Origin of the sequence: Thalassobaculum sp., assembly GCF_040219615.1 — a bacterium.
Classification (GTDB): Bacteria; Pseudomonadota; Alphaproteobacteria; order Thalassobaculales; family Thalassobaculaceae; genus Thalassobaculum_A.
The window spans coordinates 1-57,671 of record NZ_JAVJSE010000031.1 but is presented as its reverse complement, the minus strand read 5'-3'; the positions used below and the strand labels follow the sequence as shown (position 1 = coordinate 57,671).

Annotated in this window: 48 protein-coding genes (1 of these 48 running past the window's edge); 23 read left to right on the top strand and 25 right to left on the bottom strand. The window is 71.2% G+C overall.

Annotation, left to right across the window (positions count from 1 at the left end):
• From bglX to RIC31_RS16725, 3 genes are all read left to right on the top strand, one after another.
• Positions 1-1,017 carry the 3' portion of a beta-glucosidase BglX gene (gene bglX / locus RIC31_RS16735; protein WP_350110128.1) on the top strand. The gene continues 1,278 nt to the left of window position 1, outside the view, so the window shows 1,017 of its 2,295 coding nt (coding positions 1,279-2,295); its start codon lies beyond the left edge, outside the window; the stop codon is at positions 1,015-1,017.
• The gene (locus RIC31_RS16730; RefSeq protein ID WP_350110125.1) at positions 1,014-2,291 is read left to right on the top strand and encodes a glucoamylase family protein; all 1,278 of its coding nucleotides are present in this window, start codon (positions 1,014-1,016) and stop codon (positions 2,289-2,291) included. Before bglX ends, RIC31_RS16730 begins: the two co-directional genes overlap by 4 nt.
• A gap of 260 nt (positions 2,292-2,551) precedes the next feature.
• Entirely contained in the window at positions 2,552-4,456 is a 1,905-nt protein-coding gene (locus RIC31_RS16725; protein WP_350110122.1) for an ABC transporter ATP-binding protein/permease, read from the top strand.
• 46 nt (positions 4,457-4,502) lie between these two features.
• Here the strand turns inward: RIC31_RS16725 and RIC31_RS16720 are convergent, their stop codons facing one another.
• Positions 4,503-6,101, bottom strand: coding sequence for an alpha-amylase family glycosyl hydrolase (locus tag RIC31_RS16720; protein WP_350110119.1), 1,599 nt, complete (start codon positions 6,099-6,101; stop codon positions 4,503-4,505).
• Between the two features lie 190 nt (positions 6,102-6,291).
• Here RIC31_RS16720 and RIC31_RS16715 point away from each other — a divergent pair, with 190 nt between their 5' ends.
• Complete coding sequence (locus RIC31_RS16715; RefSeq protein WP_350110116.1) at positions 6,292-7,899, top strand: GMC family oxidoreductase; 1,608 nt, start codon at positions 6,292-6,294, stop codon at positions 7,897-7,899.
• A gap of 93 nt (positions 7,900-7,992) precedes the next feature.
• On the opposite strand, the gene RIC31_RS16710 is transcribed toward RIC31_RS16715, so the two are convergent.
• The 3 genes from RIC31_RS16710 to RIC31_RS16700 all read right to left on the bottom strand — a co-directional run bounded on the left by RIC31_RS16710 (position 7,993) and on the right by RIC31_RS16700 (position 11,793).
• On the bottom strand, positions 7,993-9,153 hold the full coding sequence (locus tag RIC31_RS16710; RefSeq protein WP_350110113.1) for a serine hydrolase domain-containing protein: 1,161 nt from the start codon (positions 9,151-9,153) through the stop codon (positions 7,993-7,995).
• Between the two features lie 101 nt (positions 9,154-9,254).
• Positions 9,255-10,076, bottom strand: a complete 822-nt coding sequence (locus tag RIC31_RS16705) for an IclR family transcriptional regulator (protein ID WP_350110110.1) — start codon at positions 10,074-10,076, stop codon at positions 9,255-9,257.
• Between the two features lie 10 nt (positions 10,077-10,086).
• The gene (locus RIC31_RS16700; RefSeq protein WP_350110107.1) at positions 10,087-11,793 is read right to left on the bottom strand and encodes an FAD-dependent oxidoreductase; all 1,707 of its coding nucleotides are present in this window, start codon (positions 11,791-11,793) and stop codon (positions 10,087-10,089) included.
• A gap of 212 nt (positions 11,794-12,005) precedes the next feature.
• Between RIC31_RS16700 and hmgA the strand changes: the two genes are divergently transcribed.
• The 3 genes from hmgA to RIC31_RS16685 are packed head-to-tail and all read left to right on the top strand — an operon-like array spanning position 12,006 to position 15,578.
• Entirely contained in the window at positions 12,006-13,367 is a 1,362-nt protein-coding gene (gene hmgA / locus RIC31_RS16695) for a homogentisate 1,2-dioxygenase (protein WP_350110104.1), read from the top strand.
• The gene (fahA, locus tag RIC31_RS16690) at positions 13,364-14,599 is read left to right on the top strand and encodes a fumarylacetoacetase (protein WP_350110101.1); all 1,236 of its coding nucleotides are present in this window, start codon (positions 13,364-13,366) and stop codon (positions 14,597-14,599) included. The genes hmgA and fahA overlap by 4 nt, the downstream gene beginning before the upstream one ends.
• Before the next feature lie 28 nt (positions 14,600-14,627).
• Positions 14,628-15,578, top strand: coding sequence for an MBL fold metallo-hydrolase (locus RIC31_RS16685; RefSeq protein ID WP_350110098.1), 951 nt, complete (start codon positions 14,628-14,630; stop codon positions 15,576-15,578).
• Between the two features lie 49 nt (positions 15,579-15,627).
• On the opposite strand, the gene RIC31_RS16680 is transcribed toward RIC31_RS16685, so the two are convergent.
• The 4 genes from RIC31_RS16680 to RIC31_RS16665 all read right to left on the bottom strand — a co-directional run bounded on the left by RIC31_RS16680 (position 15,628) and on the right by RIC31_RS16665 (position 20,189).
• Positions 15,628-16,215 carry a YdeI/OmpD-associated family protein gene (locus RIC31_RS16680; RefSeq protein ID WP_350110095.1) on the bottom strand — a complete coding sequence of 196 codons (588 nt, stop codon included), beginning with the start codon at positions 16,213-16,215 and terminating at the stop codon, positions 15,628-15,630.
• Positions 16,212-18,581 carry a molybdopterin guanine dinucleotide-containing S/N-oxide reductase gene (locus RIC31_RS16675; protein WP_350110092.1) on the bottom strand — a complete coding sequence of 790 codons (2,370 nt, stop codon included), beginning with the start codon at positions 18,579-18,581 and terminating at the stop codon, positions 16,212-16,214. Before RIC31_RS16675 ends, RIC31_RS16680 begins: the two co-directional genes overlap by 4 nt.
• A 129-nt stretch (positions 18,582-18,710) precedes the next feature.
• Complete coding sequence (locus tag RIC31_RS16670) at positions 18,711-19,016, bottom strand: alkylphosphonate utilization protein (RefSeq protein WP_350110089.1); 306 nt, start codon at positions 19,014-19,016, stop codon at positions 18,711-18,713.
• A 102-nt stretch (positions 19,017-19,118) separates the two neighbouring features.
• The gene (locus RIC31_RS16665; RefSeq protein WP_350110086.1) at positions 19,119-20,189 is read right to left on the bottom strand and encodes a YeeE/YedE family protein; all 1,071 of its coding nucleotides are present in this window, start codon (positions 20,187-20,189) and stop codon (positions 19,119-19,121) included.
• Between the two features lie 180 nt (positions 20,190-20,369).
• Between RIC31_RS16665 and RIC31_RS16660 the strand changes: the two genes are divergently transcribed.
• Positions 20,370-21,797, top strand: coding sequence for a M20 family metallopeptidase (locus tag RIC31_RS16660; protein ID WP_350110083.1), 1,428 nt, complete (start codon positions 20,370-20,372; stop codon positions 21,795-21,797).
• A gap of 18 nt (positions 21,798-21,815) precedes the next feature.
• On the opposite strand, the gene RIC31_RS16655 is transcribed toward RIC31_RS16660, so the two are convergent.
• Positions 21,816-25,046, bottom strand: a complete 3,231-nt coding sequence (locus tag RIC31_RS16655) for a DUF4347 domain-containing protein (RefSeq protein WP_350110080.1) — start codon at positions 25,044-25,046, stop codon at positions 21,816-21,818.
• A gap of 275 nt (positions 25,047-25,321) precedes the next feature.
• Between RIC31_RS16655 and RIC31_RS16650 the strand changes: the two genes are divergently transcribed.
• From RIC31_RS16650 to RIC31_RS16640, 3 genes are all read left to right on the top strand, one after another.
• On the top strand, positions 25,322-26,371 hold the full coding sequence (locus RIC31_RS16650) for a helix-turn-helix domain-containing protein (protein WP_350110077.1): 1,050 nt from the start codon (positions 25,322-25,324) through the stop codon (positions 26,369-26,371).
• 80 nt (positions 26,372-26,451) lie between these two features.
• Positions 26,452-26,844 (top strand): VOC family protein, encoded by a 393-nt coding sequence (locus tag RIC31_RS16645; RefSeq protein WP_350110074.1) that lies wholly within the window; start codon positions 26,452-26,454, stop codon positions 26,842-26,844.
• 129 nt (positions 26,845-26,973) lie between these two features.
• Positions 26,974-27,333: a YciI family protein gene (locus RIC31_RS16640; RefSeq protein WP_350110071.1), complete on the top strand. Its 360-nt coding sequence runs from the start codon at positions 26,974-26,976 to the stop codon at positions 27,331-27,333.
• 25 nt (positions 27,334-27,358) lie between these two features.
• On the opposite strand, the gene RIC31_RS16635 is transcribed toward RIC31_RS16640, so the two are convergent.
• Both RIC31_RS16635 and RIC31_RS16630 read right to left on the bottom strand, forming a co-directional pair.
• A complete protein-coding gene (locus RIC31_RS16635; RefSeq protein ID WP_350110068.1) occupies positions 27,359-27,844 on the bottom strand; it encodes a nucleoside deaminase in 486 nt (161 codons plus the stop codon).
• A 12-nt stretch (positions 27,845-27,856) separates the two neighbouring features.
• Entirely contained in the window at positions 27,857-28,759 is a 903-nt protein-coding gene (locus RIC31_RS16630) for an NAD(P)-dependent oxidoreductase (protein WP_350110065.1), read from the bottom strand.
• Positions 28,760-28,918: 159 nt separating this feature from the next.
• Here RIC31_RS16630 and RIC31_RS16625 point away from each other — a divergent pair, with 159 nt between their 5' ends.
• Positions 28,919-29,656, top strand: coding sequence for a FadR/GntR family transcriptional regulator (locus RIC31_RS16625; protein WP_350110062.1), 738 nt, complete (start codon positions 28,919-28,921; stop codon positions 29,654-29,656).
• A gap of 22 nt (positions 29,657-29,678) precedes the next feature.
• On the opposite strand, the gene RIC31_RS16620 is transcribed toward RIC31_RS16625, so the two are convergent.
• A complete protein-coding gene (locus RIC31_RS16620; protein ID WP_350110059.1) occupies positions 29,679-29,990 on the bottom strand; it encodes a DUF1272 domain-containing protein in 312 nt (103 codons plus the stop codon).
• Positions 29,991-30,281: 291 nt separating this feature from the next.
• Between RIC31_RS16620 and RIC31_RS16615 the strand changes: the two genes are divergently transcribed.
• Positions 30,282-31,484, top strand: coding sequence for a multidrug effflux MFS transporter (locus RIC31_RS16615; protein ID WP_350110056.1), 1,203 nt, complete (start codon positions 30,282-30,284; stop codon positions 31,482-31,484).
• 16 nt (positions 31,485-31,500) lie between these two features.
• Here RIC31_RS16615 and RIC31_RS16610 read toward each other — a convergent pair whose 3' ends face one another.
• The 12 genes from RIC31_RS16610 to RIC31_RS16555 form a co-directional block, all read right to left on the bottom strand.
• On the bottom strand, positions 31,501-31,818 hold the full coding sequence (locus RIC31_RS16610) for a cupin domain-containing protein (protein WP_350110053.1): 318 nt from the start codon (positions 31,816-31,818) through the stop codon (positions 31,501-31,503).
• Between the two features lie 108 nt (positions 31,819-31,926).
• The gene (locus RIC31_RS16605) at positions 31,927-32,544 is read right to left on the bottom strand and encodes a class I SAM-dependent methyltransferase (RefSeq protein ID WP_350110050.1); all 618 of its coding nucleotides are present in this window, start codon (positions 32,542-32,544) and stop codon (positions 31,927-31,929) included.
• A 76-nt stretch (positions 32,545-32,620) separates the two neighbouring features.
• The gene (locus RIC31_RS16600) at positions 32,621-33,679 is read right to left on the bottom strand and encodes a branched-chain amino acid ABC transporter permease (RefSeq protein ID WP_350110047.1); all 1,059 of its coding nucleotides are present in this window, start codon (positions 33,677-33,679) and stop codon (positions 32,621-32,623) included.
• A gap of 160 nt (positions 33,680-33,839) precedes the next feature.
• Positions 33,840-34,865: a branched-chain amino acid ABC transporter permease gene (locus RIC31_RS16595; RefSeq protein ID WP_350110045.1), complete on the bottom strand. Its 1,026-nt coding sequence runs from the start codon at positions 34,863-34,865 to the stop codon at positions 33,840-33,842.
• A complete protein-coding gene (locus RIC31_RS16590) occupies positions 34,862-35,602 on the bottom strand; it encodes an ABC transporter ATP-binding protein (RefSeq protein ID WP_350110042.1) in 741 nt (246 codons plus the stop codon). The genes RIC31_RS16595 and RIC31_RS16590 overlap by 4 nt, the downstream gene beginning before the upstream one ends.
• Positions 35,595-36,377, bottom strand: coding sequence for an ABC transporter ATP-binding protein (locus RIC31_RS16585; RefSeq protein ID WP_350110039.1), 783 nt, complete (start codon positions 36,375-36,377; stop codon positions 35,595-35,597). The genes RIC31_RS16590 and RIC31_RS16585 overlap by 8 nt, the downstream gene beginning before the upstream one ends.
• A gap of 164 nt (positions 36,378-36,541) precedes the next feature.
• Entirely contained in the window at positions 36,542-37,741 is a 1,200-nt protein-coding gene (locus RIC31_RS16580) for a substrate-binding domain-containing protein (RefSeq protein ID WP_350110036.1), read from the bottom strand.
• Positions 37,738-38,136 (bottom strand): hotdog family protein, encoded by a 399-nt coding sequence (locus RIC31_RS16575; protein ID WP_350110033.1) that lies wholly within the window; start codon positions 38,134-38,136, stop codon positions 37,738-37,740. Before RIC31_RS16575 ends, RIC31_RS16580 begins: the two co-directional genes overlap by 4 nt.
• Positions 38,133-38,522 (bottom strand): MaoC/PaaZ C-terminal domain-containing protein, encoded by a 390-nt coding sequence (locus tag RIC31_RS16570; protein ID WP_350110029.1) that lies wholly within the window; start codon positions 38,520-38,522, stop codon positions 38,133-38,135. Before RIC31_RS16570 ends, RIC31_RS16575 begins: the two co-directional genes overlap by 4 nt.
• On the bottom strand, positions 38,519-40,066 hold the full coding sequence (locus tag RIC31_RS16565; RefSeq protein ID WP_350110026.1) for an acyl-CoA synthetase: 1,548 nt from the start codon (positions 40,064-40,066) through the stop codon (positions 38,519-38,521). Before RIC31_RS16565 ends, RIC31_RS16570 begins: the two co-directional genes overlap by 4 nt.
• 10 nt (positions 40,067-40,076) lie before the next feature.
• Positions 40,077-40,865 carry an enoyl-CoA hydratase/isomerase family protein gene (locus RIC31_RS16560; RefSeq protein WP_350110023.1) on the bottom strand — a complete coding sequence of 263 codons (789 nt, stop codon included), beginning with the start codon at positions 40,863-40,865 and terminating at the stop codon, positions 40,077-40,079.
• Positions 40,862-41,473, bottom strand: a complete 612-nt coding sequence (locus RIC31_RS16555; protein WP_350110020.1) for a TetR/AcrR family transcriptional regulator — start codon at positions 41,471-41,473, stop codon at positions 40,862-40,864. The genes RIC31_RS16560 and RIC31_RS16555 overlap by 4 nt, the downstream gene beginning before the upstream one ends.
• A gap of 90 nt (positions 41,474-41,563) precedes the next feature.
• Between RIC31_RS16555 and RIC31_RS16550 the strand changes: the two genes are divergently transcribed.
• The 10 genes from RIC31_RS16550 (at position 41,564) to cysG (ending at position 56,145) form a co-directional block, all read left to right on the top strand.
• The gene (locus tag RIC31_RS16550; protein ID WP_350110017.1) at positions 41,564-42,385 is read left to right on the top strand and encodes an alpha/beta fold hydrolase; all 822 of its coding nucleotides are present in this window, start codon (positions 41,564-41,566) and stop codon (positions 42,383-42,385) included.
• Between the two features lie 124 nt (positions 42,386-42,509).
• Positions 42,510-43,082, top strand: coding sequence for an ANTAR domain-containing response regulator (locus RIC31_RS16545; protein ID WP_350110015.1), 573 nt, complete (start codon positions 42,510-42,512; stop codon positions 43,080-43,082).
• Positions 43,079-44,248, top strand: a complete 1,170-nt coding sequence (locus tag RIC31_RS16540; protein WP_350110012.1) for a CmpA/NrtA family ABC transporter substrate-binding protein — start codon at positions 43,079-43,081, stop codon at positions 44,246-44,248. Before RIC31_RS16545 ends, RIC31_RS16540 begins: the two co-directional genes overlap by 4 nt.
• A gap of 486 nt (positions 44,249-44,734) precedes the next feature.
• Positions 44,735-46,117 (top strand): CmpA/NrtA family ABC transporter substrate-binding protein, encoded by a 1,383-nt coding sequence (locus RIC31_RS16535; protein ID WP_350110009.1) that lies wholly within the window; start codon positions 44,735-44,737, stop codon positions 46,115-46,117.
• Between the two features lie 52 nt (positions 46,118-46,169).
• The gene (locus RIC31_RS16530) at positions 46,170-47,261 is read left to right on the top strand and encodes an ABC transporter permease (RefSeq protein WP_350110006.1); all 1,092 of its coding nucleotides are present in this window, start codon (positions 46,170-46,172) and stop codon (positions 47,259-47,261) included.
• 10 nt (positions 47,262-47,271) lie between these two features.
• Positions 47,272-48,978: an ABC transporter ATP-binding protein gene (locus RIC31_RS16525; RefSeq protein WP_350110003.1), complete on the top strand. Its 1,707-nt coding sequence runs from the start codon at positions 47,272-47,274 to the stop codon at positions 48,976-48,978.
• 177 nt (positions 48,979-49,155) lie between these two features.
• Entirely contained in the window at positions 49,156-51,603 is a 2,448-nt protein-coding gene (gene nirB / locus RIC31_RS16520) for a nitrite reductase large subunit NirB (RefSeq protein ID WP_350110000.1), read from the top strand.
• Positions 51,600-51,941, top strand: a complete 342-nt coding sequence (nirD, locus tag RIC31_RS16515; RefSeq protein ID WP_350109997.1) for a nitrite reductase small subunit NirD — start codon at positions 51,600-51,602, stop codon at positions 51,939-51,941. The genes nirB and nirD overlap by 4 nt, the downstream gene beginning before the upstream one ends.
• Before the next feature lie 39 nt (positions 51,942-51,980).
• Positions 51,981-54,710, top strand: a complete 2,730-nt coding sequence (locus tag RIC31_RS16510) for a nitrate reductase (RefSeq protein WP_350110360.1) — start codon at positions 51,981-51,983, stop codon at positions 54,708-54,710.
• On the top strand, positions 54,670-56,145 hold the full coding sequence (cysG, locus tag RIC31_RS16505; RefSeq protein ID WP_350109994.1) for a siroheme synthase CysG: 1,476 nt from the start codon (positions 54,670-54,672) through the stop codon (positions 56,143-56,145). Before RIC31_RS16510 ends, cysG begins: the two co-directional genes overlap by 41 nt.
• Positions 56,146-56,163: 18 nt before the next feature.
• On the opposite strand, the gene RIC31_RS16500 is transcribed toward cysG, so the two are convergent.
• A partial coding sequence (locus RIC31_RS16500; protein WP_350109991.1) for a calcium-binding protein occupies positions 56,164-57,671 on the bottom strand: 1,508 nt, incomplete at its 5' end.

The following is a 57,671-nucleotide window of genomic DNA, read 5'->3' as shown; positions in this document are numbered from 1 at the left end:
ATCCTGCACGCCACGGGCGCCAACATCGTCGACGACCCGAACCAGGCCGCGCGCCTCGACGTGTTCGGCGAGACCGCCCCGATCGACCCCCGCTCGCCCGACGAGATGATCGCCGAGGCGGTGGCGCTGGCCGGGCAGGCCGACGTGGTGGTGGCCTGCGTCGGCGAGGCCAAGGAGCATGCCGGCGAGTCCTCCACGCGGACCGATCTCGGCCTGCCGGGCAGCCAGAGACGGCTGCTGCAGGCCCTGCACGCCACCGGCAAGCCGCTGGTGGTGGTGACCATGAGCGGCCGTCCGCTGGCCCTGGAGTGGGAGGACCGGCACGCCGACGCGATCCTGCACGCCTGGTTCGGCGGCAGCGAGGCCGGCAATGCGGTCGCCGACCTGCTGTTCGGGATCGTCAACCCGTCCGGCAAGCTGGCCATGAGCTTCCCGCGCACGGTCGGGCAGTGCCCGGTGCACTATGCCGAGGCGCCGACCGGGCGGCCGGTCGACCAGATCGGCGTCGACGTCGCGGGCGACGACGAGCGCGACCACGACGGCCGGAACGTGTTCCGCAAGTTCACCACCGCCTGCCGGCTGGAAGGCCCGCACACGCCGCTCTACCCGTTCGGCCACGGCCTCGGCTACAGCCGGTTCGACTATGGCCCGCTCGCGCTCGACAAGACGGCGCTGCGGGGCGACGGCGACACCCTGGAGGCCTCGGTGACCGTGCGCAACGCCGGGCCGGTCGCCGGCGAGGAGATCGTCCAGCTCTACATCGGCGATCCGGTGGCCAGCCGGTCGCGGCCGGTGCGCGAACTCAAGGGCTTCCGGAAGATCCACCTGGAGCCGGGCGAGGAACGCCGCGTGAGCTTCCGGATCACGGTCGGCGATCTGCGGTTCTGGCGCGCCGACCGGCTGGCCGAGGCCGAGCATCTCTGGGAACCCGGACGGTTCGTCATCGAGGTCGGCGCGAGTTCCCGGGCACTGTCGGCCGCCGCCGTGGAGTGGGCGGCGGCGGAGAGCAGGCCGTGACCCCCGACGAGCAGCGGCCCGCCATCCAGTCGGGCCTGTCCGACGAGGCCCTTCTCGAGCTGGTGCAGCGGCAGACGCTGGCCTATTTCTGGGACTTCGGACATCCGGTGAGCGGGCTGGCGCGCGAACGCAGCAACCCCGATCCCGGCTACGACTACCTGGAGACCGTGTGCAGCGGCGGCTCCGGCTTCGGCATCATGGCGATGCTGGTCGGGGCCGAACGCGGTTTCATCCCGCGCCCGGCGGTTCTCGACCGGGTCCGGCAGATCGTCGAGTTCCTGGGCCGGGCGGAGGCCCATCACGGGGTGTTCCCGCATTTCCTGCACGGCACCACCGGCGCCGCCATTTCGTTCTCCCCGCAGGACGACGGCGGCGACCTGGTCGAGACCTCCTACCTGATGATGGGGCTGCTCAGCGCCCGGCAGTACTTCGCCAGCGCGGCCACCGCCGAGGCCGGGCTGCGCGCTGCGATCGACCGGTTGTGGCACGCCGTCGAATGGGACTGGCACACCCAGGGCGGCCAGGACGTGCTGTACTGGCACTGGAGCCCGCGTCACGGCTGGGCGATGAACCATCCCATCATCGGGTGGAACGAGTGCCTGATCACCTATGTCATGGCCGCGGCCTCGCCGACCCACCCGATCGCGCCGGCGGTCTACCACCGCGGCTGGACCGGCGGTCCGGAGTTCTACAACGGCCACGACTATCACGGCATCACCCTGCCGCTCGGCCCGGTTCACGGCGGCCCGCTGTTCTTCTCGCACTACAGCTTCCTCGGCCTGGATCCGCGCGGCCTGCGCGACCGCTACGCCGACTACTGGGAGCAGAACCGCGCCCACACCCTGGTCAACCGGGCCCACTGCATCGCCAATCCCAACGGCCATGCCGGCTACGGACCGCGCTGCTGGGGGCTCACCGCCTGCGACGGCGACGCCGGCTACGGTGCCTTCAACCCGGAACAGGACCGCGGCGTGATCGCGCCGACCGCGGCACTCTCGGCGATGCCGTACACGCCGCGGGAGTCCATGGAGGCGTTGCGGCACTACTACGACGACCTCGGCAACGAGCTTTGGGGCCGATTCGGGTTCGCCGACGCGTTCAACCGCTCGCGCGGCTGGGTTGCGAACAGCAACCTGGCGATCGACCAGGGTCCGATCGTCGGGATGATCGAGAACCACCGCACCGGCCTGCTGTGGGACCTGTTCATGAGTTGCGCCGAGGTGCGATCGGGACTGCAACGCCTTGGTTTCACTAGCCCTCGCCTGTTCGCCTGACAATTCCAATAATCTTGTCTTTCCGCCGGTAAATCCTATCGCGTTGTGCTGCCCGACTCCTGTGCGAGCCGGTGGTAATATTGTACCATTTACATGTTGTTAATTTTATTCCCTCATTCTTTGGACGGGGTTGGGTTTGTTGTAACATTCGGGGAGGGCTGGTCCATTGCTGCACCAGCGCCGTTCACGAAGCCGCTGTTCGGGAAGCGGCTGACATGCTGGCAACGAGGCGCCGGCATGCAGCCGCCCGGGACGACAGTGTGCCGTTGCGCACCGAGGCCAAGGATGCGACCGCGAAGCCTGCCTCCTCGGGTGGCGCCAGCCCGCCTCCGGCCAACGGGTTCCAGCCGCCCGCCGCGATCTATCCCGGCAGGAGCGCGCTTTCCGAGTGCATTGCCCTGCTGCGCGCCATCTGGCGGTCGCCGTACCGAAAGCAGATCGCCCTGCTGGCCGTCGGGATCGCGCTGATCCTGGGCGCCAACATGGCCGGTCAGATCCGGCTCAACCAGTGGCACGGCGCCTTCTTCGACGCCCTCGACCAGCAGCGACTGGCCGCCTTCGGTTACCAGCTCCTGATCTTCCTCGTCATCGTCAGCGTGCTGCTGGCGCTCGTCGTCGGCCAGACCTGGATGCAGGAGATGCTGAAGGTGCGCCTCAGGGAGTGGCTGACGCACCACCTTCTCGACGAGTGGCTGGTCGACGGCCGCGCCTACCGGCTCGGCCTGGCCGGCCAGATCGGCGTCAATCCGGACCAGCGCATCGAGGAGGACACCCGCAAGCTCACGGAGTTCTCGGCGCAGCTCGGCGTCGGGCTGCTTCACGCCGTCCTGCAGCTGGTCGCCTTCATCGGCATCCTGTGGATGCTGTCCACCAGCGTCGTCTTCGTGGTCGACGGCATGCGCTTCACCATCCCGGGCTACATGGTCTGGTGCGCCATCCTGTACGCCGCGGTCGGCTCGTATCTGACCTGGCGGGTCGGCGGACCGATGATCGCGCTCAACACCGAGCGCTACGCCCGTGAGGCCCAGTTTCGCTTCGCCCTGGTCCGGGTCAGCGAGAGCGCCGAGAGCATCGCGCTGTTCGGTGGCGAGCGGGACGAGCGCCGCCTGCTCGAGGGCAACATCGAACAGGTCGTGGGCACCATGCGGCAGCTGTCCGGCGCCCTGTCGCGGCTCACCTGGATCACCTCGGGATACGGCTGGATCGCCATCGTGGTCCCGATCGTCGTGGCCTCGCCGGGCTATTTCAGCGGCGGCCTGACGCTGGGGGGCATGATGATGGTGGTCGGCGCCTTCAACCAGGTTCAGGCGTCGCTGCGCTGGTTCGTCGACAGATTTCCGGACATCGCGGACTGGCGCGCGACCCTGCACCGCGTCAGTGCCTTCAGGGCGACGGTCGCCCAGCTGGACGAGTACGACAGGACGGTCGACCGGATCAATCTGGTCAGGGATCCCGACGGGCAGCTCGCCTTCGACGGGGTCAGCGTGCTGCATTCCGACGGCCGCGTGGTCATCGCCGATGCGACCGTGGAGATCGGCCGCGGCGACCGGGTGCTGCTGGTCGGCGAGTCGGGCGCCGGCAAGAGCACGCTGTTCCGCGCCGTCGCCGGGCTCTGGCCATGGGGCAACGGCACGATCCGCCTGCCCGATCCCGACAGCATGATGTTCATGCCGCAGCGGCCCTATCTGCCGCTCGGCACGATGCGGGCGGCGATCACCTATCCGGACCCGCCGTCCAGCTTCGACGGCGCCGATGTCGAGGCCGTGCTCAAGCGGGTCGGCCTGGCCGAGCTTCTGCCGCTGCTCGACGTCGAGGAACGGCTGGACAAGACGCTCTCGCTCGGCCAGCAGCAGTTGATCGGCTTCGCCCGCCTGCTGCTGCACAGCCCGCAGTGGGTGTTCCTGGACGAGGCGACCTCGGCGCTCGACGAACTGAGCCAGCGACGCGCGATGTCGATCTTCGACGAGGAACTGCGCGAATCCACGGTGATGAGCATCGGTCACCGCCCGGGCCTGGACGCCTTCCACACCTCCACGATCCGCCTCGTGCGCAACCCCGACGGGGCGACGCTGCAGCCGATGCCGCCGCAGGGAATCGTCTACTGGCGACAGACGCGCGCGGAAGCCGGATTGCCGCCGCTGATGGTCCCCGAGGGCGCGGACTGACCGCAAGCGCGACGGTGCCGCCGGCAGGGCCCCGCGTCGCCCGCGTTCACCCGGTCAGCGACACGATAACCCCCTCGTCCGGGCGCAGGGTCAGTGCGCCGGCAACCGTCTCCCCCTGGCGGTCGCCATGGGTGGAGGCCAGCACCCGGCCCGGCCGGTCGCCGGGCGGCAGTTCGATCCGACGGTCCGGCTGGTCGCCGAAGTTGAGCGCGACCAGCATCGAGGCGCCGTCGTACCGGCGTTCGTAGGCGAACACTCCGCCCTCCGCCGCCACCGTCCGGTAGGTGCCGAGGCTGAGCGCCGGGCTGGTGCGGCGCAGCTCGATCAGCTGTCGGTAGAGCGCGAGGATCGACCCCGCGTCGTTGGACAGCACCTCGACGTTGCAGGCCGCGCGGTCGTCCGCAAGCGGTAGCCACGGCGTGCCGGTGGTGAAGCCGGCCAGCGCCGAGGCGTCCCACTGCATCGGCGTGCGCTGGGGATCGCGGCCGAAGCCCATGCCCGGCTCGTTCTTCTCCCAGGGGTCGTGCACCATCCCCGGCGGGATCGGCACGTCGCGCATGCCGATCTCGTCGCCGTAGTACAGCGTCGGCGTGCCGCGCAGGGTCAGCAGCAGCATCGCCGCGACCCGCGCCTGCGCCGGGCCGACCCGGCTGGCGATCCGCGGCTTGTCGTGGTTTCCCAGGACCCAGTTGGGCCAGGCGCCTGCCGGCAGGGCCGCCTCGTACCGCTCGACCAGGCCGGCGATACGGCCGGCGTCCCAGGCCGTCAGGATGAGCTGAAAATTGAACGGCAGATGCGCGCCCGCGAGGTCCCGGCCGTAGTAGGCGACAAGGCGCTCGATCGGCAGGTAGATCTCGCCGATCAGCACGCGGTCGTCGTACTCGTCGATCAGCGCGCGCATCTCCGCCACGATCTCGTGCACGTCGGGCTGATCGGTCGTGTTCACCTCCAGCAGACGCTGGAATTCCGGCTGGGACCCGTCATAGGCGGGGTTGGGGGGATTGTCCCGCCACGCCGGATCCTTCAACAGATGCCACATGACGTCGACCCGGAAGCCGTCGACGCCGCGGTCCAACCAGAACCGCATCGCATCGTAGACCGCCCTGCGAACGGCGGGGTTCCGCCAGTTCAGGTCCGGCTGCTCGCGGGCGAAGGCATGGTAGTAGTACTGGCCGGTCGCCGCGTCCCACTCCCACGCGCTGCCGCCGAAGGTGCTGAGCCAGTTGTTCGGCGGCCCGCCGTCGGGCGCGGCGTCGCGCCAGATGTACCAGTCGCGCTTGGGGTCGCTCCAGCCGCTACGGCTCGCGACGAACCAGGGATGCCGGTCGGAGGTGTGGTTGGGAACCAGGTCGAGAATGAGCTTGAGCCCGCGGCCGTGCAGGGCGGCCACCAGCTCGGAGAAATCGTCGAGCGTCCCGAAGACCGGCTCGATGCCGCGGTAGTCCGCCACGTCGTAGCCGAAGTCGGCCATGGGAGACGGATAGATCGGCGACAGCCAGACGGCGTCGACGCCGAGCCAGCCGAAGTAATCCACGCGGCGCAGGATGCCCTTGAGGTCGCCGACCCCGTCGACGTCCGAGTCCTGGAACGACCGCGGATAGACCTGGTAGACGATGCCGCGCTGCCACCAGGGGGCGTGTCCCATGTCTCCACCGTCCGGTTGCCTGACCTGCGTGGATGCCACCGGCGGCCCGGTGGCTCACGGACACCGAGTCTACTGCGTCGAACGACCCGCCGGAACCGAGCTCGTGCCGGCCCGATCCGCCGCCTCTTCCCCTGCCGCCGCCGCCCCTGCAACAATTCCCGCAGGCCAGGTCGGGAAGGCGCCGAGGAAGATGAACAGCTACGACTACATCGTCGTCGGCGCCGGGTCGGCCGGGGCCGTCGTCGCCAACCGGCTGTCGGCCGATCCGCGCATTTCCGTGCTGCTGCTGGAGGCCGGACCGGCGGGCCATCCCTGGACCCATGTCCCGGTCGGCTACGCCCGGATGATCGCCGACCCGACGGTCAACTGGGTGTACTCCTCGGAACCCGAGCCGAGCACCGCCGGGCGGCGCATCCCGGTGCCGCGCGGCCGCATGCTGGGCGGCTCCAGCGCGCTCAACGGCCTCGCCTTCGTGCGCGGGCAGGCGCAGGACTTCGACGGCTGGGCGCAGATGGGCAACGCCGGCTGGAGCCATGCCGACGTGCTGCCGTACTTCAGGCGCATGGAACGCTACGAGGGCGGCGGCGACGATGCGCTGCGCGGCCGCGACGGCCCGCTGCGGGTGACCGACCCCCGGCCCGATGCGCCGCTGTACCGGGCGTTGATCGCCGCCGCCGGCCAGCGCGGCATCGCGCACAACCCGGACTACAACGGGGCGAGCCAGGACGGCATCGCCATGAGCCAGGCGACGATCGCCTCGCGCCGGCGCGTGAGCACGGCCCGCGCCTATCTCGACCCGGTGCGCAAGCGCCGCAACCTGCGCATCGAGACCGGCGCCCTGGTCGAGGGCCTGACCCTGGACGGCATCGCCTGCAGCGGCGTGCGCTACGCGGTCGGCGGCCGGTCGGTCACGGCACGGGCCGGCCGCGAGGTGGTGCTGAGCGCCGGGTCGATCAACTCGCCGCAGCTGCTCGAGCTGTCGGGCATCGGCCAGGCCGACCGGCTGCGCGGCCTCGGCATCGACGTGCGCCTGGACCTGCCGGGCGTCGGCGAGAACCTGCGCGACCACTACGCCCCGCGCACCCGCTGGGCGGTGGCCGCCCCCGGGGTCACCTACAACGATGCCGGCCGCGGGCTCGGCCTGGTCCGCCAGGCGATCCGCTACGCACTCGACGGCGGCGGGATGCTGGGCATGGTCGGGGCGCCGATGCGGGCCTTCCTGCGCTCGCGCGAGGGGCTCGAGGCGCCCGACCTGCTGCTCGGCTGGATCCCGATGCTGACCGAGCCGGGGCCGAACGGCCCGGTGCTGTCGCGGCAATGCGGCTTCGCCTGCTACGCCCATCCGATGCGCCCCGAGAGCCGGGGCTCGGTGCACGCGACCTCGGCCGACCCGCGGGCGGCACCGGCGATCCGCTTCAACTTCCTGTCGGCCCCGGTCGACGCCGAGCTGACGGTGAAGGCGATCCGGATCGCCCGCTCGATCATGACCGCGCCGGCGATGGCGCCGCTGGGCGTGACCGAGATCGCCCCCGGGGCGGACCGGGAGCGCGACGACGAGATCGTCGACTGGGTGAAGCGCGCGGCCGAGACCACCTACCACCCGGTCGGGACCTGCCGGATGGGCCGGGACGACGGCGCCGTGGTCGACGCCCGGCTGCGGGTGCGCGGCGTCGCGGGGCTGCGGGTGGCCGACGCCTCGATCATGCCGACCCTGACCTCCGGCAACACCAACGCGCCGACCATCATGATCGGCGAGAAGGCGGCCGCCATGATCCTGGAGGACGCCGGGGCCGGATGACGCCAGGGACGGTGCGGGAATGTGACGTCTCGCTCCTGGCGCGTGCCTCCGGGTAGAGGCGCCGGCCGGACTTCGCGGCCTGTGCCACCGCGCTCAGCGCACGACCTGCTGGGCCGCCAGGACCTGGCGGAACAGCCGTTCCACTTCCCCCTTCGAGCGCTGGTTGTACATGCCCGCGAGCACCGTCACCGCGACGCGCCGGGCCGGAACGACGTAGAGCCGCTGCTGGCCGTTGCCGCTGGCGCCGAACACCTCGAGATCCGACCCGTCCTTCAGCCGTCCCGAATACCACATGAACCCGTAGCCATAGGTGCCGTCGGGAACCCACGGGATAGTCTCGACCGCACGCTGCCGGATCAGCGCGATCCACTCGGCCGGCACCACCTGCCGGCCCTGCCAGACGCCGTCATTGAGAGCCAGCGAGCCGATCTTCGCGAGGTCGCGCGGCCGCAGCCGCAGGCCCGAAGCGGCGCTGGGCGGACCGCCCACACCCCATTTCCGTGCGCCGCGCCACTCATAGGTCACGATGCCGAGGGGAGCGAACAGGACCTCGTCGGCATACGCCCGCAGCTTCTTCCCGGTGCGCCGCTCGATCAGGCCGGCCACGACCTGAGTAAGCCCACCGTTGTAGCTCCAGCGCGTGCCGGGCGGCTCCTGAACCGGCCGGCCCAGCACCAGGGCGACCGGGTCATGCACGCCGGACATCCGGACCTCGTCGTTGTCCGGATTGGTGTACGGCACGCTCATCTCGTTCCATTGAAGCCCGGCCGTCATGGTCAGCACATGGCGCAGCTTCACCTGGTCGGCACCTTCGCCGAAGCGGCCCTCGATATCCGGGAAGTAAGAGGTGACCGGCGCGTCGAGCGCCTGGTCGTAGCCACCGCCGAGCGCGACCCCGAGCAGCAGCGTGGTGACGCTCTTCGTGACCGAGCGCAGGTCGTGAAGGTGGTCAGGTCCGAACCGGACGGTGCCGAGCTGCTGTCCCCACGATTCGTCCGATCCTTGGAAATAGCGCTCGAACACCAGCCGGCCGTCGTGCTCGACCAGTACGGCGTGAATGTTGCCGTATCCGCCACGCGGGATGTCTTCGGCGAGCGCCTGCAGCGCCGCCGGATCGAAACCTGCCGTCTCCGGCGTCGCAACCGCCCAGCCGTCGTTGCGCTGTTCCGGGGGCGAGGCGGCGCAGGCCGGATGCCAGGTTCCGGCAAGCATGACCGCGACTGCGGCGACGATCGGGCGAAGCAACCGGACCATGCCTCCCTCCTGTGGTGGTCGAACCGGCACGGTTCGCCGGTGAGTTGCACCGCAGAAGAGCAGAGGCGCAATTCACTGACAATGGCGCCGACCGGACCGCCCTATATCGGGCCGCCCTGGGGAACACCGCCCTGCCGCGACGCCCGCGGCGAATGGCCGAGCCGCGCCGACACGGTCCGGGCGCAGGCGAGCAGGTCTTGGGCGATCGGGCCGTCCCAGCCCGCGTCGAAGGTCCCGGCCGGCCCGATGGCGGTGATCGCCAGCGCGATCGAACCCGCCTGGTCGAACACCGGCGCACTGAACGCGTTGACCCCCGGGATCGGCGACCCGACCGCCCGGGCGAGCCCCCGCTCCCGGACCTCCGTCACCGCCGCCTCGACCTGCAGCCGCGTCATGCGGCCCGCCGCGTCGTCGCCGACGCTGGCCCGGCCGACACCGGAATCGAGAAAGGTCTCGATCAGCTTCGGGGGGAGGAACGCGGCGAACACCCGGCCGGTCGCCGTGCCGAGCAGCGACATCACGCTGCCGACCCGCATGTTGACGTGAATCGCGCTGGCGCCCTCCTCGATCCGGACCACCGTCGGGCCGTGGTTGCCCCACACCGCCAGGGCCGCGGTCTGGCCGATGCGGTCGACCAGCTCGGCCACGAGGCCGGCCGCGACCCGCACGGGATCGAGCCGGCGCATGCTGGCCAGACCGATCTGCAGCGCCAGCGAACCGAGTTCGTAGCGGCCGCTGGCCTTGTCCTGCTCGACCAGCCCGATCCGCATGAAGCTGACGAGATACGGATGGGCCTTGGCCGCCGACATGCCGGCGTTCCTGGCGAGGTCGCGCAGCATCATCGGCCCGTCGCCGTCGGCCAGCGCGCGCAGCAGCTGGCCGCCGACCTCGACCGACTGGATGCCCCTCTGGTCGCTCGTCATCGGCGGCGGCTCACGCGTTGGCGCCGGACATGTGGCGGGCGGCGATGTAGCCGAAGGTGATGGCCGGGCCGAGGGTGATGCCGCCGCCCGGGTAGTTGCCGCCCATGATGCTGGCGGCGTCGTTGCCGGCGGCGTACAGGCCGGAAATCGGCCGGCCATCCTCGCCCAGGACCTGGGCGTGCTGGTTGCAGCGCAGGCCGGCGAAGGTACCGAGGTCGCCCATCACCACCTTGACCGCGTAGAACGGCCCCTGCTCCAGCGGCGCCACGCAGGGGTTCGGCTTGTGCTCGGGATCGCCGAGCGAGCGGTTGTAGGAGGTGGTCCCGCGGCCGTACTCCGGGTCCTCGCCGTTGCGGGCGCCGACGTTGTAGGCGCGGATGGTCTCGGCGAAGCGCTCCGGGTCGGCGCCGATCTCGCGCGCCAGCGCCTCCGGGGTCTCGCCGCGGAACAGATAGCCCGTCCGGATGTGCCGGCCATAGGGGACCGGGGCCGGCTTCACATGGCCCAGCCCGTATTTCCGCAGCACGTGGTGGTCGCACACGAAGAAGGCGCAGATCTCGCCGCCCTCCTCGGCGATGCGCCGGGTCAGCGACTGGCCGAAGTCGTGATAGCTGTCGGCCTCGTTGCAGAAGCGCCGGCCCGAGCGCGTGACCGCGATCACCCCCGGCTTCGAACGGTCGACGAAATGCGGGAACGTCCCGAGCGTGCCGTCCCGGCGCAGCGGGCGCGAGATCGGCACCCAGGCGGCGGCGTTCGGCAGGTCCGTGTCGATGCCGGCACCGACCGCCTCGCCGAGGCGCAGACCGTCGCCGGTATTGCCCGGCGGCGCCGGCGAGGCATGCTCGTGGCCGCTGCCGGCGTGACCGAACAGCGCCTTGCGACGGACCGGATCCTGGGGAAACCCGCCAGCGGCGAGCACCACGCCCTTGGCCGCGCGGATCTCGACCGTGCCCTTGACGGTCTCCACGAGCGCGCCGACCACCGCCCCCCGGTCGTCCCGGATCAGCTGCCTGACGGCGGCCCGCGTCCAGATCGGCACGCCCTTGTCGAAGCAGGACTTCGCCAGCCGCCCGACCAGCGCGTTGCCGTTCATCAGTCGCATCGGCCGGCCATGGAACGCCATGTCGCGCAGGAACTTGACGAACAGCCTGGCCACGAAGAACGCCGAGACCGGCGAGCGCATCACGTTGAAGAAGTGCAGCAGCTCCTTGCCCGAGCCGATCATCATGCCGAGGAAGGTGATCTCCGACAGCGGCGGGCGCAGCCGCCTGATCTCGCCGCCGAGCTCGCGGCCGTCGAACGGGCGCGCGACGATCGACCGGCCGCCGTCCATGCCGCCGGGCGCGCCGGGGTGGTAGTCGGCGAAGGTCGGACCCAGGTCGAACTGCAGGCTGGTCTGCTGCTCGAAGAACTCGACCGCCTTCGGGCCGGCCTCCAGGAAGGCATCGACCCGCGCCTCGTCGAAATGGGCGCCGGTCTCGTGCTTCAGGTAGGCCTTCGCCTTGTCGAGGCTGTCCACCACGCCGGCGCGCGCCGCCGGGGCGTTGTTCGGGACCCACATCCAGCCGCCCGACCGCGCCGTGGTGCCGCCGAACACCGGCTCCTTCTCGACCACCAGCACCTTCAGGCCACGATGGGCGGCCGACACCGCCGACGCCAGCCCGCCGGCGCCGGAGCCGACGACGAGCACATCGCAGTCATGGGTCTCTCGGGCCATCCTCGATCCTTCCTGTCTCATGCACCCGCCGTCCCAGGTCCGGCGGTTTCTGAATTTCGCATATTGCAAATCAATTCGCCATTAGCTAATCAACTCTTCTGTGGCAAGCGATATCGGATAGGGTTAGGGCAGCACCGATACCGGCGCTGGGCGACCGGCGCCTGAATACGAGCTTCGAATGAATACGAGCTTCGAAGGAAGGGACGCGTCTCATGAATCACCAGGAGATCGTGCGAGGCCGGTCGGTCGGCCCTGCGAGCGCGGGCCACACCGACGCCTACATGCCCGGGTTCGGCAACGACTTCGAGACAGAGGCGCTGCCGGGCGCCCTGCCGCAGGGCATGAACAGCCCACAGAAGTGCAACTACGGCCTGTATGGCGAGCAGCTCTCGGGCACCGCCTTCACCGCCCCCAGCCACCAGAACGAGCGGACCTGGTGCTACCGCATCCGCCCGTCGGTCAAGCACACCCGCCGCTTCGCGAAGATCGACCTGCCGTACTGGAAGTCGGCGCCGAACATCGATCCCGACGTGATCTCGCTCGGCCAGTATCGCTGGAACCCGGTTCCGCACGGCGACGGGACGCTGACCTGGCTGACCGGCATGCGCACCATGACGACGGCCGGGGACGTGAACACCCAGGTCGGCATGGCGAGCCACGTCTACCTGGCGACCGCCTCGATGGTGGACGAGTATTTCTACTCGGCCGACAGCGAGCTGCTGGTGGTCCCGCAGGAGGGCCGGCTGCGGTTCTGCACCGAACTCGGAATCATCGACGTCGAGCCGCAGGAGATCGCGATCATCCCGCGCGGCCTGGTCTACCGGGTCGAGGTCCTGGAGGGTCCGGCCCGGGGCTTCGTGTGCGAGAACTACGGGCAGAAGTTCGAACTGCCGGGCCGCGGGCCGATCGGCGCGAACTGCATGGCCAACCGCCGCGACTTCAAGACCCCGGTCGCGGCCTACGAGGACCGCGAGACGCCGTCGACTGTCACCGTCAAGTGGTGCGGCCAGTTCCATCGTACCGAGATCGGCCACAGCCCGCTCGACGTGGTCGCCTGGCACGGCAACTACGCGCCCTGCAAATACGACCTGAAGAACTACTGCCCGATCGGCGCGATCCTGTTCGACCACCCGGACCCGTCGATCTTCACGGTGCTGACCGCGCCGTCCGGCGTGCCGGGCACCGCCAACATCGACTTCGTGCTGTTCCGCGAGCGCTGGATGGTGATGGAGAACACCTTCCGGCCGCCCTGGTACCACAAGAACGTCATGTCCGAGCTGATGGGCAACATCTACGGCCAGTACGACGCCAAGCCCCAGGGCTTCGCGCCGGGCGGGATGAGCCTGCACAACATGATGCTGCCGCACGGGCCCGACCGCGAGGCGTTCGAGAAGGCGTCCAATGCCGAGCTGCAGCCGCACAAGCTGGACAACACCATGAGCTTCATGTTCGAGACCCGCTTCCCGCAGCATCTCACGGCCTTCGCCGCCAACGAGGCGCCGCTGCAGGACGACTACATCGACTGCTGGGTCGATCTCGAGAAGAAGTTCGACGGCACGCCGGGGGTGAAATGAGCGCGACACGAAGCTGGCTGGACTCGGCCAACGGCGACACCGACTTCCCGATCCGGAACCTGCCCTACGGCGTGTTCGACGACGGCGGTGGAGCCCGCTGCGGCGTCGCCATCGGCGACCGCATCCTGGACGTCGGCAAGGTGCACCATGGCCTCGACCCGACGCTGTTCGCCGAGCCGGCCTGGAACGCCGTCATGGCGGCGGGACCCGCGGTCTGGGCGGCGCTGCGTGCCCGGTTGACCGAGCTGCTGTCCGACGCGGCCCACCGCCCGGCGGTCGAGCCGCATCTGGTCCCGATGGCCGGCGCCCGGCTGCTGATGCCGTTCCGGGTGTCGGAATACACCGACTTCTACGCCGGCAGGCATCACGCGACCAATGTCGGCACCATGTTCCGCGGCGCCGAGAACGCGCTGCCGCCGAACTGGCTGTCGATCCCGATCGGCTACAACGGCCGGGCCTCCTCGGTGGTGGTCTCCGGCACCCCGGTGCGGCGGCCCTGGGGACAGGTCAAGGGGCCGAACGACGAGCTGCCGCGGTTCGCGCCGTCGGCGCGGTTCGACATCGAGCTCGAGATCGGGGCGATCGTCGGCCAGCCGTCGGAAGGCATGGTCCCGGTCGCCGCCGCCGACGAGATGATCTTCGGCTACGTGCTGCTCAACGACTGGTCGGCCCGCGACATCCAGGCCTGGGAATACCAGCCGCTCGGCCCGTTCCAGGCCAAGGCGACGGCCACGACGATCAGCCCCTGGATCGTGACCAGGGCCGCGCTGGAGCCGTTCCGCACCGCCACCCCGGAACCGGAGCGGCCGCTGCTGCCGTATCTGACGCCGTCGCGCCCCGGGCTCTACGACATCGACCTGGAGATCGGGCTGACGCCGGAAGGCGGGACCGAGACCGTCATCGCCCGCACGAACTACCGCGAGATGTACTACTCGTCGGCCCAGCAGCTGGCCCACCACACCACGTCGGGCTGTCCGATGCGGGTCGGCGACCTGCTGGGATCCGGCACGATCTCCGGGCCGGACCGGGAGAACCGCGGCTCGCTGCTCGAGCTGAGCTGGGGCGGCAAGGAGCCGTTCGCGCTGGCCGGCGGCGCGACCCGCAGCTTCGTCGAGGACGGCGACACGCTGGTCCTGCGCGGCGCCGCTAAAGGCGACGGGTACCGCATCGGCTTCGGCGAGTGCAGCGGGCAGTTGCTGCCCGCGGTCGCGCAGCCGGACTGGGCCCGCTAGCAAACACTAGGAATCCAAGAGGAACGGCATGGCCAAGAAATTCGCGTCGCAGAACGACCTGACCGAGAAGAAGATCAGTTTCGTCGAGGTCGGCAAGGGCCTCTGGGCGTTCACGGCGGAGGGCGACCCGAACTCCGGCGTCATCATCGGCGACGACAGCGTGATGATCGTCGAGGCCCAGGCCACGCCCCGGCTGGCGAACAAGGTGATCGAGAAGGTCCGCGAGGTGACGGACAAGCCGATCTCCCATGTGGTGCTGACCCACTACCACGCGGTCCGGGTGCTGGGCGCCAGCGCCTTCGGCGCCCCGCAGATCATCATGTCGGACAAGGCCCGCGCCATGGTGGTCGAGCGCGGCCAGGAGGACTGGGACAGCGAGTTCCAGCGCTTCCCCCGCCTGTTCGAGGGCCACGAGAGCATCCCCGGCCTGACCTGGCCGACCACCACCTTCTCGGAGTCGATGACCGTCTACCTCGGAAACCGCAAGGTGGAGATCCGGCAGGTCGGCCGCGCCCACACCGCCGGCGACGCCGTCATCTGGGTGCCGGACGAGCAGGTCATGTTCACCGGCGACATCGTCGAGTACCACTCCGCCTGCTACTGCGGCGACGGCCATTTCGAGGACTGGGGCGGCACGCTCGACGCGGTGAAGGCCTACAATCCGAAGTCCATCGCCCCGGGCCGTGGTGACGCCCTGGTCGGGGTCGACATGGTGGACGCCGCCCTGGAAGCGACCCGCGACTTCGTTGAGAGCACCTACCGGCCGGCGCAGCAGGTGGCGGCCCGCGGCGGCAGCCTGAAGGACGCGTGGGACGCGGTGCGCGACGCCTGCGACGCAAAGTTCAAGGACTACGCGATCTACGAGCACTGCCTGCCGTTCAACGTCTCGCGCGCCTTCGACGAGGCCCGCGGCATCGACACCCCCCGGATCTGGACCGCCCAGCGCGACCTGGACATGTGGGAGCAGCTGCAGGGCTGATAGGGCCGTCTCGGACCGGGTCGGGCGGCGGCGTCCGGCCCGCCCGGCCTCAGCGATCGTGCATTCCCTTGCCGTCGAGGATCCGCGGTGCGGCCTTCTCGATCCGCGAAACCCGGGTCGCCGACTGCTTGGGCTGCGAGAAATGCAGGGCCCATCCCCGCCGGCGCCCGGGCGTCAGCGCCTCGAACGCGGCCTTCAGGGCCGGATCCTCGTCCAGTTTCGCGACCAGTTCGTCCGGAAGGGCGAAGTCGTCCTTCGGCAGGTCCACCTTCAGGCCGGCCTTCTCCGCCTCGACCGCCTCGCGGACATAGGCCTCGATGACGGCCTTCAGACCGGCGATCTGCGGCACCCCGGTGAACCGCATCATGCGCACCGATCGCGAGTTCTCGCCGGGCGCCACCAGGATGCCTTCGGGATCCTTCAGCAGCGCGCCCTTGAAGAACGACAGCGCGCAGGCGTCCTTGAGGCCCCAGACGGTCGCCACGTTGCCGCCCGCCGCCGTGTAGCACGGCGAGCGCCACTTGAACTCCTCGGCCACCGGGCAATCGCGCAGGATCGCCCGCAGCGCCGCGAGCTCCGCCTTCCAATTCCCGGCATTCGCGAAGAACGCCTCTATCCTGGGATCCGCTTCGCTCATCGCCGGCCGAGCCCCTGCGCCTCCTCCGCCACTGGCGGCGCATAGGCGCGGACCGCCGGGGCCGGGCCGGTGTGCTTCTCGCACTGGACCACCGTGACCTGGCCGCAGCAGCCCTGGGCCAGCCGCGAGGTGCCGACGTCGCGGGTCAGGACGTTGGGGTTGCCGTGGACGCAGAACGCCCCGTCGCCCGCCCCGACTCCCGACCCGTCCGGCGCCGGGTCGAACCACGCCCCGGTCGGCAGCTGGACCACCCCCGGCATCAGGGCATCGGTCAGCTCGGCCGCCGCCAGGCAGGCGCCGCGGTCGTTGAACACCCGGACCACGTCGCCGCCGGCGATGCCCCGCGCCGCCGCGTCGCCCGGGTGCAGCCGCACGACCTCGCGGCCGCCGACCTTGCGCGACTGGCTGTGGGCGCCGAAGTCGAGCTGGCTGTGCAGCCGGGTGGCCGGCTGGTTGGCGACCAGCCACAGGGGCGCGGCCGCGCTCGGCTGCTCGGTCGACGCCATGAACACCGGGTGGCCCGGGCAGTCGTCGTAGCCGAAGCCAGCGATGGTCTCGGAGAAGATCTCGATCCGGCCGCTCGGCGTCGTCAGCGGGCTGGCCTCAGGGTCGGTGCGGAAGCTGCGCAGGATGCCGCCGTCGTCCGGCTCCTGCGGCAGGGCGAGTTCGCCGCGCTCCCAGAATTCCTCGAAGGACGGCGCCTCCGCCCCGGCCTCGGCCAGCGCCCGGCGGGTCGGCTCGTACAGATGGGCCAGCCACTCCATGACGGTGCGGCCCTCGGTGAAGGCGGCGCCGGCCTGCAGCCGCTCGGCCAGGTCGGCGAAGATCGCATGGTCGTCGCGCGCCTCGCCCACCGGTGGCGCCACCCGGCGCATGGCAACCAGCCGCGGGTCGGTGCCGGCGGCGCCGATATCGTCGCGCTCCAGGGTCATGGTCGCCGGCAGCACGATGTCGGCGGTGCGCGCCATCGGCGTCCAGGCCAGTTCGTGCACCACCACCGTGTCGGGCCGCGCGAAGGCTTGGCTCAGGCGGGCGAGGTCCTGGTGATGGTGGAACGGGTTGCCGCCGGCCCAGTACACCAGCCGGATGTCGGGATACTCCAGGCGCCGGCCGTTGTAGTCGAAGGCCGCGCCCGGGTTCAGCAGCATGTCTGAGATCCGGGCGACCGGGATGAACGCCTCGACCTGATTCTTCCCCTGGGACAGGGTCGGGGTCGGCACCGCGTTGTTACGCCGGCCGGTGTGGCCGAGCGTGCCGAGCGCGTAGTTGTAGCCGCCGCCCGGCAGGCCGATCTGCCCGACCATGGCGGCCAGCGCCGCGGCGGCCCACACCGGCTGCTCGCCGTACTGGGCGCGCTGCAGGGCGTGCGCGACCACGATCAGGCTGCGCCCGGCGACCAGGGCGCGGGCGATCCCGCGGATGGTCCCGGCATCGACGCCGGAGATCCCGGCGGCCCAGTCGGCGTCCTTTGCCTGGCCGTCGGCCTCGCCCCGCAGGTAGCGGGCGAACGGCTCGAAGCCGGTGGTGTAGCGGTCCAGGAACGCGCGGTCGTGGCGGTCCTCGGCCAGCAGGGTGTGGGCCAGCGCCAGCATCACCGCGACGTCGGTGCCGGGGCGGATCGGCAGCCATTCGGCGGCCGCCTCCGGCGGCAGGTCGTCGCGCTGCGGGCCGACCGTGATGAAGCGGGTGCCGCGCGCCGCCGCCGCCTGCATCGCGCCCGGCTCGATGTGCTCGCTGATGCCGCCGCCGGCGATCATCGAGTTCTTGATCGCCATGCCGCCGAACGCCAGCACCACGTCGGTGTGGGTGCGGATCTGGTCCCAGGTGACGTTGCGCCGCGACACGCCCTCGAACGAGCCCATGATGTGCGGCAGGATGACCCCGGACGCCCCTGCGCTGTAGCTGTTGACCGACCGGACGTAGCCGCCGCAGGCGACATTCAGGAAGCGGTGCACCTGGCTCTGGGCGTGGTGGAAGCGCCCGGCGCTGGCCCAGCCGTAGGAGCCGCCGAAGATGGCTTGCGCGCCGAAGCCGGCGCGCACCCGCGCCAGCTCGCCGGCCAGCAGGTCGAGGACCTCGTCCCACTCGCGCTCGACGAAGGCGTCGCCGATCTTCCGGGGCTGCGGCCCGGGGCCGTTATCCAGCCAGGCACGGCGCACCATCGGCTTGCGGATCCGCGCCTCGTGCCGCAGCGCGCCGCGGAAGTTGTCGAGGATCGGCGACGGTGCCGGATCGCCGGCATAGGGCTCGATCGCGACGTCGTTGCCGTCCCAGCGCGCCGAGAACGCGCCCCAGTGGGCGCTGTGCGGCACGGCCCCTCGAGGCATGGCTTCCGGGCGGCCGTCGGCCGGCTTCGACTCGAACATGGTGTCACCGTCTCGATGCGGGGCTGGGGGCGGCGGCTATTCCGCCGCATTCTGCGCGCCGTCCCGGACGAGGCCAAGACATCGGACGGAAAATTCACGCTGCCGCCAGCCGGCCGCTGCGGAGACGCGTCAACGCTTGCGGACGAACTCCGTGCGCAGCACCAGGCCCTTGATGGTCTCGTGGCGGCAGTCGATCTCGTCGGGATTGTCGGTCAGCCGGATCGACCTGATCACCGTGCCTTGCTTGAGGGTCTGGTTGGCGCCCTTCACCTTCAGGTCCTTGACGAGGACGACCGAGTCGCCGTCGGCCAGGGCGTTCCCGGCGGCATCGCGGACCACCGGGCGATCGGCGTCGCCGGCGGCCGCCAGTTCCGCGGCCGGCCGCCACTCCCCGGTCGCCTCGTCATAGACGTAGTCGTCGGTCCCGTCGGCCAAGGCACGTCCCTTTCATGAATGCGGAATCCCGCGACCGCATGGCGGGATGCAGGCGGCCACCGCTTATACGCCGCCGGCCGGGCGCCGCAACCTATTGAGAGATCACAACTGGGCCGTCTCGCGCCGGCCGATCGCTTCGGCCCGCTCCAGCAGCAGCCCGGCGGCACCGGCCCCGATCCACATGCTCAGCAGCGCCACCCAGGCGGTCAGCGACAGCACCGAACCGCCGGTGACGCCGGCGCCGACCGCGCAGCCGCCGGCCGCCATGCCGCCGAAGCCCATCAACACCGCGCCGACCAGGTAGCGGAGGGTGCCGGTCCCGGCGTCGAAGCCCTGCAGCCGGAACTCGCGGTGCAGCAGGGTCGCCGCCAGCGACCCCGCGAACACGCCGGGCACCAGGCCGATCCCGAAGCTCGGCACGACGTCCGGCCGGACGATCAGCGCCATCAGGGTGTCGGCCGACGGGCCGGTGAAGGTGACGCTGCCGACCGTCACCGGCTCGAACGACACCCGCGACAGCGCCGCGGTGAACGCCCAGCCGAGCCCGACCGCCAATCCGACGCCGGCCGCGGTCGCCGTGGTCCGGACCGCAACCCGGTTGCGCCAGGCCAGGGCGCCGGAGAGCGCAACGCAGCCGACCCCGAGCGCCAGGCCGGTCCCGTCCGGCAGGTGCTGCGCCATGTCGCGAGTACTCGGGCCGACCACCCACAACCGGTTCAGCGCCTCGCGCAGCGGCGACAGCACGCCCGACAGGCTGGCCTGGGCGGCGACCGTAACCACCAGCCCGGCGATCAACGCCCGCGCGTTGCCGGTCGCCGACAGCACCAGCAGCCGGCTGGCGCAGCCGCGCGCCAGGATCATCCCGACGCCGAACAGCAGTCCGCCGACGATCGCGCCGGACAGGCTGCCGACCGTGGCCAGCTGGCGCACGTCCTGGGGATTGAGCCCGCCGTTCGCCAGCAGGGCCTGGGTGGCCAGCAGCGCCGTCCCGAACACCGCCAGCCAGACCGCCAGCTTGGGCCCGAGTTGGCCGCCCCAGAACTCGATGCAGGCCGAGCGCAGGCAGAACCGGCTCTGCTGCGCGCAGTAGCCGAAGATCAGGCCGACGACCGCCCCGCCCAGCATGATCTTGCCGGAGTCCGATAGCGCGTCGCTGGCCAGGAGCTGCTCCATGGCCCGTCTATCGGCCGAAACGCCGGAACACGATATGACATAGGTCAGGCGGGAGGCCGCACCGGCACCGACGGCGCCGCGCGATTATCCCATCCCCCGCGCCCTGCAATTGTGGAATGCTGTCCTCCTCTCCGCACGTCGCGCCCCGCCCGGGGCCCTTCCCCATCCACGGAACCCGTCATGCAGAACATCGAGCCGATCCTGCCCCACATCGACAGCCACCGGGACGACCTGATCGTCCTGTCCGACAACGTCTGGGGAATGCCCGAGACGCTGTATGCCGAGTACCGGTCCTGCGCCGAGCACACCGCGGTGCTGCGCGCCAAGGGCTTCCGGGTGACCGAGGAACTGGCCGGCATTCCGACGGCGGTGCTGGGCGAGGCCGGCGAGGGTGGGCCGGTGATCGCCATCCTGGGCGAGTACGACGCGCTGCCCGGCCTCAGCCAGGTCGCCAACATCGCCGAGCCGAAGGAGCTGGTCTTGGGCGGGGCCGGCCATGGCTGCGGCCACAACCTGCTGGGCTCGGCCGCCCTGCTGGCGGCCTGCGCGCTGAAGGACTGGCTGGCCGAGACCGGCACCCCCGGCCGCGTGCGCTACTACGGCTGCCCGGCCGAGGAGGGCGGCGCCGCCAAGGCGTTCATGGTGCGCGACGGCTGCTTCGATGACGTCGACGCCGCGATCAGCTGGCACCCGGGCGGGATGACCCAGATCTTCGGCGCCCACAGCCTCGCCAACACCCGCATCGACTTCACCTTCACCGGCCGGACCAGCCACGCCGCCGCCTCGCCGCATCTCGGGCGCAGCGCGCTGGACGCGGTCGAGCTGATGAATGTCGGCGTCAACTACATGCGCGAGCACATGCCGAGCTCGGCCCGCATCCACTACGCCTATCTCGACGCCGGCGGCACCGCGCCGAACGTGGTGCAGGGCACCGCCAAGGTCCGCTATACCGTTCGCGCCACCGACCTGCCAGGCATGCTGGCGCTGATCGAGCGGGTCCGGAAGATCGCCCAGGGTGCCGCGCTGATGACCGAGACCACGGTGCGGCCGCAGGTGATCTCGGCGGTCTCCAACCTGCTCGGCAACACCCCGCTGGAGGAGGCGATGCAGTCCGTGATGGACGGCCTCGGCGGGGTCGAGTTCGACGAGGCCGACCGGGCCTACGCCCGGCAGATCCAGGCCACCCTGTCGGCAGACGACATCGCCTCCAGCTACCAGCGGGCCGGGATCGAGCCGCGCGTCGGCGAGCCGCTGTGCGACTACGTGGTCCCGCGCGACCCGCGCGGCGGCGGCATCATGGGCTCGACCGACGTGGCCGACGTGTCCTGGGCGGTGCCGACCGTGCAGGCCCGGGTCGCCACCGTCGCCATCGGCACCCCCGGCCACACCTGGCAGATCACCGCCCAGGGCAAGGCCCCGGCGGCGCACAAGGGCATGACCTACGCCGCCCAGGTGATGGGGGCGACCGCGCGCATGCTGTTCACAGACGAGGTGCTGCTGGCGCGCGCCAGGAAGGACCATCGCGACCGGCTGGAGCGGCAGCCCTATGTCTGCCCGATCCCCGACGACGTGAAGCCGCCGCTGCAGCCGCGCCCGACTGCGGAGTAGCCGCCGCACGCGGGGCGGTCAGGCGAACACGAACCAGTCGGCCTGCAGCTGGCCGGCGCTCACGCCGGCCAGCTGCAGGGCGTTGCCGCCGCCGAGCATGATGATGACGCCGCCGTCGGCGTCGACGGCGGCTTCCTGCAGGTCGGCGAAGCTGTCGATCGCGGTGCCGTTGAGGCCGGACGCCAGGCGGACCCGGTCGCCCGATGCGCCGTCGAAATCGGCGACAGTATCGAGGCCGCCGCCGTCGCTGACCTGGATCAGGTCGCCGCCGGCACCACCGGTGATCAGGTCGTCGCCGATGCCGCCCTGCAGGGTGTCGTCGGCGATGCCGCCGACCAGGGTGTCGGCGCCCTGGCCGCCATACAGCAGGTCGGCGCCCTGGCCGCCATACAGGGTGTCGTCGCCGAGATTGCCGTACAGCACGTCGCCGGAACGGTTGCCGTAGACCACGTCGGCGTGCTGCCCGCCATAGGCCAGGTCGGCGTCCTGGCCGCCATACAGGGTGTCCAGGCCCTGGTTGCCGTACAGCACGTCGTCGGCGAGGTTGCCGTAGACCACGTCCTGGTTCTCCCCGCCGCCGACGGTGTCCCCGGCGCCACCGCCGAACAGGGTGTCGTCGCCCTCGCCGAGCGAGATGAACTGCGCCCGGTCGTCGCCGACCGCGAAGTTGTCGCCGGCGCCGCCGGTCACCGTGGCGCTGCCGACGATCGAGACGAACTCGATGTTGTCGACCTGCACGCTCGATCCGGCGGGCAGGCCGGTGACGTCGAGCACGAAGGCCTCCGACTGGGACAACCCGGGGCTAGCCGTGCCGGACAGGACGATCGGCTCGGACAGGGCGGTCGCCGTCGTGCCGGGCACGATGGTGCGGACGTCCAGCGCGGTGGTCGCGGCCAGCGTGTCGAGATAGCTCCGGGCATTGGCGACCAGGGTCGGTTCGCCGACGGAGTTGCGGGCCTCGATCGCCGAGATCAGGGAGGACACCGCCTGATCGCCGGTCTGGGCGGCGTCGGGCCCGGTCGCAGTGAGCGTTGTCGAGGGCGGCAGCGTGGCGGTGACCAGGTTGCCGTTGTTGCCGGTGTTCTGCACGATCGCCGCCGATCCGCTGGACGCGCCGGTGTTGGTGATGGTGCGGCTGGCCGCCGAGCCGCTGGTCGGGGCGTCGACGACGACGATGGAGCCCGAGCCGCCATCGTCCCCGCCGCCTCCCCCGCCGCCCGATGGCGCCGGAACCCCATAGGTGATCTCCGACCGGCCGCCGGCGATCGCGACCCCGAAGACCGCGTCGGCGGCCAGCCCGGTGGCGGTTACGGTGGCGTCGGCGGAGCCGTTGCCGTCCAGGTCGATCGCAAGGGCGTCGCCGGTCCGCGCGATGCCGGCGGCGGTCAGCGTGGTCGAGGCGACCTGCAGGACCTCGCCGGCCGCCCAGTCCGACAGGACATCGCCGTCGGTTCCCACGAATCGGTCGACTCCGGCGCCGCCGCTCAGGGTGTCCGTCCCGTCGCCCCCGTCCAGGGTATCGGCCCCGTCGCCGCCACCCAGGGCGTCTTTGCCGGCCCCGCCGGTCAGGGCATCGGCCCCGGCTGCACCGCACAGGGTGTCGTTGCCGGCGCCGCCGCTCAGGGCGTCGTTCCCCGCCTCCCCGCACAGGTAGTCGTCGGCCTCGGCGCCGCTCAACGTGTCGTCGCCGCCGCCGCCCCACAGATAGTCGTCGTCCCAGCCGCCGCGCAGCAGGTCGTCGCCGGTCCCGCCGGTCAGGAAGTCGCTGCCGACGTTGCCCTCCAGGACGTCGTCGCCGGCCATGCCGCTGAGGTAGTCGTCGCCGTCGCCGCCGCTGATGGTGTCGGAGCCGCTGCCGCCGGACACGTCGTCGTCGCCGCCGGCCGCGTTGACCACCGTCCCGAAGCTCGCGGCCCCCACGATGGTCTCGGCGTCGTCGTTGAGCTGGTCGCCGTAGAGCTGCAGGGACGCGGTACCGGCGGTCAGCCCGGACGTGTCGAAGGCCGAGGCGTTCAGGGTCGTGGCCGTCGACACCGCGACGTAGAGCGTGCCGGTGCCCGACAGGACCACCGACTCGCCGCTGAACAGGTCGGCGAACACCGCGGTCGCGCCCGACTGCACCGTCACCGCCTCGATGCCGGCGATCGACCCGGCGACCGTGAAGTCGACGCTGGCGTTGGTCCCGACGACGATTGTGTCGGAACCGGCGCCGCCGTCGACCGTCGCGCCCTGGGCGTCGCAGGCGCAGTTGAACACCAGGGTGTCGGCCCCGGCGCCGCCGCTCAGCCGGTCGCGGCCGCCGCCGCCGGACAGGGTGTCGGCCCCGGCCCCGCCGATCAGGGTGTCGGCACCGGTTCCGCCGGTCAGGGCGAAGCGGCCGTCGGTCTCGGCCGAGCCGGTCCAGGCCACCGCGTCGCCGCTGGCGGAGGCGTCGACGCTCATGACCTGGCCGCTGGCCACCGTCGCGTCGTGGGTGGTGATCGACTGGATGCCGGCGGTGATGGTCACGGTCTCGACATCGACCAGCGTGGCGACCCCGAAGGCGACCGTCTGGGCGGCCGAGATCGACAGGGTGTCGGCGCCCCCCAGACCGTCGATGGCGTCGCCCGTGTTCAGGGAACCGGCAATGCTTGCCGTCACCGTGTCGGCCCCGGTCGACAGTGTCGGCGCGTCGGCGCCGGTGGTCAGTGCGGCGGTGGCGAGCAGACCCCGATAGGCGGCGCAGGCCGCGGCCGAGAACGCCGGTTCGGCGACCGGGCCGCCGTCCGGTCGGCGCAGCGTCCAGCCGCCGCCGCGCTCCGGGTCGCCGACCGGGCCGACCGAGGCCGCAACCGGCACGCCGAGCGCGGCCGCCATGTACTCCAGGAACCGGCGGCCGGCCGGCCCGGAGGCGATCGAGCAGCCGTACAGCAGGACGACGGCGTCCGGCGCCAGGGCCCCCGCCAGGTCGGCCACCGCCCCGTGCCGGATCGCCAGCGCCGGCAGGTCGACGCGGTCGCCGGCCAGCAGCAGGAGCCCGGGCTCGCCGTGGCTGACGACGTGCAGCGTCGCGACGTCGCGGCGGCCGGCCAGTCGCCGCGCCGCCTGTTCCAGCCCGCAACCGCCAGGCGTCAGCCGCAGGACCTCGACCCCGGGCCGCAGTCCGGCCATCAGGTCCTCGGCGTGCTCGACGCCGGGATCGAGGATCAGTACCTCGGCGCGCGTCGTGGCTTTCGATGCCGTATCGGCGGTCCCTCGGACCCCTGCCATCCCACCCTCCCCGGGGCTGACGCGGCCGGTCTCCATGATTCCTGTCCGGGACCGGCTCGCGTCGGATTGCCTTGATTCCGACATAGGCTTTCGGACGGACCGGCACTCTGCGGTCCGTCTCGGAGTTTCGACATTCCATCTCAAATGCCGCGGCCGGCCGGAGATGAGGTCCGGCGGGCGCCCTGGATCGCGGTAACCGGCTGCCGTGGTTCAGGAAACCGCCTCGTCGTGCTATGCTTGCGGTCGGCTCCAAGTGGTGGGGAGGTGGCGCCGCAGTGCAGGACGACAACCCAGCCGAGGCATCGGTGCCGCGGGCGGTGTTCTCGGTCAACGACATACCCGCGCGTGAGCGCTACGAGGTCTGGAAGGAGAGCATCTCCTGCATCTTCGACGTCGACGCCGACGTCGAGACGCGGCGGGAGGACTTCTTCGCGGCGGTCGACGCCAGCATGTTCGGCCCGATCATGCTGGCCAGGAGCACCAGCCGCGGCCAGCGATGGCGGCGGTCGTCATCGACGATCGCCCGCGACGGCATGGACCACTATATGATCCAGCTCTACGAGACCGGCGGGCAGACCCTGAACGCCGGCAGGATCGAGGTCGAGCAGCCGGTCGGCGGGCTGCTGGTCTACGACCTGTCGCGCACGGTGGCGGCCCGCAGTGGCACCTTCACCAACCTGTCGCTGATCATCCCCCGCGGGCTGCTGGCCGAGGCGCTGGTGGCGCCCGACGACCGGCACATGCAGACCCTGCCGGCGACCGGGCCGATGGTGGCGATGCTACGGGACCACATGCTGTCGCTGACCAGGCTGTCGCCGCGCATGACCGCCGCGCAGGCGGCCGCCCTGGTGCCGGCGACCGTCGCGCTCACCGCCGCCTGCCTGAACACGTCGGGCCCGGACGGCCCCGCCACCGGCAACGGCGTCGCGTTCGTCTCGATGCTGGCGGCGCGGCGCCTGATCGACAGCCGGCTGTCCGACGAGAACCTGACGCCGGACTGGCTGGCCCGCCGGCTCGGCATGTCGCGCGCCAAGCTCTACCGGATGTTCGAGCCGGTCGGCGGGATCGCCCAGTACATCCGCGACCGCCGGCTGCGCCGGGCGATGCTGGAACTGCGGGACGAGCCCACACGGCACCTGCCGATCTACGAGATCGCGCTCAGGGCCGGCTTCAGCAGCGAGACCACCTTCGGGCGGGCATTCCGGCAGCGCTACGGCGTCACGCCGCGCGATGTCCGCTACCGCGGCGCGCCGGCTCGGCACGGCGCCTCCGACGACGGGCCGGACCGGCGCTACGAGGAATGGCTGCACCATCTGGCGGTCTGAGCGGCCGGCCGTTCGCGCGCCCGCGATGTCGGGTATGCTCCGGGTCTCCCCACACTGCGATCCGGAGGGCCGAGGACGCCATGAGCCTCAAGGACATCCACAATCTCGACTACACCATCCTGCTGTGCCGGGACATGGCGGCGACCCGCGCCTTCTACGATGACGTCATGGGCTTCCCGGTCGAGCACGACTCGCCGACCTGGGTCAGCTTCCGGGTCGGCGCCACCCTGCTGACCCTGCGGCCGCGCGGCGCCTCGCCCGGCGGCGAGGACGGCCCGGCGACCCCCGGATCGGCGTCCGTCCAGCTCGCCTTCCGGGTGCCGCCGCCGGCGGTCGACGCCTGCCACGGCGAACTGGTCGCCAAGGGCGTGCCGATCATGCGGCCGCCGACCGACCTGCCGTCCTGGCGGCACCGCACCCTGTTCTTCCGCGACCCCGAGGACAACGTCATCGAGATCTACGCGGAGTATTGAGCCGGCCGTCCGGCGTCCGCCCGGGCGCGACAATCACCCGAAAACCTTCCGTCGATGTCGGCATCCGGCCTCGTGGTTCGTCGTTCCGATATCCAGCCGGCGAGACCGGCCAATCCGAGGAGAGCGACGATGCGCGTGATGGTGATCGTAAAGGCGACGGAAGACAGCGAGACCGGCATCCTGCCGCCGCCCGAGCTGTTCGAAGCGATGGGCAAGTACAACGAGGAACTGGCGGCCGCCGGCATCATGCGGGCCGGCGACGGCCTGAGGCCGTCCTCGGAGGGCAAGCGCGTCGCGTTCGACGGGGCCGGCCGGACCGTCATCGACGGTCCGTTCGCCGCGACCCGCGAGCTGGTCGCCGGCTTCTGGCTCTGGGAAGTCAATGACATGGACGAGGCGGTCGCCTGGGTGAAGCGCTGCCCGAACCCGATGCCGGGGCCCAGCGAGATCGAGATCCGGCCGCTGTACGAGATGGAAGACTTCCAGTGAAGCCTCGGTGCGCGGCCGCCTCCGGCTATCGCTGGCCCTTGGCATAGCGACGGTGCAGGTCGCGCAGCTCCGCCGCCAGCTCCGGCACCGGCCCTTCGACGGGCAGGCCGGGCACCACGGTCTGGATCGGCAGCGGACTGACCGGCGAGCTCGGCGGCACCCCCAGCTCGGCACGCAACGCCACCAGCTGCGCGGCCGAGCCGGCATAGACGATCCGCCCGAGGCCTACGAAGCCGTGGGCGGCGGCGCACATCGGGCAGTGCTCGCCCGAGGTGTAGACCGTCGCCAGGGCGCGATCTCCGGGCGTCATGTTCTCTGCCGCCCAGCGCGCCAGCGCGAACTCCGGATGCCGGGTGCGGTCGCCGCCGGAGACCCGGTTTCGGTCCTCGGCCAGCACCGTGCCGTCGGCCGCGACCAGCACCGAACCGAACGGCGCGTCGCCGGCCTCCAGCGCCTCTCGCGCCAGCTCGACGCAGCGCCGCAGGTGTCCGAGGTCGGTAGCGTCCGTCATGTCGTCCTCCTCTCAGGAACCGTTCCCGTCCGGCAGCCGGGCCTCGACGCCGGACAGGTGCTCATAGGCCTTGATGACCGCCGTGCAGCCCTCGTCGGCATGGCCGAGGGCGGCGGCCAGCGCGTAGGTCTGGTGTACCGATTCCGCCATGAAGCCGGGCAACCCGGCCTCCTCCAGCCAGCGCGCGTAGTACTTCACGTCCTTCTGGGCGTTGGCCAGCGACATATAGGGCGCGAAGTCGCGTCGCAGGGTCTTCTCGCCGTACAGGTCCATCATCCCGGACTTGCCGCCGGCCGCCGAGATGATGTCGATCACCTTGGTCATGTCGAGACCCTCGCGGGCGGCCAGCGCGAAGCCCTCGCAGAATGCCGCGACGTTGGCGAAGGCGATGTAGTTGTGAATCAGCTTGAGCCGGATCGCGTGCCCGGACGGACCGACGTGGAACACGTTCTCGGCGTAGCAGGCGAACACCGGCCGAAGCTCGTCCAGCAGCGCCGCCTCGCCGCCGAACAGCACGTTGACCTTGCCCTGCTCGGCGTGGATCGGGGTACGGGTCATCGGCGCCTCGGCGTAGCGCAGGCCGCGCCCGGCACACAGCCGGTTCATCCGGTCGACATGCCCGGGGTTCACCGTGGTGTGGTCCAGCACGATGGCGCCGGCCGGCAACAGGTCGGCGACGCCGTCGGGCCCGAACAGGATCGCCTCGACCGCCTCGGCGGTGGTGACGCACAGCGCCAGCACCGACGCTCCCTCGGCCGCCTCGCGGGCCGAAGCCGCCGGCACGGCGCCGAACCCGGCCATCCGGTCGATCCGGGCCGGATCCAGGTCGAAGCAGCGCACCGCCTGCCCCTTGGTCGCCAGGTTCCTGACCAGCCCGGCGCCCATGCCGCCGAGGCCGATGAATCCGATCGTCATGTCGCCTGCTCCTCCTGCGGGTCGGTCGGCATTGTGACCAGGAACCGGCGTACCGACAAACCCGGCCCCGCGCCCGGACGGGGCCGGCCGGCGGCGCGGTCGCGGCATGAAGTTTGTGCTACAGTCGGCGCTCGGACGGGGCTGCGGCTGGGCGGAACCATGAGCGACATCTTCGAGCGGGTCTCGCGACCGCGCCGACTGCCGGACGAGATCGCGTCCTCGATCCTCGAGGCGATCTCCCGCGGCGACCTGCAGGCCGGCGACCGCCTGCCGACCGAGATGGACCTGTCGGACCAGTTCGGGGTGGCCCGCACGGTGGTGCGCGAGGCGATCTCCCTGCTGAAGTTCGACGGGGTGATCACCGCCCGCCAGGGTGTCGGCGCCTTCGTGTCGGAGGCCTCGAGCCGGCGCTCGTTCCGGATCAGCCCGTCCTGCTTCGCCAAACGCCAGCAGCTGGTGAAGCTCCTGGCGCTGCGGACCAGCGTGCAGGCCGACGCGGCGGCCGTCGCCGCACAATGCCGCAGCGAAGAACAGCTGGCGGCGATGGCCGCCGCCCTGCAGCGATTCGCGGACTCCATGGGCGGCGGCATGGACGCCGCCGAGGTCCGGGTCGACGCCGAGGCGGCGTTCTACCGCGCCATCGCCGAGGCTTCGGACAACGAGTACTTCGTCGAGTTCATCCAGATGATCGACGCCAAGCTGATGGAGAACCTGCGCTCGGTGGTGGTGAAGAACGCCATGGTGTCGGAGATCGGCGACCGGGTTCAGGCCGAGCACGACGAGGTCTTCGTGGCGATCCGGGACCGCGACGGCGAGCGGGCCCGCACTGCCACCCGCCGGCACTACGAGCACGCCGCCCGGCGCCTCGCCGATCGCTCGGGCATCGAGACGGTCTGACCGTCGTCCGGCCGAGCGAGTCTTAGCGCCGCTCCGGCGGCACGTCCCGGATCCGTGCGGCATGCGCCGCGACCGCCTCCGGCGGGTACTTCAGATGGACACGCCTGTCGGAAGGCGGCTGGTGCGCCCGCGACACGCCGGGGCGCCAGTCGGTCGCCGGCCGGATCGGCCGCGGGACGAAGCCGCCGCCGCAGTTCGGGCAGACGTTCTGCAGCCTGGTATCCACGCAGTCGGCGCAGAAGGTGCACTCGTAGGAGCAGATCCGCGCGTCCGTCGCATCGGGCGGCAGGTCCTTGTCGCAATACTCGCAGTTCGGGCGAAGCTGCAGCGCCATGGCGTTCCCCTTCCCGGCCGGCCTCCGTCCTTCACCGGCCTCGGTCCGTCGAGGGTGCGGCGGGTTCCGCGCGGGCGGAAGGACAATCGGACCGGCGATCCGGCAAAGGTCGTGATCGGGCCGGTCGCCGTTGACGGGCGGCCGGAATGCCCTCTAGCATCGCGCGATGTATCGCGTAGTCACTATCGCGGGGAGTCGACCCGGGGACCGGTAACGGTCGACCTGCCGACACCCTGCGCGCCCCCGACATTCCGGGGGTTTTTTTGTGCGCGCACGCCACCGGAGCGCCCGATGCTCGCCGCCGCCCGTACCCCGCCGCGACTGCTGACGCTGATCGTCGTCTCGGGCGTGTCGATCCTGCCGATCAGCATGTTCCTGCCGTCGCTGCCGTCGATCGCCGCCGACCTCCGGGCCGACTTCACGCTGGTCAACCTGTCGATCGCCGGCTACGCCGCCAGCAGCGCCGTCCTGCAGTTGATCCTGGGACCGCTGTCGGACCGCTACAGGCGCCGGCCGGTCCTGCTGGCCAGCCTCGCCGTGTTCGTCCTGGCGTCGATCGGCTGCGGGCTGGCCACCGACATCCGGGTATTCCTCGGCTTCCGCTTCCTGCAGGGCGCGGTGATCGCCGGCTACGCGGTCTCGCTGGCGGTCATTCGCGACACCTCGCCGCCCGAGGAGGCGGCCGGGGTGATCGGCTACGTCACGACCGCCTGGGCGGTCGCACCGCTGCTCGGCCCGACCCTCGGCGGCATCCTCGAACAGGTCTTCGGCTGGCGTGCCAGTTTCTGGGCCTTCGCCGGCCTGGGACTGGCGACTCTGGCGTTGTGCTGGGTCGACCTGGGCGAGACCAACCGCCGGCCGTCGGCGACAATCCGGTCGCAGTTCCGGGCGCTCCCGAAGCTGCTGCGGTCCCGGCAGTACTGGGGTTACGCCCTGTGCATGGCATTCGCGGTCGGCGCGTTCTACAGCTATCTGGGCGGCGCGCCGCTGGCGGCCCGGTCGGCGTTCGGCATGTCGCCGGCCGCCCTCGGCCTGGCCATGGGCTCCACCACCGCCGGCTTCATCCTCGGCAGCTTCCTGTGCGGCCGCTACGCCCGGCGGTTCGCGCTCACCACCACGGTCATCGCCGGCCGGCTGGTCGCCTGCGCCGGGCTGGCGGCCGGCCTCGTGCTCTGGTTCGCCGGCGTGGTCCACCCGGCGGCGCTGTTCGGTCCCTGCGTGTTCCTCGGGATCGGCAACGGCCTCAGCATCCCGAGCGGCAGTGCCGGCGCCATGTCGGTGAACCCGGCCCTGGCCGGCAGTGCCGCTGGCCTGACCGGCGCGCTGATGGCCGCCGGCGGCGGCCTGGTCTCGGCGGCGGCCGGCATGATCCTGACCGAGGGCGACGCCATTCCGATCCTTCTCGCCGTCCTGCTCGCCTGCGCCGCAGCCGGGCTCGCCGCCGCCCTGTACGTCCGACGCGTCGACCGGCGGGCCGGGCCGCCGACCGGCTAGGAAATCCGGCGGAACGTCAGACCGAGCCCTTGCGCTCGACCACCAGCACCCGCGCCTCGCCGACCGGATGGGCGACGTGCTCGTCGCCGACGGCCGCCACGAAGATGTCGGCCGCGCCGAGCCGCTGCACCCGCTCGACGCCGTTCTCGCGGAAATGCATGTCGACGGCGCCGTCGAGCACCACGAACACCTCGTTGCCGTCGTTGACGTGCCAACGGTAGGGCCGGTCGGTCCAGTGCAGGCGGACGCTGGCACCGTCGACCTCCGCCAGGTCGCGGGCGCCCCAGGCGCGATCGGCGGTGAATGATCGGGCGTCGGTCACGATCGTCGGCACGGCGGGTCTCCAGCAGGTTGCCCGGGCAGCATCGGGCCGCGACCGTGGCGGCTCAATGACACAAGCCGGACGTTTCCGGCCGATGCAATGCCGTTGCCCGCCCGCCTGCTAGAGCGCGGCCGCCGCTTTCGGGGCCGCCGCCTTCGGGACCGCCTGGCGCAGGCGCGGGCCGGTGTCCCGACGGAACTCCTTGAAGCCAAGCCCGACCAGGTCGTAGTGCTCGCGCACCACCTGGATGCCGACGAAGCCGGCCGCCTCGAGGGCGCCGCCGAAGCTGTCGAAGACGAAGCCGTTGCGGTGCGCCATGTAGACCTTGCCCTTCGCGATCGACCGGCGGTGCCCGTAGACGATGTCGAGCGGCGTGATCGGGCCGTTCGCCGATTCATACAGAGGCTCGTCCGCCCGTCCTTTGGCGATCGCGGCGCTTGCGAGTTGGAGATCCGGGACGCGGGCGAACAGGAAACCGCCCGGGTCGAGGACCCGCAGGAACTCGGTCAGCGCCTGCTGCAGCTCGTGCGGGAACAGATGCTCGAGGTTGTGCGACGAGTACACCGCGTGGCAGCTCGCGTCGGGAACCGGCGACATGTCGGTCATCGAGGCAACCACGTCCGGCTTGACCGACGGGTCGATGTCCAGCCGCGTCTCGACCCACTTGCCGGCGGGGAACAACTCGCTGCGCCCGACCACCCGCTCCTTGGCGCACCCGACGTGAAGGACCCTCAGCATGCCGCTCATCGCTCGCCGTCTCGGTTGGGCGGGCGTTATCGCATGATTCCGAACCGGCGCTCCAGCGGGGATTCCCCTAGATCCGCCCCCTGAGCCGGCCGACGATCCCGGTCGGGAAGAAGTAGACGCTGAGGATGAACAGGATCCCGAGCCACAGCAGCCAGCGGTCCGGGCTGACCAGGTCGCTCAGCAGCGGCACGCCGGCGGTCGCCTCGGCGGCCGAGGCCATCAGCAGCTGCAGATAGTTCTTGGCCAGCACGAACAGCGTTGTGCCGATCACCGCGCCGTAGATCGTGCCCATGCCGCCGATCACCACCATCAGCAGGATGTCGATCATGATCGACAGGCTGAGGGTGGTGTCCGGCCCGGTATACTTGGTCCACAGCGCCATCAGCACGCCGGCCAGCGCCGCCGCCCCGGCCGACAGGCAGGTCGCGGCGGTACGGTAGAACGCCGTCCGGTAGCCGATCGCCTCGGCCCGGAACTCGTTCTCGCGGATCGCCTGCAGCACCCGGCCGAACGGCGAGTTGACGATCCGCAGCAGCGCCAGCACCAGCGCCGCCGCCGAGCCGAGGATCAGGTAGTAGCTGACGATCCGGCCGTCGAGACGGACGTCGAACAGCTTGCCGTCGGCCAGCCTGAAGGCCGGCGACAGCGCGTGCGGCACCCGGTAGGTCAGGCCGTCCTCGCCGCCGGTGATACCGGAGAGCTGGGAAGCCAGGATCAGGAAGGCGCTTGCCACCGCCAGGGTGACCATGGCGAAGAAGATCGCCTGGACGCGCAGCGCGAACAGCCCGATCACCAGCGCCAGCGCCATGGCCAGCACCAGCCCGCAGCCGGTGCCGAGCACCACCGCCCCCCAGGATCCCGGGAACGCCTTCAGCGCCAGCGCCACCCCGTAGGCACCGATCCCGAAGAACATGGTGTGGGCGAACGACACGATGCCGGTGTAGCCCAGCAGCAGGTCGTAGCTGGCCACCAGCACGATGAAGATGCAGATCGTGGCCGCCGTATTCAAAGAGCGAATGCCGGGGAACAGGAACGGTGCCAGGGCGAGGCCGACCGCGATCAGCAGCAGCAAGGCCGTCAGCGCCCGGCTGCGCGGCATGTCCTCGGAGAGCAGGGTCCTCAGCATCGACTGAACCTCGCTTTCGGCCGGCCGGCCCTTCGTGGCTCGCTGCGCTCGCGACTCAGGGCGACGGGGGTGGGCGTCAGCGCGCCAGCTTCTCCGCTGTCGTCCTGAGGTGCCCCGCACCAGCGGGGCCGCGAAGGACAGGGGCGGTCGCTCATGCGCCTCACCCCTTCCCGGCCGGCAGCAGGCCGCGCGGCCGCCACATCAGGATCAGCACCATCAGCAGGATGTTGGAGCCGAGCGCCACCTTGGGCGCCAGGAAGCCGGTGTAGTTGGCCATCAGCCCGACCAGCAGGGCGCCGATGAAGCAGCCCTCGACCGAGCCGAGGCCGCCGATGATCACCACGATGAACACCAGCACCAGGATGTTGAGCCCCATCTGCGCGGTGATGATCTCGTCGTACAGCCCCCACATCACGCCGCCGAGCCCGGCCAGCGCCGAGCCGGCCACGAACACCAGCACGAACAGCCGCCGCACCCGGTAGCCGAGCGCCTCGACCATCTCGCCGTTCTCGACCCCGGCGCGGATCAGCAGGCCGAGCCGGGTGCGCACCATTGCGAACCGCAGGCCGGCGAAGATCGCGGCGCCCAGCACCACCGCGAGCAGCCGGTAGCGCTCGACGATCACGTCGCCGATCACCCACGACCCCTTCAGCAGCTCCGGGCGCGGCAACGGGATCTGGTTCGGTCCCCACAGCAGGTGGATCAGCTCCTCGGCGACGATCAGCCCGCCCATGGTCACCAGGATCTGCTTGAGATGGGCGCCGTAGACCGGGCGCACGATCACCCGCTCGAAGAACCAGCCGAGCCCGCCGGTCGCCAGCATCGCCGCCAGGATCGCCAGCAGCACCGCCGCCAGGTTGAGCGCCAGCGAGTCCGATCCGGTCCAGCCACCGAGCGACAGCAGCACGGTGGCGCCGACGAAGGCGCCGATCGAGATGAAGGCGCCGTGCCCGAAGTTCAGGACGTCCATCAGCCCGAACACCAGGGTCAGGCCCGACGCCATGATGAAGATCAGCATTCCCATGGCGAGGCCGGCCAGGGTCAGGGTGCCCCAGGTCGAGGCGTCGGCGATCAGCAGCAGGCCGATGATCGCGAGCCCAGGCACCGTCCAGTACGGCGCCTGCGCCTTCAGCCGGTCGGCCAGCGGCGGCGCCGGGATCGCCGTATCGGATGTTCCGTCGGTCATTGGTGTGCTCCGAGGCTGAGGCCGAGCAGGCGGGCCTGCAGGTCCGGGTCGGCGGCGAGGTCGGCCATGCGGCCGCTGTGCACCACCCGGCCGTCGTCCATCACCGCCACTCCGTCGCCGAGCACCTGGGCCATGCGGAAGTTCTGCTCGACCATCAGGATGGTGGTGGCGGTGCGTTTGAGCTCCAGCATCGCCTCGATCAGCGCGTCGACGATCGCCGGCGCCAGGCCCTTGGACGGCTCGTCGATCAGGATCAGCCGGCGCGGCTCGATCATCGCCCGGGCGATCGACAGCATCTGCTTCTGGCCGCCCGACAGGTTGCCGGCCGGCAGCTCCCAGAACTTCCGCAGGGCCGGGAACAGCGAGAAGATCCAGTCCAGCCGTCCCCGGTCGATGGCACCGTCGCGGGCCGCCAGCACCATGTTCTCGCGCACCGTCAGCCCGGCGAACACGCCCATGTTCTCGGGCACGTAGCCGATGCCGAGCCGGGCGATGTCCGGCGTGGCCAGCGGCTTCAGGTCGGTCTCGCCGAAGCCGAGCGACCCGGCCGAGGCCCGCCACATGCCCATGACGGTGCGCAGGGTCGTGGTCTTGCCGGCGCCGTTGCGGCCCAGCAGCATGGTCAGCTCGCCCTCCGGCACCGCCAGGTCGACGCCCTGCAGGATGTGGTACTGGCCGATGTGGGTGTGGACGCCGTCGAGGCGCAGAAGGGGTGCAGGGCGCAGCAGGTCAGCCATGGCCGGCCCCCGTTCCTGCCGCGGTCCCGAGATAGGCCTGCTGGACCACGTCCGAGGCGATCACCGCCTCGGGGGCGCCGTCGGCCACCAGCGCGCCGTTGTGCAGCACGATGATGCGGTCGGCCAGCGAGCGCACCACGTCCATCTTGTGCTCGACCAGCAGGATGGTCTTGGCGGTGTCGGCCTTGATCCGGTGGATCAGGTCGAGCACCACCGGCACCTCGTCGACGCTCATGCCGGCGGTCGGCTCGTCGAACATCAGCACCTCGCTCTCCAGCGCCAGCAGCACCGCGACCTCGAGCTTGCGCTGGTCGCCATGCGGCAGCGAGGCGGCGACCGCGTCCATCTTGTCCAGCAGGCCGGTGCGCGACAGGTGGTGCTCGGCCATCTCGATCAGCGCGCGCCGGCGGGTCGCCAGCGACCAGATGTCGAAGCCGGTGTCGTGGCGGGCCTGCACGGCGATCCGCACATTCTCCAGCACCGTCAGGTTCGGGAACAGGTTGGTGAGCTGGAAGGCCCGGCCGATACCGGCGCGGGTGCGGCGCGGCGCGGTCAGGCCGGTGATGTCCTGGCCGAACAGCACGACCCGGCCGGCGGTGCTCTTGAGCTGGCCGGAGATCAGGTTGAAATAGGTGGTCTTGCCGGCCCCGTTCGGCCCGACGATCGCGGTCAGGGTGCCGCGCTCGAAGGCGCAGCTCACCCGGTCGACGGCGACATGGCCGCCGAACCGGATGGTCAGCTCCTCGGTGCGCAGGACGGGCGGTTCGGTGGTCATCGCGTCTTGGCCAGTTCTGACGTCGTGAGGCGGCGGGTGGGTCCCGGCTCTTCGCTTCGCTGCGGCCGGGATGACGATGGGGAGGGAAACAGTCCGGCTCTCCTCTTGTCGTCATCCCGGGCGAGCGCAGCGAGACCCGGGACCCACGGTGCGACGGGCGCCCGCTACTTCTTGTTGCGGACCGGGATGTCCATCTCCTCGATCTTCAGCTCCCGGACCAGCTCGGGAATGCCCCAGGCGACCGCCGGGTCGACCTTGATCCTGAAGTGGTACATGGACTGCAGGGCCTGATGGTCCTCCTTGCGGAACTTCATGACGCCCTTCGGGGTCATGAACTCCATGCCCTCCATGGCCGCGATCAGCGCCTCGGTCTCCCCGGACGGCGCCTTCTTCAGGGCCTCGACCACCGCGATCCCGGCCGCCATGCCGCCGGCGGTGAAGAAGTCCGGCGGGGCGCTGAAGCGCTTCTGGTGCTCGCTGACCAGCCAGTCGTTCACCGGGTTCTTCGGGATCTCGTAGTAGTAATAGGTGGCGCCCTCCATGCCCGGCAGCTCCTTGTAGGCCGCCATGGCCGCCAGGATGTTGCCGCCGGACGCCAGCTCGACGCCCTTCGCCTCCGGGCTCAGCGCCTTCAGCTTGCCGAGCGGGTTGCCCTTGCCGGCCCACACCACCCAGATGACCTTGCGCTTGCAGCCGTCGGCCTTCTCGAGCGCGTCGAACAGGCGCTGCGCCGGGGCGGTGAAGTCGGCGGTGTCGGTCGGGGCGTACTCCTCGAACACCAGCTTGGCCTTGGTCTTGCCGAGCGCCTCCTTGAAGGCGGCGACGCCGTCGCGGCCGAAGGCGTAGTCCTGGGCCAGGGTCGCCACGCAGTTGCCGGCATTGCCGAGGGCCACCGCGTTCGAGATCGCGTCCTGCGACGAGTTGCGGCCGGTGCGGAACACATAGCGGTTCCAGGCCGAGCCGGTGATCGAGTCGGCGACCGCCGGCTCGACCAGCAGCAGCTTCTGGTATTCCTGGGCGACCGGCAGCATGGCCAGCGCGACGCCCGACGATACCGGGCCGACCGCCAGGGTCGCGTCGTCGTCGCCGAAGGCCTCGGCCAGCAGTGTCTTGCCGATGTCCGGCTTCAGCTGGGTGTCCTTTTCGATCACCTCGATCTTGCGGCCGTTGACCTCCATCGAGCCGCCGGTGGCGTACTCCAGGCCCATCATCAGGCCGACATGGCTCTGCTTGGCATAGGCCTCGAAGGGCCCGGTCTTGCCGTAGACATGGGCGATCTTGTAGGGCTCGGCCGCCAGCGCGGTGCCCCCGAGCAGTCCCAATACGGCCGCCGTCGCGGCCGCGATACCGATGTGCCGTCTCATGTCGCGTCACTCCCTGTCTGCGTTTGTGATGTCCGGTGCCCGACGTCCCTGACCAGGACCAGGGCACGGCCTTCGCACAGCACCTCGCCGGAGGCGTCGGTGCATGTCGTCGCCAGATCGACCAGATGCTTGTCCGGTCGGATCCGGGTGATCTCGACGGTCGCGGTGACCGGCTCGCCGACCAGCACCGGCCGCAGGAACCGCATCTCCTGCTTCAGGTAGTTGGTGCCGAAGCCCGGCAGCTCGCGCCCCAGAAGGAAGGAGAACAGTCCGCCGACCAGCGGCTCCGGGACGTGGCCGTCGGTGACCGTGTCGACCCCGGCAAGCGCCTCCAGCCCGGCGACGTCGGCCGCCCGGTAGCTGCGCGTGATGGTGGCGCGATCGCCGACCTTCATCGGAACTCTCCACCGGTCAGCCGGACCCGGGTCCGGCCGTCCAGCGTCACCGTGCCGTCGGCCGCCGCGACGACCCGCACCGCCAGGTCCAGCCGGTCCGGCGCCGGTCGGTCCAGCAGGTCGACCTCCAGCCGCATGGTCTCGCCGGCATAGGTCGGCGCCGGGAACATCAGGTCCTGGGTTTCCTGCACCGCGCCCGGGAAGTGCCGCCGGACCAGGCCCCAGAGGGCGGTATACAGCAGCATGCCGTGGGCCACGGTGCGGCCGAACCGGGTCTCGGCCGAGAACACCGGGTCGACGTGGATCGGGTTGTCGTCGCCGCTGAGCGCGGCGAAGCGGTCGAAATCGGTCTGGGTGAACACCCGGTCCTCGCGGATCGCGGTCACGATGCCGCCTCCGTCTCGCTCGCCGCCTCGGCCCGCAGGACGTGCTTGCGAACCTTGCCGGCCGGGGTCCGCGGCAGGTCGTCGACCACCGCCACCGACTTCGGGAGCTTGTAGCCGGCCAGCCGCTCGCGGCACCACGCCCGCAGCCCGGCCTCGTCGACCCGGCGACCGGCCCGCGGCACCACATAGGCTCGCCCGACCTCGCCCCAGCGGCCGTCCGGCACGCCCACCACCGCGACCTCCAGAAGGTCCGGATGGCCGAGCAGCACGTTCTCGATCTCCGCCGGATACACGTTTTCGCCGCCGGAGATGTACATGTCCTTGATGCGGTCGACGATGAACACGTAGCCGTCGTCGTCGGCCCGGGCGACGTCGCCGGTGTGCAGCCAGCCCTCGGGGTCCAGGGTCTCGGCGGTGGCGTCCGGCCGGTTCCAGTAGCCGGGCGTCACGTTGGCGCCGCGGATCAGCAACTCGCCGGCCTCTCCGGCCGGCACGTCGCGGCCGTCGGGCCCGACGATCCGGCTCTCGGTCATCAGCAGCGGCTTGCCGACCGAGCCGCGCTTGCGCACCGCTTCCTCGGGCCGCATCAGGAAGGTGGTCGGTCCGGTCTCGGTCATGCCGTAGCCCTGGCAGATGGTAACGCCGCGCGCCGCATAGAGGTCGATCAGCGCATGCGGCAGCGGCGCGCCGCCGCTCGACCAGGACCGCACGCCGGACAGGTCGGCCGACGCGAACCGGTCGTGCACGGCCAGCGCCTGGTAGATCGCCGGGACCGCCAGCAGGGCGGTCAGTTCGCCGGCCTCGATCAGGTCGAGGAACCGGTCCGGGTCGAAACCCGGCATGACCTTCACCGAGCCGCCGGCGATCAGGGTCGGCAGGCTGTGCAGGTTGATGCCGGCGGTGTGGAACAGCGGCAGGTAGTTCGGGGTGACGTCGCGGGCCGTCAAGTCGATGGCGCCCGCCAGGTTGACGAAGTTGGCGTGCGCCATGCCGAAGGTCTGCATCACCGCCTTCGGCCGGCCGGTGGTGCCGGAGGTGTAGAGCATGTACCAGAGCCCGTCGGCCGGCCACACCGGGTCCCAGTCGTGGCGCTGCTCGGCGGCGTCGCGCATCTCCTGGTAGCTGCCGGCGGCCGGTGCCTCGCCCTCGGCCAGGACCGGCAGCAGCGGCAGGCCGGGTCGGGCCGCGGCCAGACCAGCCGCGAGGCCGGCGTTGCCGGCGTCGTGCAGCAGCAGCCGCGGCGCGCAGTCGTCGACCAGCGGCGCCAGCTCGGCGACGGTCTGCCGCCAGTTCAGCGGCACCAGCACCGCCCGCGCCTTGCCGCAGGCGAACAGGATCTCGAAGAACGACGCGGCGTTGTGGGCCAGGATCGCGATCCGGTCGCCGGGGGCGATCCCGCGGCCGCGCAGCGCCGCGGCGAACCGGCAGGCGCGGGCGTCGAGTTCCCGGTAGGTCAGCCGGGCGGTGCCGGCGACCTCGTGCAGCGCCACCTTGTCGGGCGACAGGGCGGCGCGTTTGGCGGCGATGTCGACGATGCTGAACATCCGCTCCCCCTCACCCGGCCGCGCGCCGGTCCAGGAACCGCGCCATGCCGCCACGGACCTCGGGCCGGGTCACCTGGGCGACGAAGGCCCGGCGCTCGGCCTCCAGGCCGGCGGCATAGGCGGCCCGGCGCCAGTCCGGCATCAGCCGGCGCTTGGCCGCCGCCATGCCCGACCCGACATGCCCGCCCAGGACCGCCAGCCACTCGGCGATCCGGGCGTCCAGCCGGTCGGCCGGTACCACCTCGGTGACCAGCCCCAGCGCATGCGCCTCGGCCGCATCGACATGCCGGTTCAGCAGCTGGATCTCGCGGGCCCGCTGCACGCCGACCCGCTCCGGCAGGATCGCGGTCCAGCCGCCGTCGGGCGCGAAGCCGACGCTGGCGTAGTACGGGGCGATGAAGGCCGACGGCACCGCGGCCACCAGGTCGGCCGCCAGCACCAGGCCGAGCGAGCCGCCGGTCACCGGCCCCTGCAACCGGGCGATCACCGGCTGCGGCAGGTCCATCAGCGCCAGGATCGTCCGGTTCAGCTTGCCGACTAGGTCGCAGGCATAGCCGTGCAGCGCGGCGGCCGGCTGGTCGTGGAACGCCCGGACGTCGCCGCCGGTGGAGAAGCTGCGGCCCTCGGCCGCCAGCACCACCGCCCGCACCCGGTCGTCGCCCTCGATCGCGCCGAGATGTCCGAGCAGGTCGTCCAGCAGTTCTGGCACCAGGCTGTTGTGCCGCTCCGACCGGGCCAGGGTCAGGGTCGCGACGCCGCCGGCCACCGCCATCCGAACCAGTTCGCGCCGGCCGGTCACGGCTGCCGCCCCTCGGGGCGCAGCCCGCGGTCGATCATGTCGGTGATGCTGTCGACCACCGGGGCGACGTCGCGCCCGGGCTCCCAGATCCCGTAGCGCAGCCCGGCGAACAGCGAGATGCCCATCAGCGCCCAGGACCGGCCTTCGGTCTCGCCCGGCCGCACCTCGCCGTCCGCCACCGCGCGGTCGAGGCCGTCCTGGTAGGCGTCGGCGAAGTCCATGAAGTAGGCCCGAAAGGCCTCCGGGTCGACGAACTGGCACTCCATGACGATGCGGTACAGGTTGCCGTGCTCGCGCACGAACTCGATGAACGACCGCAGGCCGCGGCGCTCGACCTCGATCCGGCTGTCGGCGCCGTCGACCGCGTCGTGCAGGTAGGCGCGCAGGCGCAGCCCCAGGTCCCCGACCAGCGCGCCGAACAGCCGCTCCTTGCTGTCGAAGTAGATATAGAAGGTGCCCTGGGCAACCCCGGCATTGGCGGTGATGCTGGCGACCGAGGCCTCATGGAAGCCGCGCGCCCCGAACTCGAGCTCGGCGGCGTCCAGAATCTTCCGGAGCGTCCGCCTCCCGCGTGCCGTCTTCGGCGTCTTCTCCCCGAGCATGTTCATTTTTTTCTTTTATGAAACATGAGTCAGGTGTCATGTTCAGGCCAATCACGCCGACTGTCAACGGCAATTCGAGACCTCCGGGAACCGCCCATGCCGCTTTTCGACCCGGGTGACGGCCACCCCCTGTACTATGAGGAACGGGGCGCCGGGCGGCCGGTGGTGCTGCTGCACGGCTGGGCCTGCCACGCCGGGTATTTCGCCCCGCAGGTCGCGGCGCTGGCGGCCCGCTGCCGCGTCGTGGTGCCGGACCTCCGGGGCCACCGGCATTCCCATCGAGCCGGCGACGCGCCCGACCTGGCGATCCTGGCCGGCGACCTGCGCGCGCTGGTCGCCGCCGCCGGGCTGACCGACCCGGTCCTGGTCGGCTGGTCGATGGGCGCCCTGGTGGCCTTCGAGTACATCCGGCGGTTCGGCGACGGCGGCCTCGGCGGCCTGGTGGTGGTCGACATGACGGCGCGCGTGGTCAACGACCGGGAGTGGCGGCTCGGGCTGCTGGGCGGCTACACCGCGTCGCAGGCGGCGCGCGCGCCCGAGTTGATCCGCCGCGAGTGGGCGCGCTGGGTCGAAGCCTTCCTGCCCTCGGTGCTCGCCGCCGACGGCCCGGGCGACCCGGCCCTGCTCGACTGGATCGCCGGCGAGATGCGGGGTTGCGACCCCGACACCATGGCCGCCCTCTGGCAGGCGCTCACCGTCGCCGACTATCGCCCCGACGTCGCCCGGATCGCGCTCCCGACCCTGATCCTGCTTGGCGCCCGCAGCCAGCTCTACGGGCCGGACACCGCGGCCTGGCTGGCCGGCGCGATCCCCGGTGCCGCGGTCGCGTCGATTGCAGACGCCGGCCACGCCCCGCATCTGGAGCGGCCGAAGGCGTTCAACCGGGCGCTCGCCGGCTTTCTGGAGCGGCTTGCGTAGCGGCGCGAGTTGACAGGCAGGCCCGCTCCCGGCGTAACCTGCCGAAAAGCATCTCAATCGAGGAAACGCACGCTTCGGGCATCGCCGGCCGAACCCCGGCCGGGAAACGATGGTGCGTGCGCTCATGAAAATCGTCGTCATCGACCTGCAGCCGGAACGCGCGCGGATGATATCCGCCGCCCTGGGGGACGCGGGTTTCCCCGACGTGGTCGCCCTGGCCGAGACCGACAACCTGCTCGACCGGCTGGCGCAGATCGACCCGGACGCCGTGCTGATCGACCTCGAGGCCCCCAGCCGCGACATGCTGGAGCAGATGTTCGAGCTGTCGCGCCGCATCAAGCGGCCGGTGGCAATGTTCGTCGACGAGAGCGACAGCGCCTCGATCGCCGCCGCCGTCGAGGCCGGGGTCGGCGCCTATGTCGTGAACGGCCTGCACCGGGAGCGGATCAAGCCGGTCCTCGACCTGGCGATCAGCCGGTTCAACGCGTTCTCGCGGCTGAACACCGAACTCGAGACCACCAGGGCGGCGCTGGCCGAGCGCAAGCTGGTCGACCGCGCCAAGGGCATCCTGATGAAGATGAAGGGCATCGACGAGGAGGAGGCTTACAAGATCCTGCGGCGCACCGCGATGAACCAGAACCGCAAGATCGGCGACATCGCGCGCAGCGTGGTGACCGCCGCGGAGATCCTGAATTGAGCACGCAGGTCCGCATCGGCTTCATCCCGCTGGTCGACTGCGCGCCGCTGGTCGCCCTGCACGAGATCGGCTTCGCCCGCGAGGAGGGCCTGGAGATCGCGCTGTCGCGCGAGACCTCCTGGTCCAATGTCCGCGACAAGCTGGCAGTCCGGCTGTACGACGCCGCGCACCTGCTCGCCCCCATGGCGCTGGCCACCAATCTCTGCCTCGCCGGGCCGCGCGCCGAGGTCGTCGCGCCCTATGTGCTGAACCTGAACGGCGACGTGATCTGCGCCTCGGCCCGGCTGCTCGAGCGGATGGCGGCGGACGGCTTCGAGGGACCCGAGGCGATGCTGGAGGCGATCCGCCGCGACGCCCTCGACCGGCCGGTGGTGATCGGCGTGCCGTTCTTCTTCTCCACCCATCACTACCTGGTGCGCTACTGGCTGGCCTCGGCCGGGATCGACCCGGACCGGCAGGTGCGGGTCGAGGTCATCCCGCCGTCGCTGATGGCGGACGCCGTGCGGTCCGGCGTGGTCGACGGCTTCTGCGTCGGCGAGCCCTGGGGATCGGTGGCGGTCGACGCCGGGCTGGCCTCGATCGTGCTGCCGGGCCGCGCGGTCTGGGCGGCGGCACCCGAGAAGGTGCTGGGCCTGCGACGCGACTGGGTCGAGGAACGCCGGGACGACCTGCATCGGCTACTGCGCGCCCTGTACCGCGCGTCGATGTGGGTCGCCGATCCCGGCAACCGGACGATCCTGAGCGAGCTGCTGGCGTCGGATCGCTATGTCGACGCCCCGGCCGAGGTGATCGAGCGGGCGCTGTCGGGCAGCCTGACCCTGACGCCCAGGGGCGCCCAGGCCCGGGTCGACCGGTTCATGGTGTTCCACGCCGCCTCGGCCACCTTCCCCTGGCGCTCGCAGGCGCTGTGGTTCCACGGGCAGATGGCACGCTGGGGGCACCTGGCGGCCAGTCCCGGGTCGACGGCGATCGCCTGCCGGACCTTCGCGCCGGACCTGTACCGCGAGGCCCTGGCCGCCGTCGCGACCGACCTGCCGGGCGCCAACTCCAAGCTGGAAGGCGCGCTCGAGGCCCCGACGCCCGCCGCCTCGCTGCGCGGCCGGCTGTTCCTGGGACCCGACCGGTTCTGCGACGGCGCGGTGTTCGATCCGGACGAGGTGGCGTAGTCGGCACGGCCGACGCCCGTCGCTTCCTGGGTACCGGCTACGTCTCGCCCGAGGCGCGCCGGTCCGGAATGACGACGGGGTGGGGGAGCGCTCCGCGTATTTTCTTCGTCATTCCGGAGAGACGCGCCCGCGCGGCTCATCCGGAACCCAGCCGCCGCCTCTCCGTCGAACATACTTGCTTATTTTTTGTGCATTTATTTTTCTGCCCAAGTTTTCATCTTTTCCTCTTGACCCGCCGACCGGCCCTGCTACGCTGCACTGCAGTATGAAGGTTCGCGGCCAATGGGGGCCGGGAACCCGGGACGGGTCCCGACGACGGGACTTCCTGAGAGCGAAGCCGCTCGATCTGGTTCTCCGCGAATTTCGCGGGGGCATCGGATCGGCGGCTTTTTTGTTTGCGCGATCGCCCGGCGCAACATCCCCGGCGAGCCGCGCTCCCCAGCAGTCCCCGCATCTGACCGCGGGTGTACGGACGGTGAGGCGACCATGCGTATCACGAGCTTTCTGACCGGCGCGTTCACGGCCATCGGGCTGGCGGCCTTCGTCGCCGCTCCCACCTTCGCCGCCAGCCTGGAGCTGGAGAAGGACGAGCTGAAGTTCGGCTTCATCAAGCTGACCGACATGGCGCCGCTGGCGATCGCCTACGAGAAGGGCTACTTCGAGGACGAGGGCCTGTTCGTCACCCTCGAGCCGCAGGCCAACTGGAAGGTCCTGCTCGACCGGGTCATCACCGGCGAACTCGACGGCGCCCACATGCTGGCCGGCCAGCCGCTGGCCGCCACCATCGGCTTCGGCACCGAGGCGCATATCGTCACGCCGTTCTCGATGGACCTGAACGGCAACGGCATCACCGTGTCGAACGAGGTGTGGGCGCTGATGAAGCCGCACCTGGCGGTCGGCGCCGACGGCAAGATCGTGCACCCGATCAAGGCCGACGCCCTGAAGAAGGCGATCGACAAGTTCAAGGCCGAGGGCAGGCCCTTCAAGATGGGCATGGTGTTCCCGGTCTCGACCCACAACTACGAGCTGCGCTACTGGCTGGCGGCCGGCGGCGTGCACCCCGGCTTCTACTCGCCGACCGACATTACCGGGCAGATCAAGGCTGACGCGCTGCTCAGCGTCACCCCGCCGCCGCAGATGCCGGCGACCCTGGAGGCCGGCACCATCCACGGCTACTGCGTCGGCGAGCCCTGGAACCAGCAGGCGGTGTTCAAGGGCATCGGCGTGCCGGTGATCACCGACTACGAGATCTGGAAGAACAACCCGGAGAAGGTGTTCGGCATCACCGCCGGGTTCGCAGAGCAGAACCCGAACACCACGCTGGCCCTGACCAAGGCGCTGATCCGCGCCGCCAAGTGGCTGGACGAGAACGACAACGCCAACCGCAAGGAGGCGGTCGCCATCCTGTCGCGCCCGGAATACGTCGGCGCCGACCCCGAGGTGATCGCCAACTCGATGACCGGCACCTTCGAATACGAGAAGGGCGACAAGCGCGCGGTGCCCGACTTCAACGTGTTCTACCGCTACTTCGCGACCTACCCGTACTACTCCGACGCCGTCTGGTACCTGACGCAGATGCGCCGCTGGGGCCAGATCGCCGAGTCCAAGGACGACGGCTGGTACGACAGCGTCGCGCGCAAGGTCTACCGCCCGGACATCTACCTGGCAGCCGCCAGACTGCTGCTCGAGGAAGGCAAGGTCGCCAAGGCCGACTTCCCCTGGGACACCGACGGCTACCGCGCCCCGCAGTCCGAGTTCATCGACGGCGTCACCTTCGACGGCCGCCAGCCCAACGGCTACCTGCAGCAGTTCCCGATCGGCCTGAAGGACCGGCAGACCGTGGACGGCGGCAGCGTCGTCGGCGGCTGACCGCCCTCCCCCGCGAACACGGCAGCAACCGGACCAGTCGAGGACCGATCCCATGACCACCACCACCGACTATGCCGTGATCGACGACCGCGCCGCGGCACGCCGCGCCCGCCGGGAAATGTGGCTGACGCGGGTCGCGCAGGCCGCCGTCTGGCTGCGGGTCATGGGGCTCGGCTGGCTGGTGCCGCTGCTGCGCATCGCCGCCGGCGACAGCCCGCGCCACCAGCTGCGCGAGCTGTGGCAGCAGCTGGTGATCCCGCTGATCGGCGTCGGTGCGTTCGTGGCCGCCTGGGCCGCCCTCGCGCCGACCGTCGAGACCTCGCTCGGTGCAATCCCCGGCCCGGCCGCGGTCTGGGAGCAGACCGGGAGCCTGTGGGCCGACCACCTGCGCGAGCGCGAGAAGGAAGCCGCGTTCATGGAGCGCCAGGAGGCCCGCAACGCCAAGCTGGCGGCCGAGGGCAACGCCGACAAGGTCAAGTGGCGCGGCTACACCGGCAAGCCGACCTATCTCGACCAGATCGTCACCAGCCTGAAGACGGTGGCGCTCGGATTCCTGGTGGCGACCCTGGTGGCGGTGCCGATCGGCATCGCGTCAGGGCTGTCGCGCACCGTCAACGGCGCCCTCAACCCGCTGATCCAGATCTTCAAGCCGGTGTCGCCGCTGGCCTGGCTGCCGATCGTCACCATGGTGGTGTCGGCGGTCTACGTCGATGCCTCCGACCTGTTCCCGAAGTCGCTGGTGGTCTCGGCGATCACCGTCACCCTGTGCTCGCTGTGGCCGACCCTGATCAACACCGCGCACGGCGTGGCGTCGATCGACAAGGACCTGATCAACGTCGGCCGGGTGCTGAAGCTGCCGACCTGGAAGACGGTCACCAAGCTGGTGCTGCCGTCGGCCATGCCGTTGATCTTCACCGGTCTCAGGCTGTCGCTGGGGGTGGGCTGGATGGTGCTGATCGCCGCCGAGATGCTGGCCCAGAACCCCGGCCTCGGGAAGTTCGTCTGGGACGAGTTCCAGAACGGCTCCTCGTCGTCGCTCGCCAAGATCATCGTGGCGGTCCTGACCATCGGCCTGATCGGCTTCCTGCTCGACCGCATGATGTATGCGCTGCAGGCCGCCTTCACCTTCACCACCAACCGCTGAGGGCCGGGCCATGGCGATCCTGGAACTGCGCAAGGTCTGCAAGGCCTATGGCGAGGGCGACGGCCGCACCGCGGTGCTGAAGGACATCGACCTGGCGGTCGAGGACGGCGAGTTTGTCGCGATCGTCGGCTTCTCCGGGTCCGGCAAGACCACGCTGATGTCGGTGATCGCCGGGCTGATCCGGCCGGACGCCGGAGAGGCCCTGCTGAACGGCAAGCCGATCGACGGCCCGGGACCGGATCGCGGCCTGGTGTTCCAGTCCTACTCGCTGATGCCCTGGCTGACGGTGCGCGGCAACGTCGCCCTGGCGGTCGATGCGGTGTTCGCGAAGGAGAGCCGCCGGGAACGGTCGGCGCGCATCGAGAAGTACATCGCGATGGTCGGGCTGGCCCACGCCGCCGACCGCCGGCCGTCGGAGCTGTCCGGCGGCATGCGGCAGCGCGTGGCGGTCGCCCGGGCGCTGGCCATGAGCCCGCAGATCCTGCTGCTGGACGAGCCGCTGTCGGCGCTCGACGCGCTGACCCGCGCCAAGCTGCAGGACGAGATCGAGCAGATCTGGGAGCAGGACAAGAAGACGGTGATCCTGATCACCAACGACGTCGACGAGGCGATCCTGCTCGCCGACCGCATCATCCCGCTGACCCCCGCTCCCGCCAGATCAGGCCTGGGCGCCACCCTCGGCCCGGCCTTCAAGGTCGACATGCCGCGGCCGCGCGACCGCACGGCGATGAACGCCAGCCCGGCCTTCAAGCGGCTGCGCGCCCGCATCACCCAGTACCTGCTGGACCTCGGCGTCGAGCGGACGTCCGAAGGCGACGGCACGCTGGTGCTGCCCGACGTCACGCCGATCACCCAGCGTCCCGACCCGAAGCTGCCGGCCGCCTACCGCGACGCCGCGCGCTCCGGGATCACCCGCGGCTATGTCGAATTCTCCGGGGTCGGCAAGGTCTACCCGACCCCGAAGGGCCCGCTGACCGTAGTCGACGGCTTCGACATGAAGATGGAGAGGGGCGAGTTCGTCTCGCTGATCGGGCACTCCGGCTGCGGCAAGTCGACGGTGCTGTCGATGGTCGCCGGCCTGACCGAGGTGTCGGGCGGCGGCATCGTGCTGGACGGCAAGGAGGTCACCTCGGCCGGCCCGGACCGCGCGGTGGTGTTCCAGGCGCCGTCGCTGATGCCGTGGCTGACCGCCGGCGAGAACGTCGCCCTCGGGGTCGACCGGGTCTATCCGCACGCCAGCGCCGCCGAGCGCCGCGACATCGTCGCCTACTACCTGTCCCGGGTCGGGCTCGCCGACGCCAGGGACAGGCTGTCGAGCGAGCTGTCGAACGGCATGAAGCAACGCGTCGGCATCGCCCGCGCCTTCGCCCTGTCGCCCAAGCTGCTGCTGCTCGACGAACCGTTCGGGATGCTCGACAGCCTGACCCGCTGGGAACTCCAGGAGGTCCTCATGGACGTCTGGAAGCGCACCCGGGTCACCGCGATCTGCGTCACCCACGATGTCGACGAGGCGATCCTGCTGGCCGACAAGGTGGTGATGATGACCAACGGACCGAACGCCCGGATCGGCAACGTCATGACCGTCGACCTGCCGCGGCCGCGGACCCGCCGCGCCCTGCTCGACCACCCCGACTACTACCGCTACCGCCAGGAGCTCCTCGACTTCCTCGAGGAGTACGAGCACGGCGCCAAGCCGAAACCTGCGCAAGCCGCCTGAGCCCCAAAGCCGCCTGAGCCACAGGAGTGTCCCGATGACCCCACGTTCCCCGTCGGCTCCCCCCCTCCGTCGTCATTCCGGACGGCCGCGCCGCCCCGGCGCGGCCGAGCCGGAACCCACCCGCTACGTCCGGAATGACGACAGGGGGGCGGTAGCAGCCGCCACGGGAGGCCCGCGATGAGCCGCAAGCTGGTCGTCGTCGGCAACGGCATGGCGCCGGGCCGGGTGCTGGAGACGCTGTTCGAGACCGCGCAACCGGGCGTCGAGGTGACGATCTTCAACGCCGAGCCGCGCGTGAACTACGACCGAATCATGCTGTCGCCGGTGCTGTCGGGCGAGAAGGCCTACGAGGACATCGTCATCCATGGTGACGACTGGTACCGCCAGCATGGCGTGACCCTGCACAAGGGCCGCCGGGTGGTGCATATCGACCGCGCGGCCAAGCGCGTCGTCGCCGACGACGGCACCGTCGCCGACTACGACACCCTGCTGCTGGCCACCGGATCGTCGCCGATCGTCATCCCGGTGCCCGGTCACGATCTGCCGGGCGTGCTGACCTACCGCGACCTCGACGACGTCGAGGCGATGCTGAAGGCCGCGCAGAGCGGCGGCAGCGCGGTGGTGATCGGCGGCGGGCTGCTCGGCCTGGAGGCGGCGGCCGGGCTGCAGCGCCAGGGCATGACGGTGACCGTCCTTCACCTGATGCCGACCCTGATGGAGCGCCAGCTCGACCCGGCGGCCGGCTACCTGCTGCAGGGCGCGATCGAGGCCCGCGGCATCCGGGTGATCACCCGCGCCAACACTCATGCCATCACCGGCGACGACCGGGTGACCGGGGTTCGGCTCGACGACGGCACCGAGATCCCGGCCGACATCGTGGTGATGGCGGTCGGCATCCGGCCCGGCACCTCGCTGGCCAAGGCGGCCGGCATCGAGACCAACCGCGGCATCCTGGTCGACGACCGGATGCGCACCTCCGACCCCGACGTGCTGGCGGTCGGCGAGTGCGTCGAGCACCGCGGGGTGTGCTACGGCCTCGTGGCGCCGCTCTACGACATGGCCCGCACCATCGGCCGGAACCTGCTGGGCGGCGACGCCGAGTACCGCGGCTCGGTGACCTCGACCAAGCTGAAGGTGACCGGCATCGACCTGTTCTCGGCCGGCGACTTCGCCGACGCCGAGGACCGCCAGGAGATCGTGCTGCGCGACGCCGCCCGCGGCGTCTACAAGCGGCTGGTGCTCAGGAACGACCGCATCATCGGCGTGGTCCTGTACGGCGACACCGGCGACGGCGCCTGGTTCTTCCAGCTGCTGAAGGACGCCACCGACATCTCCGGCATGCGCGAAACCCTGATCTTCGGACAGGGCTACGCCGGGGGCGCCCCGCTGGACCCTACGGCGGCCGTTGCAGCCTTGTCGGATGACGCAGAGATCTGCGGCTGCAACGGCGTGTGCAAGTCCAAGATCGTCGGGGCCATCACGGCCAAGGGCCTGACCTCGCTCGACGCGGTCCGGGCCCACACCAAGGCGTCGAGCTCCTGCGGCTCCTGCACCGGCCTGGTCGAGCAGCTGATGGCGCTGACCCTCGGCGACGCCTACAACCCGGACGCCGTGCAGCCGATGTGCGGCTGCACCGACCTCGGCCACGACGACGTGCGGCGGCTGATCGCCGCCAAGGCGCTGAAGTCGATCCCGCAGCTCATGCAGGCGCTGGAGTGGAAGACCTCCTGCGGCTGCGCCAAGTGCCGGCCGGCCCTGAACTACTACCTGATCGCCGCCTGGCCGGGCGAGTACGAGGACGACAGCCAGTCGCGCTTCATCAACGAGCGGGTGCACGCGAACATCCAGCGCGACGGCACCTACTCGGTGGTGCCGCGCATGTGGGGCGGCGTCACCACCCCGTCGGAACTGCGCGCCATCGCCGACGTCGCCGACAAGTTCGCGATCCCGACCGTGAAGGTCACCGGCGGCCAGCGCATCGACCTGCTGGGTGTGAAGAAGCAGGACCTGCCGGCGGTCTGGGCCGACCTGAACGCGGCCGGCCTAGTGTCCGGCCACGCCTACGCCAAGGGCCTGCGCACGGTGAAGACCTGCGTCGGCACCGACTGGTGCCGGTTCGGGACCCAGGACTCCACCGGCCTCGGGGTCAAGCTTGAGAAGATGATGTGGGGGTCGTGGACCCCCCACAAGGTGAAGATGGCGGTCTCCGGCTGCCCGCGGAACTGCGCCGAGGCGACCTGCAAGGACTTCGGCGTGGTGTGCGTCGACTCCGGCTACGAGCTGCATTTCGCCGGCGCCGCCGGCATGCACGTCAAGGGCACCGAGGTGCTGTGCACGGTGGCCACCGAGGACGAGGCGCTGGAGTACTGCATGGCGGTGATCCAGCTCTACCGCGAGCAAGGCCGCTATCTCGAGCGGGTCTACAAATGGGCCGACCGGGTGGGCGTCGACACCGTGCGCCGGCTGATCGTCGACGATCCGGAGCGCCGCGGCGCGCTTTACGAGCGCTTCCTGTTCTCCCAGCGCTTCGCCCAGAGCGACCCCTGGGCCGATCGGGTCGCCGGCAAGGACGCCCACGAATTCGCCCCGCTCAACACCATTCCCTTCCAGGAGGCCGCCGAATGACCGCGAAGCTGGAGTGGACCGACGTCGGCATGCTGGCCGACATCCCGCGCCGCGGCGCCCGGCAGGTCGTCACGCCGGATGGGCCGATCGCGGTGTTCCGGACCCATGACGACGCGGTGTACGCGATCGTCGACCGCTGCCCGCACAAGGGCGGCCCGCTCAGCCAGGGCATCGTCCACGGCGCCGCCGTGACCTGCCCGCTGCACAACTGGGTGATCGACCTGCAGACCGGCGCCGCCATGGGCGCCGACGAAGGCTGTGCGCGGACCGTTCCGGTCCGCGTCGTCGAAGGCCGCGTGTCGCTCGGCCTGCGTGTGGTCGCCGAGCGGGCGGCCTAGGCCGTCCCGGCGGAGGAGGACGAGTTGGACGGAGCCCGAGTGGGGAGGAAGGACGCCGGAACGGCGGATGGCTCGAACCCGAGCCGGCAGTGCGTGAAGACTACCTGCCCGTATTGCGGGGTCGGGTGCGGCGTGGCCGCCACCGTGGACGAGACAGGCAGCGTGACGATCGCCGGGGACCCCGATCACCCGGCGAATTTCGGCCGGCTGTGCTCCAAGGGCGCGGCCCTGGGCGAGACCCTCGACCCGGACGGCCGGCTGCTGCGCCCCTGGGTCGACGGCCGCCCGGCCGACTGGGACAACGCCCTCAACCTGGTGGCGGCCCGGTTCGCCGACACCATCGCCGAGCACGGCCCGGACTCGGTTGCTTTCTATGTCTCCGGCCAGTTCCTGACCGAGGACTACTACGTCGCCAACAAGCTCATGAAGGGCTTCATCGGCTCGGCCAACATCGACACCAACTCGCGGCTTTGCATGGCGTCGACCGTCGCCGGCCACCGCCGGGCCTTCGGAACCGACACGGTGCCCGGCTGCTACGCCGACCTGGAGCAGGCCGACCTGGTCGTGCTGGTCGGCTCCAACCTCGCCTGGTGCCATCCGGTGCTGTACCAGCGCCTCGCCGCCGCCCGCGCCGCCCGCCCGGAGATGCGGCTGGTGGTGATCGACCCGCGCCGCACCGCCACCGCCGACGCCGCCGACCTGCACCTGGCGATCCGCCCGGACGGCGACGCCGCCCTGTTCAACGGGCTGCTGGTCCATCTCGCCGACACCGACGCCCTCGACCGCGCCTACCTCGCGGCCCACACCGAGGGCCTGGACGAGGCGCTGGCGGCGGCCCGCGGCCTGGACGTCGCCGGCCTGGCGGCGGCGACCGGTCTGGATGCCGGACCGATCGCGCGGTTCTTCGCCCTGTTCCGCGACACCCGTCGGGTGGTCACGGTGTTCAGCCAGGGCGTCAACCAGTCGACCGGCGGCACCGACAAGGTCAACGCCATCCTGAACTGCCACCTGGCGACCGGCCGCATCGGCCGGCCAGGCATGGGGCCGTTCTCGGTGACCGGCCAGCCGAACGCCATGGGCGGCCGCGAGGTCGGCGGCCTGGCCAACCAGTTGGCGGCCCACATGGACCTGGCCGACCCGGCCGACCGCGAGAGGGTCCGGCGGTTCTGGAACGCCCCGCGCATGCCCGAGGCCGGCGGGCTGAAGGCCGTCGACCTGTTCCAGGCGATGGCCGACGGCCGGGTCAAGGCGGTCTGGATCATGTGCACCAACCCGGTCGACAGCCTGCCCGACGCCGACCGGGTGGCGGCGGCGCTCGACGCCTGCCCGTTCGTGGTGGTGTCCGACGCCATGGCCGACACCGACACCACGCGGCATGCCGACGTGCTGCTGCCGGCGGCCGGCTGGAGCGAGAAGGACGGCACCGTCACCAACTCCGAGCGACGGATCTCGCGCCAGCGCGCATTCCGCGCCGCCCCCGGGGAAGCCCGTCCGGACTGGTGGGCGCTGGTCGAGGTCGCCCGCCGCATGGGCTTCGGCGACGCCTTCCCGTACCGCAACGCCGCCGAGATCTTCCGCGAGCACGCCGCCCTGTCGGCGATCGACAACCACGGCGCCCGCGACTTCGACATCGGCGGCCTGACCGGCCTGTCCGATCCGGCCTACGACGCCCTGGAGCCGGCGCAGTGGCCGGCGCGCACCGCGGCGGAGGCCGCCTTGCCGGACCGCCGGTTCTTCGCCGACGGCCGGTTCTTCACCGCGTCCGGCCGCGGCCGGCTGGTTCCCGTGGTTCCGCCGGCCGTGCAGCCGGCCTCGGACGAGTTTTTCGTCCTGAACACCGGCCGGGTACGCGACCACTGGCACACCCTGACCCGGACCGGGCTGTCGCCGCGGCTGTCGGCGCATCTCGCCGAGCCGTTCGCCGAGATCCATCCGGCCGACGCCCGGCGCATCGGCGCGGCCGAGGCCGGGCTGCTGCGGATCGAGTCCGACCGGGGCGCGATCCTGGTGCGCGCGCTGGTCACCGACCGGGTGCCTTCGGGCTCGGTGTTCGTGCCGATGCACTGGACCGACCGGTTCGCCTCGGCCGCCCGGGTCGACGCCGTGATCCCGCCCGCCACCGACCCACACTCGGGTCAGCCGGGCTCCAAGTCGGCAACCGTCCGGGTGACGCCCTATGCCGCCGCCTGGTACGGCTTCGCGGTCCTGGCCGACCGGCCGCGGGCGGTCGACGCCGCCTACTGGGCACTGGCCCGCGCCCGCGACGGCTGGAAGCTCGAGCTGGCGGACGCCGCCCCGGTGTCGAACTGGGCGGCCTGGATCCGCACGCTGATCGGCATCGCCGACAGCGACCCCGCGGTCCAGGTCCTGGCCTACCGCGACGCCAAGGCCGGCATCCACAGGTTCGCGGCATTCCGCGACGACCGGCTGATCGGCGCGCTGTTCGTCGGACCCGACCCCGTCGCGGTGTCCCGGACCTGGGCCGCCGAGCGGCTCGGCGACGGCCCCGCCGAGCCGCGCCAGCGCTACGCGATCCTGGCCGGGCGGGCCGGCGGCGACCAGCCGGATCCCGGCGCCATCGTCTGCTCCTGCTTCGCCGTCGGCGTGAACCGGATCGTCGCCGCGATCGCCGGCCAGGGCTGCGCCTCGGTCAACGAGATCGGGGCGGCGACCAACGCCGGCACCAACTGCGGCTCATGCCGTGCCGAGATCCAGAGGATCGTCGATCATGCGAGAAGCCGGGACACCGGGATCGAGAAGGCCGGCTGACGCCGGAGCCACGCGGCTCGGCCGGCTGGCCCTGCTGCCGCTGTTCGTCGATCTCGACGGCCGGGCGGCGCTGGTCGCCGGCGACGGCCCGGCGGCGGCCTGGAAGGCCGAACTGCTGGCCGCGGCCGGCGCCGAGGTCCGGGTAGCCGCGCCGGCCCCCGGCCCCGAGCTGACCCGGCTGCTGGCCGCGGGCGCCGCCGCCGGACGGCTGCTCCACCTGCCGCGGCCCTGGCTGCCCGGCGACCTCGACGGGACCGCGGTCGCCGTCGCCGACGCCGCGGACGGGGACGAGGCCCGGCGCTTCGCCGACGCCGCCCGCGCCGCCGGGGTCCCCTGCAACGTGATCGACCGGCCGGCCTTCGGGACCTTCCAGTTCGGCTCGGTCGTGAACCGCTCGCCGGTGGTGGTGGCGATCGCCACCAAAGGGGCGGCCCCGATCCTGGCGCAGGCGATCCGGCGGCGGATCGAGACGCTGCTGCCGCCGTCGCTGTCCGACTGGGCGGCGCTGGCGGCCCGGATGCGCTGCGCGGTGATGGACCGGCTGGCACCCGGGGCCGCGCGACGGGCATTCTGGGAAGCGCTGTCCGAGCGCGCCTTCGGGCCGGCCCCGACCGCGCATGACGAGGCGGCACTCGCGACATTCCTGGCCCCGCACGCCGCGCCGGGCGGCCGGGTCACCCTGGTCGGCGCCGGGCCGGGCGATCCCGGCCTGCTGACCCTGAACGCCGTCCGCGCCCTGCAGTCGGCCGACGTCGTCCTGTTCGACGCCCTGGTGTCCGACGCGGTGCTGGAACTGGCCCGGCGCGAGGCCCGGCGCATGCTGGTCGGCAAGCGCGGCGGCCGGGACTCCTGCCGGCAGGAGGACATCAACGATCTGATGGTCAAGCTGGCCCGCCAGGGCCGCCACGTGGTCCGCCTGAAGGCCGGCGACCCGAGCGTGTTCGGGCGGGCCGGCGAGGAACTGGAGCGGCTGGCGGTCGAGGGAATCCCGGCGACTGTGGTGCCGGGCATCACCGCGGCCAGCGCCATGGCGGCCTCGCTCGGGGTCTCGCTGACCCACCGGGACTCCGCGCGCGCGGTAAGGTTCGTCACCGGTCACACCCGCGACGGCAACCTGCCGGACGACGTCGACTGGAACCGTATCGCCGAACCGGCGACGACGACGGTGTTCTACATGGGTGCGCGCACCGCCGCCGCGATCCGCGACCGGCTGCTCGCCGCCGGCATGGCACGCGACACGCCCGCGGTCGCGGTCGGCGCGGTCTCGCGGCCGGACGAGCGGCGCTGGACCGGGCCGCTCGGCGAACTTGCCGACGGAGTCGCCGCGATGAGCCCCGGGCACCCCGTCCTGATCGGCGTCGGCGATGTCTGGCGGGCGGTCAGGGCCAGCCCGGACGCGGTGGTGGCGTCGGATGAACGGCGCGAAATCGCCTGAGCGGCCGCGCGCCGCTCGTCAGCTGAAGGTGAACCACCCGGACTGCAGCTGATCGGCGGTCACCCCGAACATTGTTACCGTGTTCGAGCCGCCGAGGCTGATCAGCGTGTTGCCGTCCACGGTCTGCGCCGCCGCCTGCAACTCGGTGAAGCTCGTGATCCCGGAGCCGTTGATGTCCGCCTTGATCTGCATGACGTCGCCGGCGGCGCCGGCGAAGTCGGCGATGCTGTCGACGCCGCTGCCGTCGACCAGCACGATCAGGTCGGCACCGTCACCGGCAACGAAGTAGTCGTCACCGGAGCCGCCAGACAGGCTGTCGTTTCCGGCCCCGCCAGCGATCGTATCATTGCCACTGCCGCCGGCCAGGGTGTCCGAGCCGGCGCCACCGGACAGCACGTCGGTGCCCGCCCCACCCGTCATCCAGTCGTCGCCATCGCCGCCAGACATCTGATCTTCGCCCAGAAAGCCCGACATGGCGTCGTTGCCGGCCCCACCGATCATGAGGTTGGTGCCAACTTGCCGGCCGATGAGGACATCGTCGCCTGCACCGCCGTCCAGGACGTCGGCGCCGCTCACGCTGTCGATACCGCGCAGTGTGTCGTCACCGTCACCACCGTAGAGGCTGCCGTTCCCGACGCCCCCGAACAGGCTGTCGTCGCCGGCACCGCCCGACAGGACGTCGTTGCCGCCATAGCCCCCGAGCAGATCGTCGTTGCCGGCGCCGCCCGACAGGAAGTCGTTGCCGCCGCCGCCGACGAGCGCATCGTCGCCGTCGCCGCCGACCAGTGTGTCGCTGTTCGAGCCCCCGGACAGGGCGTCGTTTCCGTCGCCACCGGCCAAGTAGTCGCGGCCGCCGCCGCCATCGAGCGTGTCGTTACCGGCGCCGCCGGACAGAACGTCGTTGTCGCCACCCCCGGCGAGCGTGTCGTTGCCGGCACCGCCGGACAGCAGGTCGTTGCCGTCGCTGCCGGCCAGATGGTCGCTGCCGTCGCCGCCCGACAACACGTCGTCGCCGCTGCCGCTGCCGATGGTCTCGCCGGCCGACGAGCCGACGACCGTGTCCGCATACTGCGTCAGCGCGAACTGCTCGATCGACGCCAGCGTGTCGCCCTCGGCGTCGCCGCCGTAGCCGAGGCCGGTCGCCAGGTTCAGGCTCACGCCCGCCCCGGAGGCCTGGTACCAGACCGCATCGGTCCCGGCACCGCCGTCCAGCAGATCAGCGCCGGCGCCACCGGCCAGCGTGTCGCCCCACGCACCGCCCGACAGCGTGTCGTTGCCGGCGCCGCCGAGCAGCAGGTCGTAGCCGACACGGCCGGCCAGGTAGTCGTCGCCGACCCCGCCCGACATCACGTCGTCGCCGCCCGTCCCGGTCAGGCTGTCGCCGGTCGACACCGACACCGCCGGGGCCACCAGCGTGATGCTGGTGCTGCCGCCCGCGAACACCGCCGAGAAAGTACCGCTGGCGGAACCGACTCCCGCCAGTATCAGGGCCTGGCCGCCGCCGAGGTCGATGCTGCCGCTCGCCG

Coding starts and splice junctions, on each gene's coding strand:
- RIC31_RS16685 (WP_350110098.1), top strand. CDS start 14,628: ATGGCCAAGAAATTCGCGTCGCAGAACGACCTGACCGAGAAGAAGATC.
- RIC31_RS16595 (WP_350110045.1), bottom strand. CDS start 34,865: ATGACCGACGGAACATCCGATACGGCGATCCCGGCGCCGCCGCTGGCC.
- RIC31_RS16545 (WP_350110015.1), top strand. CDS start 42,510: ATGAAAATCGTCGTCATCGACCTGCAGCCGGAACGCGCGCGGATGATA.
- RIC31_RS16575 (WP_350110033.1), bottom strand. CDS start 38,136: ATGAAGGTCGGCGATCGCGCCACCATCACGCGCAGCTACCGGGCGGCC.
- RIC31_RS16625 (WP_350110062.1), top strand. CDS start 28,919: ATGAGCGACATCTTCGAGCGGGTCTCGCGACCGCGCCGACTGCCGGAC.
- RIC31_RS16530 (WP_350110006.1), top strand. CDS start 46,170: ATGACCACCACCACCGACTATGCCGTGATCGACGACCGCGCCGCGGCA.
- RIC31_RS16550 (WP_350110017.1), top strand. CDS start 41,564: ATGCCGCTTTTCGACCCGGGTGACGGCCACCCCCTGTACTATGAGGAA.
- RIC31_RS16535 (WP_350110009.1), top strand. CDS start 44,735: ATGCGTATCACGAGCTTTCTGACCGGCGCGTTCACGGCCATCGGGCTG.
- RIC31_RS16635 (WP_350110068.1), bottom strand. CDS start 27,844: ATGACGGACGCTACCGACCTCGGACACCTGCGGCGCTGCGTCGAGCTG.
- RIC31_RS16580 (WP_350110036.1), bottom strand. CDS start 37,741: ATGAGACGGCACATCGGTATCGCGGCCGCGACGGCGGCCGTATTGGGA.
- RIC31_RS16675 (WP_350110092.1), bottom strand. CDS start 18,581: ATGTTCGAGTCGAAGCCGGCCGACGGCCGCCCGGAAGCCATGCCTCGA.
- RIC31_RS16720 (WP_350110119.1), bottom strand. CDS start 6,101: ATGGGACACGCCCCCTGGTGGCAGCGCGGCATCGTCTACCAGGTCTAT.
- RIC31_RS16585 (WP_350110039.1), bottom strand. CDS start 36,377: ATGACCACCGAACCGCCCGTCCTGCGCACCGAGGAGCTGACCATCCGG.
- RIC31_RS16645 (WP_350110074.1), top strand. CDS start 26,452: ATGAGCCTCAAGGACATCCACAATCTCGACTACACCATCCTGCTGTGC.
- fahA (WP_350110101.1), top strand. CDS start 13,364: ATGAGCGCGACACGAAGCTGGCTGGACTCGGCCAACGGCGACACCGAC.
- RIC31_RS16555 (WP_350110020.1), bottom strand. CDS start 41,473: ATGAACATGCTCGGGGAGAAGACGCCGAAGACGGCACGCGGGAGGCGG.
- RIC31_RS16620 (WP_350110059.1), bottom strand. CDS start 29,990: ATGGCGCTGCAGCTTCGCCCGAACTGCGAGTATTGCGACAAGGACCTG.
- RIC31_RS16665 (WP_350110086.1), bottom strand. CDS start 20,189: ATGGAGCAGCTCCTGGCCAGCGACGCGCTATCGGACTCCGGCAAGATC.
- RIC31_RS16700 (WP_350110107.1), bottom strand. CDS start 11,793: ATGGCCCGAGAGACCCATGACTGCGATGTGCTCGTCGTCGGCTCCGGC.
- nirB (WP_350110000.1), top strand. CDS start 49,156: ATGAGCCGCAAGCTGGTCGTCGTCGGCAACGGCATGGCGCCGGGCCGG.
- RIC31_RS16680 (WP_350110095.1), bottom strand. CDS start 16,215: ATGAGCGAAGCGGATCCCAGGATAGAGGCGTTCTTCGCGAATGCCGGG.
- RIC31_RS16600 (WP_350110047.1), bottom strand. CDS start 33,679: ATGCTGAGGACCCTGCTCTCCGAGGACATGCCGCGCAGCCGGGCGCTG.
- RIC31_RS16565 (WP_350110026.1), bottom strand. CDS start 40,066: ATGTTCAGCATCGTCGACATCGCCGCCAAACGCGCCGCCCTGTCGCCC.
- RIC31_RS16660 (WP_350110083.1), top strand. CDS start 20,370: ATGCAGAACATCGAGCCGATCCTGCCCCACATCGACAGCCACCGGGAC.
- cysG (WP_350109994.1), top strand. CDS start 54,670: ATGCGAGAAGCCGGGACACCGGGATCGAGAAGGCCGGCTGACGCCGGA.
- RIC31_RS16705 (WP_350110110.1), bottom strand. CDS start 10,076: ATGACGAGCGACCAGAGGGGCATCCAGTCGGTCGAGGTCGGCGGCCAG.
- RIC31_RS16605 (WP_350110050.1), bottom strand. CDS start 32,544: ATGCTGAGGGTCCTTCACGTCGGGTGCGCCAAGGAGCGGGTGGTCGGG.
- RIC31_RS16715 (WP_350110116.1), top strand. CDS start 6,292: ATGAACAGCTACGACTACATCGTCGTCGGCGCCGGGTCGGCCGGGGCC.
- RIC31_RS16640 (WP_350110071.1), top strand. CDS start 26,974: ATGCGCGTGATGGTGATCGTAAAGGCGACGGAAGACAGCGAGACCGGC.
- RIC31_RS16630 (WP_350110065.1), bottom strand. CDS start 28,759: ATGACGATCGGATTCATCGGCCTCGGCGGCATGGGCGCCGGGCTGGTC.
- RIC31_RS16710 (WP_350110113.1), bottom strand. CDS start 9,153: ATGGTCCGGTTGCTTCGCCCGATCGTCGCCGCAGTCGCGGTCATGCTT.
- hmgA (WP_350110104.1), top strand. CDS start 12,006: ATGAATCACCAGGAGATCGTGCGAGGCCGGTCGGTCGGCCCTGCGAGC.
- nirD (WP_350109997.1), top strand. CDS start 51,600: ATGACCGCGAAGCTGGAGTGGACCGACGTCGGCATGCTGGCCGACATC.
- RIC31_RS16655 (WP_350110080.1), bottom strand. CDS start 25,046: ATGGCAGGGGTCCGAGGGACCGCCGATACGGCATCGAAAGCCACGACG.
- RIC31_RS16590 (WP_350110042.1), bottom strand. CDS start 35,602: ATGGCTGACCTGCTGCGCCCTGCACCCCTTCTGCGCCTCGACGGCGTC.
- RIC31_RS16525 (WP_350110003.1), top strand. CDS start 47,272: ATGGCGATCCTGGAACTGCGCAAGGTCTGCAAGGCCTATGGCGAGGGC.
- RIC31_RS16615 (WP_350110056.1), top strand. CDS start 30,282: ATGCTCGCCGCCGCCCGTACCCCGCCGCGACTGCTGACGCTGATCGTC.